Origin of the sequence: Amphibiibacter pelophylacis, assembly GCF_037688875.1 — a bacterium.
GTDB lineage: Bacteria > Pseudomonadota > Gammaproteobacteria > Burkholderiales > Burkholderiaceae_C > Amphibiibacter > Amphibiibacter pelophylacis.
Genome location: NZ_JAWDIE010000007.1, coordinates 1 through 53,656 on the forward strand (window position 1 = coordinate 1; position 53,656 = coordinate 53,656).

Below are 53,656 nucleotides of genomic sequence, written 5' to 3' on the forward strand. Positions count from 1 at the left end.
TTAGGACTGCGGCCGGGCTTTTTTCATCCGCCCTTACCCCACCACCCGCATCGAATAATCCACCGCACGCACATCTTTGGTCAGGCGGCCGATGCTGATGCGGTCGACACCGGTGGCGGCCAGTTCGGGCAGGGCGGACAGGCTGACGCCGCCCGAGCATTCCAGCAGCGCGCGTCCGGCAGTCTGGCGCACGGCGGCGCGCAGGGCCTCCGGGCGGAAGTTGTCCAGCAGCACGCTGGTGGCGCCTGCCGCCAGGGCTTCTTCCAGCTGGTCCAGGGTTTCGACCTCGATCTGGATGTCCACGCCCGCATCCAGCGCGCGCGCCTGCGCCATCACGGTGGCGATGCTGCCCGCTGCGGCGATGTGGTTTTCCTTGATGAGAATGCCGTGCCACAGCGCCAGGCGCTGGTTGTGGCCGCCGCCCACGCGCACGGCGTACTTCTGCGCCTGGCGCAGACCGGGCAGCGTCTTGCGCGTGTCCAGCACCAGGCACGGCGTGTCGCGGCCGGGCGCTCGGATGTTCTCTATAGCGCGCACATGCTGGCGCGTCAGCGTGGCGGTGGCGCTGAGGGTCTGCAGGAAGTTCAGGGCGCTGCGCTCGGCGGTGAGCAGGGCGCGGGCGTCGGCGGCAATCTCGCAGACCGTGTCGCCGGGCCCCATGTCAGCGCCCTCGGCGTGCTGCCAGAGCACCTGCGCCTGCGCGTCCAGCGCCAGCAGGCAGCCGTCGAACCAGGCTTTGCCGCACAGCACGGCCGCTTCGCGCACGATGACGCGGGCCTGCACGCGCTGCCCGGCAGGGACCAGCTGCGCCGTCCAGTCGCCGGTGCCCACGTCCTCCAACAGGGCGTCGCGGATGTTGCGGGCGCGGGCGGCGTCCAGGGTTTCGTTGTCCGGGGCGGGGGTCCAGGGGTGGCTCATCATCGTTTGCGGGCGCATCAGTGCGCCTCGTCCCAGTTGGCACCCACGCCGACTTCGGCGGTCAATGGCACGGCAAATTCCCCCTCGAAAGGCTGGATGGCGCCCATGATCTGCGGCAGGCGCTCGCGGGCCCAGGCCAGTTCGGCGTCGGGCACCTCGAAAACCAGTTCGTCGTGCACCTGCAGCAGCATGCGCGTGGCGCGCTGCTGGGCGCTGAGTTCGGCGTCCACGGCGATCATGGCCAGCTTGATCAGGTCAGCGGCCGTGCCCTGCAGCGGCGCGTTGATGGCCTGGCGCTCGGCAGCGGCCTTGCGCGGGCCGTTGCCGCCTTTGATGTCCGGCAGCCACAGGCGGCGCCCATACACGGTGCTGACATAGCCTTGCGCGGCGGCCTCCTGGCGCGCGCGGTCCATGTAGGCGCGCACGCCGGGGTAGCGGGCGAAATAGCGCTCGATGTAATCCTTGGCCGCGCCATTGGCGATGCCAAGCGCCCGCGCCAGGCCGAAAGCGCCCATGCCGTAAATCAGGCCGAAGTTGATGGTTTTGGCGTAGCGGCGCTGGTCGGCGCTGACCTCGTCCGGGCTGGCCACGCCGAAAATGTCGGCCGCCGTGGCGCGGTGGACATCAATGCCTTCGCGGAAAGCGCGCAGCAGCCCTGCATCCTGGCTGATGTGCGCCATCAGGCGCAGCTCGATCTGCGAATAGTCGGCGCTGAGCAGCACATGCCCGGGCCGGGCGACGAAGGCGCGGCGCACGCGGCGGCCTTCCGGCGTGCGGATGGGGATGTTCTGCAGGTTGGGCTCGTTGCTGGACAGCCGCCCCGTCACCGCCACTGCCTGCGAATAGCTGGTGTGCACGCGGCCGGTGTCCGGGTTGACCATGGCGGGCAGCTTGTCGGTGTAAGTCGATTTCAGCTTGGACAGCGAGCGATGCTGCAGGATCAGCGCGGGCAGCGGGTAATCTTCGGCCAGCTCCTGAAGCACCTCTTCGCTGGTCGAGGCGGCGCCGGTGGCGGTGCTTTTCTTCTGCGGCAGGCCCATGCGGCCAAACAGCACCTCGCCGATCTGCTTGGGGCTGCCCAGGTTGAAAGGGCCGCCGGCCTGCTCGTAAATCTGGCCTTCCAGCTGCGTCATGCGGGTGTGGAGATCGGCGCTCTGGCGCTGCAGCTCGGGCACGTCCAGGCCGATGCCGTCGCGCTCCATGCGCTGCAGCACGTCGGCCACGGGCAGCTCGATGCGGGTGTAAACCGCGTCCAGCGCCGCGTCGGCCTGAATCTGCGGCCAGAGCTGGCGGTGAACCTGCAGCGTGAAATCGGCGTCCTCGCAGGCGTACTGGCTGACCTGATCGACGGGCACACGCGCCAGCGGAATCTGTTTGGCGCCTTTGCCGCACAGGTCTTCGTAGCTCAGGCCCTGGCGGTTCAGGTGGCGCTGGGCCAGGCTCTCCAGACCGTGCGGGCGGTGGGCCTCCAGCACATAGCTTTCCAGCAGCGTGTCGTGCGCCCAGCCGCGAACGGTAATGCCGTGGTTGGCCAGGATGTGCGTGTCGAACTTGATGTTCTGCCCCACCTTGGCCGCGCCCGCGTCTTCCAGCCAGGGGCGCAGGCGCGCCAGTACGGCGTCGCGGTCCAGCTGCTGCGGCGCGGGCTGGTCCAGGCTGGGCTGTTCGTGCGCCAGCGGGATGTAGGCGGCGCGAACGATCTCGCCCCCGTCGCCAGAGCCGATCAGCGCCAGCGACAGCCCGACGACCTGCGCCTGCAGCGGATCCAGCCCGGTGGTTTCGGTGTCCAGCGCGGTCAGCGGACTGGCCTGGATCAGCGCCAGCCAGCGCGCCAGGGCCTCTTCGCTGTCCACCGTTTCGTACTGGCCGGGCAGCACGGGAACGGCTTCAAAGGATGTGCTGATCTGGCCAGACGCGGCAGGCGCAGGCGCGGCCGCGGAATCCCGGGATGATCCGGGCCCGATCTGCCCCTCCAGCTCGCGGCCCCAGGAGCGGAAACCATACTGGCGGTAAAAGCCCAGCAGCGCGTCCAGATCGGGCGCGTGCTGCTGCAGCGCCTCCAGCTGCGGCCAGCCCGGCAGGTGGGCGGACAGATCGCAGTCGCAGCGGATGGTGACCAGGCGGCGCGCCATGGGCAGCCAGTTCAGCGTGTCGCGCAAATTCTGGCCGACCACGCCGCCGATGCTTTCGGCCGCCGCCATGACGGCGTCCAGCGAGCCGTGTTCGGCCAACCACTTCACCGCCGTTTTGGGGCCGACCTTGGGCACGCCGGGAACGTTGTCCACCGCGTCGCCCACCAGGCTCAGGTAATCCACGATGCGCTCGGGCGGCACGCCAAACTTGGCCAGCACACCGGCCGCATCCAGCGATTCCTGGGTCATGGTGTTGAGCAGCGTCACCTCGGGCGTCACCAGCTGGGCCATGTCCTTGTCTCCGGTGGAGATCACCACGCGCGCGCCCAGCGCCTGTGCGCGCTGCGCCAGCGTGCCGATGACGTCGTCGGCTTCGACGCCCTCCACCTGCAGCAGCGGCCAGCCCATGATGCGCACCACCTCGTGGATGGGCGCGATCTGCTGCGCCAGATCCTCGGGCATGGACGGGCGGTGGCCTTTGTAATCGGGATACCAGTCGTCGCGGAAGGTCGGGCCTTTGGCGTCGAACACGCAGGCGGCCCAGCAGGCGGGCACCTGTTCGCGCAGGCGGCGCATCATGGCGATCAGGCCGTGGATGGCGCCCGTCGGGAAGCCGTCCCCGCTGCGCAGATCGGGCATGGCGTGGTAGGCGCGGTAGAGGTAGCTGGAGCCATCGACCAGCAGCAGCACGGGCTGCTCGCCGGTCGCGGACGAAAGGGCCTGGGGAGTTGAAGCGGACATGGGGCAGCGCCTGCAAAAATGGGCAAGGCCCGATTGTGCCGTGCCTTGGGCGGACCGCAGCGCCTTGCCTTATCATGCCCGCGCATGCATCAGGCTGGCCGAACCCGGCCCCACAGGAAGGATCCCATGAGCAGCCAGACCTCCCCCGCCGCAACGCCCTCGCAAAACGCCACGCGGCCCACGCCCGTCAGCATCCGCCACCTGCGCGAGATGCACGCCAAAGGCGAAAAAATCGCCATGCTGACCTGTTATGACGCCACCTTTGCGCGCCTGTTCAGCGACGCGGGCGTGCACAGCCTGCTGGTGGGCGATTCGCTGGGCATGGCGGTGCAGGGCCACGACAGCACCCTGCCCGTGTCGCTCGACGAAATGGTTTATCACACCCGCTGCGTGGCGCGCGCCCGCCCGCACAGCTGGCTGATCGCCGATCTGCCCTTTGGCGCCTACCACGACGACATGGCGCAGGCCGTTCGCAGCAGCGTGGCGCTGATGCAGGCGGGCGCGCAGATGATCAAGCTGGAAGGCGGCGGCTGGACCGCGCCAGCCGTGCGCGCCCTGGCCGAACGCGGCATTCCGGTCTGCGCCCACCTGGGGCTGACGCCGCAGAGCGTCCACGCCTTGGGCGGCTACCGCGTGCAGGGCCGCGAGCAGTCCGGTGCCGATCGCCTGGTGCGCGAAGCGCGCGAACTCTATGACGCGGGCGCCGCCCTGATGGTGCTGGAAGCCGTGCCCGGCACCGTCGCCCAGGCCGTGCGCGACGCTGTGCCCGATCTCGTCACCATCGGCATCGGCGCAGGCCCCGACTGCTCGGGCCAGGTGCTGGTAATGCACGACATGCTGGGCCTGACCCCCGGCCGACTGCCGCGCTTCGTGCGCAACTTCGGTGCCGATTTCCCCAGCGCCCAGGCCGCCACCCGCGCCTTCGTCACCGCCGTGGCCGACGGCAGCTTCCCGCAGGTGGGGATGCATACTTATTGATTTCATCCCACCCCGGCAGGAGTAAGCCTGCGCATCCAGAATAGCTGTGAAACCGTATCAATTCACAACGCTTCACTGGATCGCTGCTCATGTCACTGCTTTTTGCCCCCTGGACCCTCAGCCTGCTGGTGCTGGCGCTGTCATTTGGCGGCGTCTGGCTGTGGCAGCTGCGCTCGCGCAACGCGGGCATGGTCGATCCGGTCTGGGCGCTGTCGCTGGGCGCGCTGGCCCTGGTCCACGGCGTTTTTCAGGACGGCCACCCGCTGGCGCGTGCGCTGGTGGCGCTGGGCGGCGGCGTCTGGGGCCTGCGCCTGGGCCTGCATCTGTGGCGGCGCAACGCGGGTCAGCCCGAAGATGCGCGCTACACCCGTTTGCGCCAGGAATGGGGCGCGCAGGCCGATCTGAAAATGCTGGGCTTTTTTGGCGTGCAGGCGGTGGTGTCGCTGCTGCTGGCAATGGCTTTTGCGATTCCGGCTGGGCGTGAAACGGCGCCGGGCTTCGCCGCCGTGCTGCTGGCGCTGATTCTTTGGGGTGTGGCGGTGGGCGGCGAGGCGCTGGCCGACCGGCAGCTGCGCGATTTCGTCGCCCAGCCCGGCAGCAAAGGCCAGGTCTGCCGCGCCGGTCTGTGGCGTTACAGCCGCCATCCCAACTACTTTTTTGAATGCCTGCACTGGGTGGCCTACATCCCCCTGGCGGCAGGAACAGGCTGGACAGCCTGGCTGACCCTGCTGCCGCCGGTGCTGATGGCGTGGCTGCTGGTCAAGGTCTCCGGCCTGCCCATGCTGGAAGAGCATCTGGCGCGCAGCCGCCCCGGTTACGCGGAATATCAGCGCACCACCAGCGCACTCATTCCGTGGTGGCCCAAGCGCTGAGTGTTGACTCACCACCGCTGAGCGTTTTCACCCATAACAACAAGGAAATCCCCATGACGACAGACACCGACACCCGTATGCACGCCCCAGCGGCGGACAGCGCCCGCCGTCCCGACGCCGTCACCGCGGCCAACGCCGCTCAGGACGACGGATTTGTGATCCGCGCCTGCGAGCGGGGCTGGCTGCCCGACCCGCTGGTGCGTCTGGGGATGCGCCAGCTCATGCGCCAGCGCTTGCGCGACGAAGGTGCGGGCCAGCCCGCCCTGCGTCAGCAGAAGTGGCAGACGCTGCTGGCTGATCTGCGCTCCAGCCCCATCGCCATCGAAACCCAGGCCGCCAACGGGCAGCACTACGAGGTGCCCGCCGAATTTTTCCACGCCCACCTGGGGCCGCACCTGAAGTATTCCGGCTGCCTCTACCCCACCGGCAGCGAAAGCCTGGATCAGGCCGAAGCCGCCATGCTGGCGCTGTACGCGCAGCGCGCCCAGCTTCAGGACGGCCAGCGTGTGCTGGATCTGGGCTGCGGCTGGGGCTCGTTCTCGCTGTGGGCGGCGGCGCAGTTTCCGGGCTCGGAGATCGTCGGGCTGTCCAACTCGCACGGGCAGCGCGAATTCATCGAGGCGCAGGCGCGCGAGCGCGGTCTGAACAACCTGCGCATCGTCACCGGCAACATCGTCGATGTCGAACTGCCGCCCGAGGTGCTGCAGGGCGGCTTTGACCGCGTGGTGTCGGTCGAAATGTTCGAGCACATGAAGAACTACGGCCTGCTGCTGGCCAAAATTTCGCGCTGGATGAAGGACGACGCGCAGCTTTTCGTCCACATTTTTGCCCATCGCGAGCTGGCCTACCACTTCGAGGTGAACGGCGCCAGCGACTGGATGAGCAAGTACTTCTTCACCGGCGGCACCATGCCCTCGCTGGATCTGCTGGCGCAGTTTCAGGACGACCTGGCGCTGCAGGAGCAGTGGTGGGTGGACGGCACGCACTACGAGCGCACCGCCAACCACTGGCTGGAGCGCCTGGACGCGCGCCGCGCCGAACTCATGCCGCTGATGGTGCAGACCTACGGCGCCGACCAGGCCGCCGTGTGGTTCCAGCGCTGGCGCATGTTTTATATGGCCGTGGCCGAGCTGTTTGGCTACGCCGACGGCAGCGAATGGGGCGTGGCCCACTACCGCTTCCAGCCCCGCGCCGACCGTGCCAGCCGTACGGTCGCAGTGCCGGACGCAGCCTGAGCCATGTCCACCGCTGTGAGCCCTCTCCCGCCCGGACGCACCGCCTGGGCGCGCGCCGTGCGCAGCCACCCGCGTCTGCGCTCGGCGGCCTATTTTGTGCTGGGCCAGGCGACGTGGTTCGCGTGTGTGCTGAGCATCGCCCACGGCCAGCCGATCTGGGGTGCGTTGACTGTGCTCGTGCTGACCGTGCTGCATCTGGCCTGGCTGCCCAGCCCGGCCCGCGAGGTGCGCTTCCTGCTGGCCGCGACGCTGATGGGCGGTGTGTGGGAAACGCTGATGCTGCACACCGGCCAGTTCACTTACGCCGTGGCGCCGTCGCCAGCCGGGATCGTGCCCTGGTGGCTGCTGACGCTGTGGCTGATGCTGGCGCTGCAGGTGCAGGTGCTGCTGGACTGGCTCAAGGGCCGCTGGCTGCTGGCCGCGTTTTTTGGCGCGGTGGGCGGTGCGCTGTCCTTTCGCGGCGGGGCCGCGCTGGGCGCCGTGCGCTTCACCGACACGGCCACGGCGATGGCGCTGCTGGCCGCGGGCTGGCTGGTGCTGATGCCCGCGCTGCTGGCCCTGGCGCAGCGCTGGAACGGCCTGCAGCCCGCCTCGTCTTCCGATTCTGCCTGATCCCCATCCCGATCCCCTTTGACTGGAGACCGACCATGACTGCACCTGCCACCTCGATCGCCACTGCAACGCGAACCCCCCGCCCCGAGCGGTTTTTCTCCCTCTCGCGCCTCAAGCGCGCCCTGCTGCTGCCCGCCGCAGCGCTGACGCTGGGCCTGGCCGGCTGCACCAGCCTGCCGCAGGCGCCCGGCGCCAGTCAGCCGACCGGGCCGGTCGCGGTCGATCTGCCGCGCTACATGGGACGCTGGTATGTCATCGCCAACGTGCCTTATTTCGCCGAAAAAGGCATGGTGGGCAGCCGCTCGGAGTGGATCCTGCGCAGCGACGGCATCACGATCGACGATCACTACTACGGCCGCAGCAAGCGCTTCGATGCGCCGGAGGAACATCACCAGTTCCTGGACACCGTGGTTGAAGGCAGCGGCGGCGGCGAGTGGAGCGTCAAGCTCTGGGGCCCCATCCACGCGCGTCAGGTCACGCTGTGGGTCGATCCGCAGTACCGCTACACGCTGGTGGGCGTGCGCGGCACAAAGTGGGGCTGGGTTTTCTCGCGCGAACCGCTGATGGACGACGCCACCTACCAGTCGCTGCTCAAGCGCTTTGCGGCACTGGGCTACGACGCCAGCTCGTTCCGTCGCGTGCCGCAACGCCCCGAGGACATCGGCCAGCCGGGTTTCCAGAACCCCAATGACTGAGGTCGTTAAAGACTGACGGATTTCATCCGTTCTGAGCAGTTTGATGCAAAAACGCCAGCGCCCGAATAGAATCGGGCGCTGGCGTTGATGTTTTCGGGCCGCAATCCTGCAGACTGGCGTCAGGCTGCCATCGAATTGCCCATGAAAGTCGACCATTCAAACACCGAAGCGGGCGCGTTGGGCCGCTGGGGTTTGGGCATGGGGCGCAGGCCCCGGTGACGGGCGGGCTTATCCAGCTTTGGGGCGACAAGGGCCGCCTCATCGACCAGCCTGGACAGCGGATAGTTGCGCAGAAAGCCCAGACACAGGGCCGCGTAATCGCGCTCCAGCGGGTCGGTGGGGCCGGGCGTGACGGATTCGGGCTGGGGCTGCAGGTCGGTTTCGGTGGACACGCACTGGATGATGTCCCAGGCGTTCAGTTCGGCGATGGCGCGGGCCATGTGATAACCACCGCCCGGACCGCGCACCGAGAGCAGGATGCCGCCGACTTTGAGCATTTTGAGAAGGTTTTCGGCGTAGGACATCGACATACCGATATGCTGGGCCACATCCGAAATGGTGACAGGGCTGTGAGCAGGGGCTGAAGCAACCAGTGCGACAGCTTCCAGAGCGTGGCGTGCGCGGAGTGCAATCATGATTCTCTCACTTTGAGTGGCTTGAAGACCTTTAATCTACCACAAACCGACAAGAAGACACCATTAAATCTTTAACAGCCTTAGAATCCGTTGCAAAATCCACTCGAAATCATCCTGACATGAACCCAAGCTCGCCACTTCCTGAAACGACTCACCGCATCGGCGCCGTCTCGCAGGCCTGCGGTGTGCCCGTCAGCACCCTGCGCGTCTGGGAGGCGCGCTATCAGGCGTTCCAGCCGGTGAAAACCAGCGGAGGACACCGTTACTACCGGGATGAAGATGTTTTGCGTGCGCAGCTTTTGCGCAGGTTAACCGGCCAAGGCCACACCATCAGTCGCATCGCGCGGCTGGATGCGCAGCAGCTGGGCGCGCTGCTCTCGGGTCCGGCCGGTTTTGTGGCTCCGGCTGATGGGGGGGTCGAAGCCCCGCCGCTGCGCATCGCCGTGGTGGGCACCGCGCTGGCGGCCCGGCTGCAGTCGGCCGAGAGCGCACAGCACGGCAAGGCGGCCCCCTGGCGGCTGGAGGCGGTGTTTGACGATCTGGCGAGCGCCATGACAGCCGACTGGCCAGCGACGCCGCAAGTGCTGGTGGCGCACATCAACTCGCTGCACCGCTCGGCGCAGATCGAGCTGCAGCGGCTGATACAGACGCACGGCATTGCGCGCGGGGTGGTGGTGTACGGTTTTGGCCAGTCGCAGGCCGTCGAGGCGCTGCGTCAGGCGGGTCTGGTGGTGCGCCGCGAACCCGTGCCCGACGCCGATCTGCCCGGCCTGATCGACGCCGTGCGCGTGCCTGTTCCGCCCGATTCGTCGGCCGATCTGAGCCCGGGCTCGCCGATTCCGCCCCGGCGCTTCGACGACGCCACGCTGCAGCGCGTGGCCGAACAGGCCAGCGCCCTGCGCTGCGAATGCCCGCGCCATGTCGCCGACCTGCTGCGCATGCTGGGCAGTTTCGAGCAGTACAGCCACGACTGCCTGAGCGCCAGCCCGCTGGACGCCGACCTGCACGGCCACCTGCTCGCCGTCACCGGCGCCGCCCGCGTCATGTTCGAAAACGCCCTGCAACGCCTGGCCGAGCACGAGAATTTTCCGCTGGAGTGATGAGGGATCAACCGGCTGTTTTCATTCGCTGCAATGCAGCCTCATATACGGCATTCCTGTCACGCCGACCGACGGCGATGACCGTGACGAAAAGCACGTCACCGTCCACGCGGTAGATCAGGCGATAGCCCACCTGCCGCAACTTGATTTTGTAACAGCCTGGCATGCCCGCAAGTGCGCTCGCTGGCTGATGGGGGTTCTGCAGGCGCTCGAGAAGTTTTTTCTTCAGCGGCACCTTGATGCTGCCGTCCAGACGCTGCCAATCGTGCAGCGCCAGGACGTGGAAGCGCAGCTTAAAGATCATCGGGGTGAACTTCTGCGAAAGGCCCGCTGGCCCTTTCACGGACCAGACGGGCGTCATCCATGTCGTCCAGATGCTGAAGCAGTTGCTCGAAACAGGCCGCAGGCACAAGATAGGCCTCAGGCCGGTTGTGGTTGAGCACGGCTACCGGCTCGTTCTCAGCCTGCGCCAGAATGCTGGCGTAATTGCGCTTGAGTTCGGTGACGCTGACACTGCGTCGGCTCAGAACAGTTTCCATGAAAACCCCATAATTGACATTAAATAAACATCAATTTTGACATCTTTTGTGGAAACCGGGGCGGCTGCATCGCATCAGCTCTCGAACACCCCCGACATGGGGCAAATGCTCACGCCTTCTTGTGCTCCTGCGCCTGCTTGAGCAGCGTTGCCGCGTCGCTGACGTCAAAGGCGCCGGGCGCCTCGTTGTTCAGCGCGACGATGCGGCCATCGTCGATCAGCATCGAGTAGCGGTTGCTGCGCAGGCCCAGACCGCGCGAGGTCAGATCCAGCGTCAGGCCGGTGGCTTTGGCGAAATCGGCGCTGCCGTCGCCCAGCATGCGGATCGCGCCACCGACTTTCATGTCCTCGCCCCAGGCGTTCATCACGAAAGCGTCGTTGACGCTGACGCACCAGATTTCGTCCACGCCGGCCGCACGCAGCTCGTCCGCCAGCTCGACATAGCCCGGCGCGTGCTTGGCCGAGCAGGTGGGTGTGAAAGCGCCCGGCACAGCGAACAACGCGATGCGCTTGCCCTTGGCCTCGTCAGCGGTGCTGAACGGGTTGGGGCCCAGGGTGCAGCCCTCGCGGGCCTCGTTGATGTACTCGGCAATCGTCACGGCCGGCAGGGAGTCGCCCACTTGAATCATGGCAGTCCTTTCTGAGGAGGAAATAAAGTGAATGAAATCAACAAAGCCCGTGCAGTGTAGTCACAGCCGGGTGGCACTTTCTGTCTGGGGCTTTGCGGGGCCCGCAGCCATCCAGCCCGGCAGCGGCGCGTCGCCCATCAGGAAAGCGCTGCTGCTGTGCGCGGCGTCCTGCACGTCGTCCCACAGCGTGCGCACGCGCGCCAGCGCCAGGCGCTCGGGGCTGGCGACCAGCCAGAACTGGCGCACCACGTGCACCGCCTCGGGCAGCACGGGGATCAGATCGGCGTAGCTGCTGGCCATGAAACAGGGCAGCACCGCGATGCCCTGCCCCTGACGCGCCGCGTGCAGCTGGGCGACCACACCGGTGCAGCGCAGCGGCACCGCGGCGCCCGGGGCCAGACCATCCAGGTAGCGCAGCTCGGCGCTGAAGACCAGTTCGTCCACATAGCCGATGAAGCGGTGCGCGGCCAGATCAGCCGGACTGCGCAGCGGCGGGTGCGACGCCAGGTAGCCTGCCGTGGCGTAGGCGCGCAGGCGGTAGTGGCACAGCGGCTGGCGCACCCAGCGGGTGCTGGACGGCGGCTCCAGGCAGACGGCCAGATCGGCCTCGCGCTGGCTGAGGTTGACCGTGCGCGGCAGCGCCAGCAGATCGACCCGCAGGCCGGGATGGCGCTCGCAGAAATCGGCCAGACGCGGCGCCAGAAAGTAGGCGCCCAGGCCTTCGGTCGAACCCAGCCGCACCTGGCCGGTCAGCGCGCTGGCATCGCCGCCCAGATCGGCCTGCGCCAGCAGCAGCGCGGCCTCGACGCGCTCGGCCGATTCCAGCAGGCGCTGTCCGGCCGCCGTCAGTGCATGGCCGCGCGGCGAGCGCGTCAGCAGCGCGCTGCCCAGCTGGGCCTCCAGGCGGCGCAGCCGACGGCTGACGGTGGAGTGATCCAGCCCCAGCGGCCCAGCCGCCTCCAGCGCCGAAGCGTGGCGCGCCACGGCCAGAAAAATGCGCAGGTGATCCCAGTCCAGCTGCGCCAGCCCGGGTGCCGTGGAGGCCGAGGGGGCCGATGCTGCCGTACCAGCCCCGGAGCTTTGCTTTTTTGCCATCACTATTGGATTAAATCGGCTCAGGGTTTGCATGATTGCATGAATTGCTGAGGCTGTCAGACTGCCGGTGTGACACAGAACCTGCCCAAAAAATCAACCGGAGACCGCCCATGACCCCTTCCTTCATCCGTCCCGCGCTGCGCCCCGTGGCCGCAGCCGCCGTGGCTGCCGCCGCCCTGCTGTGCAGCCCGGGCGCGCAGGCGCAGTACTCCGACAACCTGATCCGCATCGGCGTGCTGACCGACATGTCCGGCCCCTATTCCGACATGGGCGGCGGCGGATCGGTAGCGGCCGCGCGCATGGCCGTCGCCGACTGCCTGCAGGCCGAGTGCAAGGGGCTGACCATTGACGTGATCTCCGCCGACCACCAGAACAAGGCTGACATCGCCGCGACCAAGGCGCGCGAGTGGCTGGACCGCGACAAGGTCGACGCCTTGGCCGACCTGACCAATTCGGCCGGCGCCCTGGCCGTCCAGAAGGTCATCAAGGAACGCGGCGGCGTAGCCCTGTACAGCGGCCCGGCCACCACCAAACTCACCAACGAGGATTGCGCACCCAACGGCTTTCACTGGATGTTCGACACCTACTCGTCGGCCTCCGGCACCGCCGCCGCGCTGACCCGGGCGGGCGACAAGAGCTGGACCTTCCTCACCGTCGATTACGCCTTCGGTCATTCGCTGGAAAAAGAGGCCGGCGAGGTCGTCAAGGCCAACGGCGGCACGGTGCTGGGCTCGGTGCGCCACCCGCTCAACGCCAGCGATTTCTCGTCCTTCCTGCTGCAGGCGCAGTCCACCAAGGCGCAGGTGATTGGCCTGGCCAACGGCGGGCAGGACACGGTCAACGCGATCAAGGCCGCGCGCGAGTTCGGCATCGGCAGCGGCAAGGACCAGAAGGTTGCGGCGCTGCTGCTGTTTCTGACCGACGTTCGCGCCATGGGCCTGCCGACCGCGCAGGGGCTGATCTTTTCGGACGGCTTTTACTGGGACCGTGACGATGCGGCGCGGCAGTTTTCGGCGCGCTTCGAGAAGCAGTACAAAGGCCTGAAGCCGACCATGGTCCAGGCCGGGGTGTATTCCAGCGTGCTGCACTACCTGCGCTCGGCCGCCGCCGCCAAAACAGACGACTGGAAGGCCGTGTCGCAGAAGATGCGCGAGCTGCCGATCAAGGATCCCGTCATGCTGAACGCCAGCATCCGCCCGGACGGCCGCGTCATCCACGACATGCAGCTCTACCAGGTGAAAAAGCCCGACGAATCCAAAGGCCCGTGGGATTACTACAAGCTCATCACCAACATCCCTGCCCAGCTGGCCTTCAAGCCGCTGAAAGATTCGACCTGCCCGCTGGTCAAAAACTGACAGGAAAACGCCATGTCCAACATCCCCACCCTGGCCCACTTCATCGGTGGCAAGGCCCACCCGTCCACCAGCACGCGCCTGCACGACGTGACCAACCCGGCCACGCAGGAGGTCGTCGCCCGCGTGCCCTTCGCCACGCCTGAAGAGGTTGATCACGCCGTAGCGACCGCCGTGGCCGCCTTCCGCACCTGGCGCAACACGCCGCTGGGCCAGCGCATGCGCATCATGCTGCGCTTCCAGCACCTGCTGCGCGAGCACACCGCCGAGCTGGCGCAGCTCATCACCCGCGAGCACGGCAAGACGCTCCCCGACGCCGAAGGCGAGGTGGCGCGCGGCCTGGAAGTCGTCGAGCACGCCTGCTCCATCACCAGCCTGCAGCTGGGCGACATCGCCGAAAACGCCGCCACGGGGGTCGAGGTCTACAACCTGCTTCAGCCCATCGGCGTGGGCGCGGGCATCACCGCCTTCAACTTCCCGGTGATGCTGCCCTGCTTCATGTTCCCGCTGGCCATCGCCTGCGGCAACACCTTCATCCTGAAACCGTCCGAGCAGGATCCCAGCAGCACGCTTCGCCTGGTCGAACTGGCGCACGAGGCCGGGGTGCCACCCGGCGTGATCGGCGTGATCCACGGCGGCGTCGAGGTGGCGCAGCAGATCTGCGATCACCCGGACATCAAGGCGCTGTCATTCATCGGCTCGACCCACGTCGGCACACAGATCTACCAGCGCGCCAGCGCGGCGGGCAAGCGCGTGCAGTCCATGATGGGCGCCAAAAACCACTGCGTCATCCTGCCCGATGCGCCGCGCGAACAGGCCATCAACAACCTGATCGGCTCGGCTTTTGGCGCCGCCGGACAGCGCTGCATGGCCAATTCGGTGCTGGTGCTGGTCGGCCAGGCCGCCTCCTGGCTGGACGAGATCGTGCAGAAATCGGCGGCTCTCAAGGTCGGCCCCGGCAGCGACCGCAGCGTGGACGTCGGCCCTCTGGTCAACCCGGCCGCACGCCAGCGCGTGCTGCGCCTGATCGACAGCGGCGTCCCCGACGGCGCCACCCTGCTGCTGGACGGCCGCGCCTGCAGCGTGCCCGGCTACGAGAAGGGCAACTTCGTCGGCCCGACGATTTTCTCGAACGTGAAGCCCGGCATGGCGATTTACGACCAGGAAATCTTCGGCCCGGTGCTGTGCGTGGTCTGCGTGGACACGCTGGACGAGGCCATCGCCTTCGTCAACGCCAACCCCAATGGCAACGGCACCTCGATTTTCACGTCCAGCGGCTGGGCGGCGCGCAAGTTCCAGAACGAGATCGATGTCGGCCAGGTCGGCATCAATGTGCCGATTCCGGTGCCCGTGGCCTACTTCAGCTTCACGGGATCGCGCGCGTCCAAGCTGGGCGACCTTGGGCCCAACGGCAAGCAGGCCATCAGCTTCTGGACGCAGACCAAAACCGTCACCGCCCGCTGGTACGAGCCGGGCGAGGCCGGTGTGGGCGGCGTCAACACCACCATTTCGCTGAAATAAGGAGCCCACCATGGACATCGCATTCATCGGCCTGGGCAATATGGGCCTGCCCATGGCGCTCAACCTGCAAAAAGCCGGACACCGCGTGCGCGGGCTGGATCTGGCCCCGGCGCAGGTCGAGGCGCTGGTCGCGGCGGGCGGCGAAGCAGCACGGGACATCGCCCACGCCGTCCAGGGCGCGCAGGCGGTTTTCACCATGCTGCCCGCGTCAAAGCATGTCGAGCGTGTGTGGCTGGGCGAGGACGGCGTGCTGGCGCACGTGGCACCGGGCACGCGGGTGGCCGACTGCTCGACCATCGCGCCCGAGGTGGCGCGGCGTGTGGCGCAGGCTGCGGCGGGCCAGGGCCTGGCGCTGATCGACGCGCCCGTATCGGGCGGCACCGGCGGCGCGCAGGCCGGCACGCTGACCTTCATGGTCGGCGGCGACGAAACCGCGCTGACCGCGATGCGCCCACTGCTAGAAGCAATGGGCCGCAACATCTTCCACGCCGGGCCGTCAGGCTGCGGCCAGACGGTCAAAATCTGCAACAACATGCTGCTGGGGATCCTGATGATAGGCACCAGCGAAGCGCTGAACCTGGGCATCGCCAACGGCATGGACCCGAAAGTGCTCTCCAGCGTGATGGCGCAAAGCTCGGGCCGCAACTGGGCGCTGGAGGTCTACAACCCCTGCCCCGGCGTCATGGACAGCGCCCCGGCCGCGCGCGGCTACAGCGGCGGCTTCGGTGTGGACCTGATGCGCAAAGACCTGGGCCTCGCCGTCGAAAACGCCCTGGCCAGCGGCGCCGCCGTGCCGCTGGGCGCCCTGGCCCGCAGCCTTTACGACCTGCACAGCCAGGCCGGAAATGGCGCGCTGGATTTCTCGAGCGTGTTTGGGATGCTGGGGAAGAAGGGGTGAAGCGGCAAGCCGGTCGCTGGACACGCTGGCTCTGCGGCCAGCGATTGCACAATCAGGCGGTTATTGCTATCATTTTCAGATGAACAGCAGACATCGCAAGACACTCGAAGCGATTTTTGCTGATCCAGTCAACGGCAACCTGGTCTGGGCGCGCATTGAATCGCTGCTGGTAGCCATGGGCTGCACCGTGATTGAAGGTGCGGGCTCTTCAGTCACCTTCAGCCATGGGGGTTTCAGGGCTACGTTTCACCGCCCGCACCCCGAAAAAGAAGCTTTGCGCTACCGCGTCAAGGCCGTCCGCGATTATCTGGACCGTCTGGGAATCCATCCATGAACAACACGATGAGCTACCGGGGCTACACCACGAACCTGGTTTTCGACACCGAGGACAAAATCATCGTCGGCCGGGTTCTGGATATTGACGACATCATCACTTTCCACGCTGAATCTGTGGCGGAGTTTGAAACCCATTTTCACTGCGCCATCGACGATTACATCGCTGCCTGCGAACAGTCCGGCAGCAGTCCGGAAAAGCCCGCTAGCGGCAGGCTGATGCTGCGCCTCGCCCCCCAGGTTCACGCGGCCGCCCTCAAAGCGGCGGCCCGCCATGGCACCAGCCTGAACAAGTGGGCTGAGCAGGTTTTAAGCACCGCCAGCAAACCCGGCTCACCGCGCCCGACCTGACAAAATGAATGCCCCATCCCTTACCCCGCTATTCGCCTTCAAAGCCTGGAGCAATGCCGAGCTTTTCGCCCTGCTGGCCGCCCTGCCGCCGGAAAAGGCCGACACGCTGCACACCTGCATTCGCACGCTGAACCACATCTATGTTGTGGACCGGATTTTCCGGGCGCACCTCAGTGCTGAAACCGTGCCGTTTGACGCCACCAACACCCGCGACACGCCCACGCTGGCCTAGCTGCACAGTGATGTCGCGACCACTGACGCGTGGTATGTCGAGCATGTCGGTGCACTCACGCCCGAGGCACTGGCGCAGCGCCTGGCCTTCACCTTCACCGACGGCGAGCGCGGCAGCATGACGCGCGAGGAAATGCTGCTGCACATCATCACGCACGGCAGTTACCACCGGGGCAATGTCGGGCAGATGCTCAAATCCATCGGCATGAACCCGCCGCGCGATCTCTACACCCGTTTTTTGCATGCGGTGGAGCCGCAGCGGCGGGATGCCTGAGCCCCCGGGAAATCAGGACGCTTCCCGATCACAGCTCACGCAGCGCTGACCGCAATCCCAGATGTGTTACAAAAGGATCAAAATCCCGGCCGCTGTACAGCAGCGGGAGGTTTTTCGCGATGCACCCCGTGGCAATCAGGGTGTTCATCGTTTTGCGCACCGTGATGCCCAGTCCGCGCAAGGTTCTGAAGTGAAGGGCGGCCTGGATGGCCATCGCCTCGCCCCCGAGGTCCATCACCTCCAGCATGGCCAGCAGCGAACGCGCCTGACTGAAATCGCGCTCTGAGACAAAGCCCTGCAGTACCTCGGTCAGGATCAGATCACCGACACACAGCAGCTCATGTCCCAGCAGAGCGTCCAGAAGCTCGGTTTGCGGCGTGACGGTGTTTCGGAAATAGTCGATCCAGACACTGGAATCAACCAAGATCACCGGTCGGTCCGCAGAACCGGGCAGCAGCCGGAAAACCCGCGCCTTACAGTCCCAGCGCCAGCTCAAACGCCTGCGCGACCGCGCGGCGGGCGTCCAGGCCGCTGGCGTCTTTGACGCCGCCGATCAGGTGCGGCATGACGCCCAAGCGGGTCAGTTCGGTGTGCAGCGCGCTGTGCGGCACCTGGCCCGCGCACAGCACGATGGTGTCTGCGGGCAGGTGCTGGCTCTCGGGCGCATCGCCCACCCGCACCCAGATGCCCTGCTCGTCGATGCGCTCGTACTGCACGCCGGTCAGCATTTTCACGCCGTGCTGGCGCAGCGCGGCGCGGTGAATCCAGCCCGTGGTCTTGCCCAGATCGGCGCCCATGCGCGTCGATTTGCGCTGCAGCAGCGTGATGTCGCGCAGCGGCTCGGGCGGCACGGCTTCGGTCAGGCCGCCGACGTGCGTCACGGGCGAGGCAATGCCCCACTCGCGCTGCCAGGCCTCCAGATCGACCGAGGGCGAGCGCCGACCGATATCCGTCCCCACGGCCAGATATTCGGCCAGATCGAAACCGATGCCGCCCGCGCCAACCAGCACCACACGCTGGCCCACGGGCAGGCCGTCGCGCAGGACGTCGATGTAGCTCAGCACGTGCGGCAGCTCCTGGCCCGGGATTTTCGGATCGCGCGGCAGCACGCCCGTGGCCAGCACGATGTGATCAAACTTGCCCTGGACCAGCTCCTGCGCGCTGACCGGGTGGTCCAGCAGCACATGCACGTCCAGCTGCGCGAGCTGGCGCGTGAAGTAGCGCAGCGTCTGGTGGAATTCTTCCTTGCCCGGGATGCGCCTGGCCATGTTGAACTGGCCACCGATCTGGCTGCTGGCCTCGTAGAGCGTGACCTGGTGGCCGCGCCGCGCCAGCTCGGTGGCCGCGGCCAGGCCCGCCGGGCCAGCACCCACCACGGCCACGGTGCGGGGCTGGGTGACCGGACGAATCGGCATCAGGGTTTCGTGGCAGGCGCGCGGGTTGACCAGGCAGGAGGCGATTTTCTGCTCGAAAACGTGGTCCAGGCAGGCCTGGTTGCAGGCGATGCAGGTGTTGATGTCGCCGCTGCGACCTTCAAAGGCTTTGCGCACGAACTGCGCATCGGCCAGGAAAGGCCGCGCCAGGCTGACCATGTCGGCGTACTGCTGCGAGAGCAGCGCCTCGGCCACCTCGGGCGCGTTGATGCGGTTGCTGGCGATGACCGGCGTGGCGAACCCGGCCGCGTGCAGCGCCTGGCGGAAATCGCGCGTCACCGGCGCGAACGCCGCGCGCGGCACGCTGGTGGCGATGGTCGGCACGCGCGATTCATGCCAGCCTATGCCGCTGTTGATCAGGCTGGCGCCCGCCTGCGCCACGCCCACGCCCAGCGCCAGCGTGTCTTCCCAGGTGCTGGCGCCGGGCACCAGATCAAGCAGGGACAGGCGGTAGATCAGGATGAAATCGGGGCCGACGGCTTCGCGCGTGCGCTGCACGATCTCCAGCGCGAAGCGGCGGCGGTTTTCCGGGCTGCCGCCCCAGGCGTCGGTGCGGTGGTTGGTCGCGGGGGCCAGGAACTGGTTGATCAGATAGCCCTCGCTGCCCATGATCTCGACGCCGTCGTAGCCCGCGTCGCGGGCGAGCTGGGCGCAGCGCACGAAGGCCTTGATCTGCGCCTGCACCTGGCGGGCGCTGAGCTCGTGCGGCTTGAAGGGCGAAATCGGCGCCTGCAGTGGCGAAGGCGCCACGGCCAGCGGGTGAAAGGCGTAACGCCCGGTGTGCAGGATCTGCAGCGCGATCTTTCCGCCCTGATCGTGCACCGCGCGGGTCAGCGTGCGGTGGCGCGGTACGCCCCAGCGCGAACTCAGGCGCCCCGAAAACGGCTTGACCCAGCCGCGCATATTGGGCGCGTAGCCGCCCGTGACCATCAGCGCCACGCCACCGGCTGCACGCTCGGCGTAAAACGCCGCCAGGCGCTCCGTGTGCTTGGACGAATCCTCCAGACCCGTGTGCATGCTGCCCATGAGGATGCGGTTTTTCAACCGCACCGGCCCCAGATCGAGCGCGGAAAACAGCGCGGGATACTGCGCGTGCGGCGCATCGGGGGCAGAAGGCTCGTCGGCGAAGGCGGGCGTGTCGGTCATGGCGAAGGCAGCGACGGAGGACGAAAGCCCATGTGCAGGCCTGCGGCGGTCGTTGCGGGTAAAATTGCGGGTTATCCCGAACCTGGCGCAGCCAGAATCGTCCGGGTCGAGCAGACATTCTCCCTCACTTTTAACGTCCCACCATGAGCGCATATTTCGACGAGCAGGTTCTTGAAGTCCACCACTGGACCGACCGGCTGTTCTCCTTCAAGACCACCCGCAACCAGGCGCTGAAGTTCTCCAACGGCCACTTCACCCTCATCGGCCTGCCGACTGAAAACCGCCCCATCGTGCGCGCCTACAGCATCGCCAGCGCCAACTACGAAGAGCACCTGGAGTTCCTCTCCATCAAGGTGCCCGACGGCCCGCTGACCAGCCGCCTGCAGCACATCATGCCCGGCGACACCATCGTCGTGGGCAAAAAGCCCACCGGCACGCTGCTGATCGACTACCTGCTGCCAGGCAAGCGCCTGTACCTGTTCTCGACCGGCACGGGCCTGGCGCCTTTCATGAGCGTGATCCGCGATCCCGACACCTACGAGAAGTTCGAGCAGGTCATCCTGGTTCACGGCGTGCGCGAGGTGAACGAGCTGGCCTACCGCGATTACCTCACCACCGAGCTGCCGCAGCACGAGTTCCTGGGCGAGATGATTTCGCAGCAGCTGCGCTACATCCCCACCGTGACGCGCGAACCCTTCCCCACCCAGGGCCGCATCACCGAGCTCATCGCCGACGGCCGCCTGGCGCAGCTGGCGGGCGCCCCGGCGCTCAATCCCGAGGAAGACCGTGTGATGATCTGCGGCAGCGCCGACATGCTGCGCGATCTGAAGATCATGATGGAAGAACGCGGTCTGCCCGAAGGCAACACCACCACGCCCGGCGCCTTCGTGATCGAGCGCGCTTTCGTAGGCTGACCTGTGGGCGGAACTACCGGCTGCACAATCGGCTGATCGCGGACCCTTAACTCCAGGAGAAGACCATGGCCACGAAGAAAAAAGCGGCAGTGAAAGCCCCCGCCACGCTGGCGGGCGGCATCTCGATCGGCATCGACGCCAAAGACCGCGAGGCGATTGCCGGTGCGCTCAACGGCCTGCTGGCCGACACTTTCCGGCTCTATCTGACGACGCACAACTTCCACTGGAACGTCACCGGCCCGATGTTCAACACGCTGCACACCATGTTCATGGAGCAGTACACCGAGCTGTGGAACGCAGTGGACCCCATCGCCGAGCGCATCCGCGCCCTGGGCTTGCCCGCCGCCGGTTCGTTCGAGGCTTACAGCCGCCTGTCCAGCCTGCACGACGCCCCGGCCACCACGCCCAAGGCGCGCGAGATGATCCGTGTGCTGGTCGATGGCCACGAGGCCGTGGCGCGCACCGCCCGCACCATCTATCCGCTGGTCGAAAAGGCCAGCGACGAGCCCACGGCCGATCTGCTGACGCAGCGCCTGGACGTGCACGAAAAAACCGCCTGGATGCTGCGCTCGCTGCTCGAAGACTGACGTACTGGCCGCCCGCAGGCGGTCACAGCCCCGTTGGCGCCTGCGCGGTGGGCGCGTCCGGCGTGCCGTACAGACGGCGGACGAACTCCAGGTGCGCTTCGGCGGCACGGCGCGCACGCAGCGGTTCGCGCGCCAGAATGCCGTCGCGGATGGCCGCGTGCTGGCCGATCAGATCGTCCTGCAGCGTCCGCGAATCCTGAACCAGCTGGTGCGCGTTGGCCATCGCGCCCTGCACCAGGGCGTGCAGGCTGCCCAGCACGTGCTGGATGGCGAAGTTGCGCGTGGCTGCCGCGATTGCCAGATGGAAATCAGCATCGTGGCGGGCGCGGTCGGCTTCGGGCACGCGCTGTTCCCAGTCGCGCCACATCACATCAAAGGCCTTCGAGATGCGCGCGCGATCCTCGTCGGTAGCGCGCCGCGTGGCCAGCTCGGTGGCCGTGCCTTCTAGTGCCATGCGCAGCTCCAGCACATCCAGCACCGCCTGCGGACGCTGCAGCATCAGGCGCACCAGCGGGGAGGTGATCTCCTGGTGACCCAGATCGGACACCGTCATGCCGCCGCGACCGCGCGAGCTGATGAATCCATCGGCCTGCAGCCGCACCAGCGCCTCGCGCAGCAGTGCCCGCGACACGCCCATCTGCTCGGCCAGGTCGCGCTCGGGCGGCAGCCGTTCGCCGGGCTGCAGGTGGCCCTGGGCAATGGCGGCCTGGATCTGCTCGCACACCGCCTCGGAGAGGCTGTGGCGGCTGTCGGCCTGAACGGGGGTGAAACTCATGTCGATGGCACAATAATTGGTCTGACCGCAGGAAAACCTGACACATTCTAGTAGCCTCAAGTCCCGATTGCTCCTGCGGCCGCACCGCCTGCGGCACCAGGACATACCCTGAGACACCGACCCGGCCTCCAGGCCACCCACACCGCAAAGGATTCATCATGGATTGCACCGTCACCTGGACCGGCGCCAGCGGCGCCCGATCGGGCATGGGCTTTGTCGCCGAAACCGGCAGCGGCCACATCGTCGCCATGGACGGCGCGCCCGATGCCGTCCGCCCCGAAAACGGTGGCCGCAACCAGGCCGCCCGGCCCATGGAGCTGCTGCTGGCGGGCCTGGGCGGCTGCTCATCCTACGACGTGGTGCTGATCCTCAAACGCGGCCGCCACAAGGTGGAGGGCTGCAGCGTGGACATCCAGGCCGAGCGCGCCGAAACCGATCCCAAAATCTTCACCCGCATCAACATGCATTTCCGGGTGAAAGGCGACGTGCCCGCCGCCGCCATCGAGCGCGCCATCGCCATGAGTCACGAAAAATACTGCTCGGCCAGCATCATGCTGGGGCAGATGGCCGAAATCACCACCAGCTTCGCGCAGGAATAAAGCCCAGGAAGGGGCTCGCAGCCCGGGTCTTTGAACGCCGGGTTTTGCGTAAAAAACGTTGCCGCGTTAAAATGCGTGCTTCGTGACGCTTTTGCGCTCATTTAACGGCCAATTTTCAGCATTCTGCTGACTGCACTTTTGTCTGTGCTTCAGGCCCGATTTCCCGGAGATTTCCCATGGTATTTCGCATCGCTGTGGTGCTGGTTGCGACGTTTGTCGCTCTGGGCGTTTTCGCCCCGGGCACGCTGTCCACCGGCGTGAACGCCGCCCTGGCTTTTTCACTGGACCGCTTTGGCTGGTTCTATCTGCTGACCATGCTGGGCTTTCTGGCCTTTGCCGGCTTTCTGGCCTTCAGCCGCTACGGCAACATCCGCCTGGGCGGTGAGGATGCTGAACCCGATTATTCGACCCTGAGCTGGTTCGCCATGCTGTTCGCGGCCGGCATGGGCATCGGCCTCGTCTTTTACGGCGCCGCCGAGCCCGTGTCGCACTACGCCGCGCCGCCCGCCGGGCTGGACGCGCAGACCACCATGGCCGCGCGCGAGGCCATGCGTTACACCTTCTTCCACTGGGGCCTGCACCCCTGGGCGGCCTACGCCATCGTGGCGCTGGCACTGGCTTACACGCAGTTCAACCTGAAACGCCCGGCGCTGATCTCCAGCGCGCTGATTCCCCTGCTGGGCGAGAAACGCATCGCCAGTGGCTGGGGCCAGGCCATTGACATCCTGGCGATCGTCTGTACGGCCTTTGGTGTGGCTACCTCGCTGGGCCTCGGTGCCGCGCAGATCGCCACCGGCCTGAAAAGCGTCTGGGGCGTGGACAACGGCAGCACCACACAGCTCATCATCATCGTCGTGGCCACACTGGCCTTCCTGGTCTCGGCGATGACGGGCGTGGCCAAGGGCATCCAGTGGCTGTCCAACATCAACCTGGCGCTGGCCGCGCTGGTGGCCGCCATCCTGCTGATCGTCGGCCCGACCTTCTTCATCCTGGAAACCTTCACCACCACGCTGGGCGGTTACCTGAACAACCTGATCGCGCAGAGCCTGCGCCTGACGCCTTTCTCGGGCAACAGCTGGGCCAAGGACTGGACGGTGTTTTACTGGGCCTGGTGGATCACCTGGTCGCCCTTCGTCGGCCTGTTCATCGCCAACATTTCACGCGGCCGCACGCTGCGCGAGTTCGTCATCGGCGTCATGCTGGTGCCCACGCTGGTCAGCTTCGCCTGGTTCTCGATTTTCGGTGGCACGGCGCTGTCGCAGATCCTGGCGGGCAACACGGGCCTGATCGCTGCCGTGCAGGCCGACATGTCCAGCGCCCTGTTCAGCCTGTTTGCCAGCCTGCCCGCAGCGGGCGTGCTGTCGGTGATGGCGGTGATTCTGCTGCTGGTCTTTTTCGTGACCTCGGCCGATTCGGCCACCTTCGTGCTGGCACAGCTGTCCAGCCGCGGCGTGGGTGCGCCGCCCAACAGCCACAAGCTGGTCTGGGGCCTGCTGATCGCTGCCGTGGCGGCCGTGCTGCTGATGTCTGGGGGGCTGAAGGCGCTGCAGACCATGGTCATCGTCACCGCCCTGCCCTTCGCGGTGCTGATGATCGGCCTGTGCGTCAGTCTGCTGCGCAGCCTGCGCGCCGATCTGCGCGCCACCACGCTGCGCGAACAGCGCCGCCGCGCCAAGGTGGATGAGCTGCTGACGCGCTGAGCCGCGCAGCCACGCTGACAGACCCAGGTGCTGGGCAGGCCTGTGCGGTCGCTCTGCCATATGATCAGTTTCATCGATCAAATGAAAGATCGGCCGCATGTGCACCGTACCCATCACGCCCTGCAGCCCGAGTGGCCGGGCCCGCAGGGACACCCCCCTGCCGGGTGCCGGTCTGGAAAACATCATCCAGCATGTCAGCGAAGCCAGCCCGCTGGAGCGGGTCCAGCTGGAGCGCGAAGGGGTCGAGGGCCAGTACCTGTACGACCTGTCTGACCGCCTGGGCATGCCCGCCGGGCGGCTGTTCTCGCTCCTGAAAATCCCTCCTTGCCACGGCCCACTGCAAAAAAGCGCCCGGCGCTGTCGTGGAAGGCCGCCCCAGCATCGCCGCGCTGGGGCCGCCAAGGCGCCCGGCCGCTGGAACGACAGGGGCGAGCCCGTGGTCTACACCGCCATTCACCCCGGTCTGGCCGTTCTGGAAACCGCCGCCAGCGCCGAAGAAGAAAGCGCCGCGCTCATCAACCCCCGGCATCCTGCGGCGGCCGCCATCCGCGCCCGGGTGATCCGGCCGTTTGTGTTTTCGGATCTTTTTCGGGGGTAAGAGCCCCGAAGATGCAGCCGCACCGCGCTACGCCGCATCCAGCAAAAACTCGACCTTGACGGCATCGAACGGAAACACAATTCCGCCCCCTTCAGCCCGGTCCAGAATGCCCGCGTTCAGCAGGGCTGTGATATCGGTGTGAACCGCCTTGACATCGCGCCCGGCGCGGCGGGCGGCCTCACGGATCGACATGGAGCCTGCGCCACACAGAACTTTCAGAAGCTGCCAGCGCTTCGCCGTGAGAACCTGCCACAGCAGTTCCGGGCTGGCGAAGCTGATGCGGGCGGCGCGTTCGGGTCTGCCGCCCTGCCACAGGCAGGCAAAGTTCGCCATCGCTTCTTCGGGGGGACGAACCTCAAGAATGACTGTTTTCATTGTTCCACCTCTCAATGTCTTTCTGGAAGTCGGCCATCAGCCGCTCGGGCGTGCTGAAGGTGTCAGGGGTTTCGGTGTCGCCAAAGTGGCGGTGATCGCCCTTTCCGACTTCGTTGTCGTAACGCACCACGCACGCAGCATCCACGACATACGCCAGCCGGTACTTGAATCCATGGACCGAACCCGGCACTGGCGCGGGCACCTGCCAAAGCACCAGCTCGGAAAATGAGTTCGCCGCATAGACGATCCGCGTTCGCGCGATGAGTGTGGCCTTCATGATGGTGATGATGACAAGCTGATGCCGCGTTGTCAACAACTCCAACACCTTGAACTCGCCCTGCGCGGGACACCGCCCCTCTACCGCAATCCCCGCAGCACGCAAAGCCGTTGCCCAGAATTCATACAGTTATTTCGGTATTTACCGAAATTGCCTATACTAGCGAAATTCCCGAGCCAGACTGTAGGAGATTGTTCATGAAGGCCAGCGACGAAGACACCCTCCCCGCAACCGCTGCGGTGGTCACCGGCCCCGCCAGCAGCCATCGCAGCGACACCATCAGCCCTCCGGCCCAAGAGCCCGAGTACGGCCTGACGCCCTTTGTCGCGCGCTTCGTGACGCACTTCGGCGAGATGGGCAGCCGCTGGGGCATCAACCGCACGGTGGGGCAGATTTACGCCTACATCTTCGTGTCGCCGCAGCCGGTGCACGCTGAGGACATCGCGCAGACGCTGGGCTTTTCGCGCTCCAACGTCAGCGTGGCGCTGCGCGAGCTGCAGTCGTGGGGGCTGGTCAGCCTGCGCCACACACCGGGCGACCGGCGCGACCACTTTGCGCCCATCGGTGACGCCTGGACGACGTTCCTGCAACTGGCGCAGGAGCGGCGGCGGCGCGAGGTCGACCCGACACTGTCCATGCTGCGCGACGCGCTGATGCAGCGTGTGGACGGCACCGCCGACAGCCACGCGCAGGAGCGCATGAGCGACATGCTGGAAGTGATCGAACAGATCACCTCCTGGTTTGACGAGATGCAGTCCATGGATCAGCAGACTTTGAGCCGTCTGATGAAAATGGGTACTGCAGTACGCAAGGCGCTGGATTTCACACAGAAACTGCTGCCCGGCGACCGGCGCAGCCAAGCGGAGTAGAACCATGCTGGACGACACCCTGATCCTGTCGCGGATGCAGTTCGCGGCCAACATCACCTTCCACATCATTTTCCCGACGCTGAACATCGCGCTGGGCTGGGTGCTGCTCTTCATGCGCATGCGCTGGATCCGCACGGGCGACACCGCCTGGCTGGGCGCCTACCGGCTGTGGACCAAGGTTTTCGCGATCAGCTTCGCGCTGGGCGTGGTCAGCGGCATCGTGATGAGCTTCCAGTTCAGCACCAACTGGCCGGGCTTCATGGAAAAAGCCGGCAACGTGGCCGGACCGCTGCTGGGCTACGAGGTGCTGACCGCCTTCTTCCTGGAAGCAACCTTTCTGGGCGTGATGCTGTTCGGCCATGGCCGGGTCAGCGAGCGCGTGCATCTGCTGGCCAATATCGTGGTGGCGGGCGGCACAACGCTGTCGGCCTTCTGGATTCTGGCGCTGAACTCGTGGATGCAGACGCCCGCCGGGGTCGAATGGATCAACGGCGAGCTGCACGTCACCAGCTGGCTGGAAGTCATCTTCAACCCGTCCTTCCCCTACCGCTTCACGCACATGCTGCTGGCTTCGGGCCTGACAGCGGCCTTTGTGATCGCAGGCGTGTCGGCCTGGCAGCTGCGTCACGGCAAGGCCACGGCCTCGACCCCCGTCGCCCTGAAAATGGGCCTGACACTCGCCGCGCTGCTGATTCCTGTGCAGATTTTTGTCGGCGACATGCACGGCCTGAACACGCTCAAGCACCAGCCCGCCAAGCTGGCCGGCATCGAGGCCGTGTGGCACGACGAAAAGCCCGCGCCCCTGGTGCTGATGGCGCTGCCCGACGCCAAAACCCAGAGCAACCGCTATGAACTGGCCGTGCCGCATCTGGGCAGCCTGCTGCTGACGCACAGCTGGGACGGCGAAATCAAGGGCATCAGCTCCTTCCCGAACGCCGCACCGCCGGTGGCGCCGCTGTTCTTCGGCTTTCGCATCATGGTCGGCCTGGGCGTGCTGATGCTGCTGTTCAGCTGGGGCGGGCTGTGGCTGCTGCGCCGCCGCCAGGGCCAGGTCGAGCGCCTGCCGCGCGCCTACCTGTGGGGCCTGAGCTGGATGTCCATCGCGGGCTGGACGGCCACGCTGGCCGGGTGGTATGTGACCGAGATCGGGCGCCAGCCCTTCATCGTCTACGGCCTGATCCGCACGGCCGATGTGGTCACGCCGCTGCCGCCCCAAAACGTGGCTTTCAGCCTGGCGGTCTACCTGGTGGTTTACGCCGCGCTGCTGCTGGCCTACGCCAAAACCATCCGTTACATGGCGGGCAAGCCCGCTGATCTGGGCGAACAGGCGGCGCCGCTGCACAGCGCCGCGCGCGTCCCCCTGCCCTTCACCACGCCGGAGGTCCGATGAGCACCCTGCCCGCCCTGGACACTTTCGACGCCTGGCTGCCGCTGATTTTTATGGGACTGCTGGGCACCTCGCTGCTGATCTACGCCCTGCTGGATGGCTTTGACCTGGGCGTGGGCATGCTTTTGCCGCGCGCCACGACCGCGCAGCGCGACCAGATGATCGCCAGCATCGGCCCTTTCTGGGACGGCAACGGCACCTGGCTGGTGCTGGGCATGGGCCTGGTCGTGGTGGCCTTCCCGAAGGCGCAGGGGCTGATCATGCAGCAACTCTACTTGCCCGCGCTGGCGCTGCTGATCGGGCTGGTGTTGCGCGGGGTGTCGTTTGATTTCCGCATCAAGGCGCCCGCCGCGCAGCAGCCCATGTGGAACGGGCTGCTGTTCGCGGGCTCGATGCTGGCTTCGCTGGCGCAGGGCTGGATGCTGGGGCGTTACATCACCGGCTTTGCCGAGGGCAGCGCCTACACCGCCTTCGCCGCGCTGACGGCCATCACCATTCCGGCCACCTATGTGCTGCTGGGCGCCTGCTGGCTGGTGATGAAAACCGAGGGCGAACTGCAGCAGGACGCCATCACCTGGGCCAAAATCGCCTGGCCTGCGGCGGTGGTCGCGGTGGCGCTGATCTCCATCGCCACGCCCTGGGTCAGCCCGGTGGTCCGCGAGCGCTGGTTCAGCCTGCCCGCCACGCTGGCCCTGCTGCCGGTGCCGCTGGTGGCGGCAGGCCTTCTGCTGGGCCTGCGCGCATCGCTCAACTCGTCGCGCACGCGCGGAAAGCTGTGCTGGCTGCCGTTCGGGCAACTTGTGGGCGTTTTCGTGCTGTGCGCTTTTGGCCTGGGCTACAGCCTCTTCCCCGATATCGTCATCGGCCGCATGAGCGCCTGGCAGGGCGCGGCCTCGCCCGATGCGCTCAAAGTGCTGCTGTTTGGCGTCAGCATCACCCTGCCCGTCATCCTGATCTACACGGCGTATGTCTACCGCGTGTTCTGGGGCAAGGTGCGGGATTTGCGGTATGGGTGATGCAGGATGCGGCCGCGTCAGTCTGCCCGTTGAACGCCCCTGAAACCCTGATCCAGAGGGATTTCAAGATCAATGCTGCAGAGGGTCAAAGCCTGCGCGGCCGTCTGGTCCACGAAAGCCCAGGCATCCTGTCCGGTGCGGGTAAAGACTTCGACAGAGAAGTTTGACGGATCAATCAGCGCATATTCGGTCAACGAGGAGAGGCTGCGGTACAGCGCGAACTTGTCGCGTTTGTCGTAGCCCCGGGTCGATGGCGACAGCACCTCGATGATCAGGCGGGGTGAGGCAATCACCTGCTCGTCTCCCGCCTGGGCTTTGTCGCAGGCAACGACCACGTCCGGGTACAGAATGCCTTCGGCGACCCGGACTTTCATACTCTCGGCAAACACCTGGTAGGGGCCGGTGTCCAGATGATCGGCAATGCGGCCCGCCAGATTCAGGATGACGCGGTTGTGGCGGGCTGTCGCACCCACCATGGCGAAGATTTCGCCCCGGTAAAACTCGTGACGCCCGAGTTGGGATTCCTCCCAGACCAGGAAAGCGTCAACCGTCATGCGTTTCAGGGGTACGCCCATTTGTCGTCCCTATGGTGATTTCAGTGCCAGCCATTCTGATGGCAATGACCCCTGCGGGCAAGAAAGAGCCGCGCTGCGTCAGCTGGCACAGCGGCTCATCCCCGCCGCTTCCCCTTGCCCACCGGCGAGCCCGGCTTCATCGACGTGGCCTTGACCGCCTGCGGGCGGCTGGCCGGAGCTTTGGCGGCCATTGGTTTGGCGGCCATGGGTTTAGCGGCCAGACCCGCGCGGGGCGGCAGGCCGGTGTGCTGGGTCAGCAGGCTGCCCTGGCGGACGGTTTTGCCCAGCGGCTTGGCCTGCGAAACGGTGCCGCCGCGCGGCGTCAGGCCTGCGCTGCTGTTCTTGCGGCGGGCGCTCTGATAGCTGCCGTCGGTGCTGGGCTGGAAGCTGGGGATGAGGTGGTGCTTGCCGTTGCCGATCAGATCGGCACGGCCCAGCGCCTTGAGCGCCTCGCGCAGCAGTGGCCAGTTGTTGGGGTCGTGATAGCGCAGGAAGGCCTTGTGCAGGCGGCGGCGTTTTTCGCCGCGCACGATGTCCACGGATTCGTCGGCATCGCGGCCGCGCCGCGTGACCTTGCGCAGCGGGTTGCGGCCGCTGTGGTACATGGCCGTGGCGGTGGCCATAGGGCTGGGGTAGAAGGTCTGCACCTGGTCGGCGCGGAAGCCGTTTTTCTTCAGCCAGACGGCCAGGTTCATCATGTCCTCGTCGCTGGTGCCCGGGTGGGCGGCGATGAAGTACGGGATGAGGAACTGCTTTTTGCCCGCCTCGGCGCTGTACTGCTCGAACATCTGGCGGAATCGGTCATAGCTGCCTATGCCCGGCTTCATCATTTTGGACAGCGGCCCGCCTTCGGTGTGCTCGGGCGCGATCTTCAGGTAGCCGCCGACGTGGTGCTGCACCAGCTCTTTCACATACTCGGGGCTCTGGACGGCCAGGTCGTAGCGCAGGCCCGATCCGATCAGGATTTTCTTGATGCCGCGCAGCGCCCGTGCCCGGCGGTAGATGTTGATCAGCGGGCCATGGTCGGTGCGCAGGTTGGGGCAGATGCCGGGGTAAACGCAGGACGGCTTGCGGCACGCGGCCTCGATCTCCGGGCTTTTGCAGCCGATGCGGTACATATTGGCCGTCGGGCCGCCCAGATCGGAGATGACGCCGGTGAAGCCGCTGACGCGGTCGCGGATTTCTTCGACCTCGCGGATGATGGATTCTTCCGAGCGGCTCTGGATGATGCGGCCCTCGTGCTCGGTGATCGAGCAGAAAGTGCAGCCGCCAAAGCAGCCGCGCATGATGTTGACGCTGAAACGGATCATCTCCCACGCGGGGATTTTGGTCGCGCCATCGTGGCTGCCGTTGTCGTCGGCGTAGCTGGGGTGCGGGCTGCGCGCGTAGGGCAGATCAAAGACCTGGTCCATTTCCGCCATGGTCAAAGGGATGGGCGGCGGGTTGATCCAGACATCGCGGGCGGTCGCGCCTTCGCCGTGCGCCTGCACCAGCGCGCGGGCGTTGCCGGGGTTGGTTTCCAGATGCAGCACGCGACTGGCGTGGGCGTAGAGCACCGGATCGCGCTTGACCTGCTCATAAGACGGCAGACGGATCACGCTGCGCTCGCGCGCGGGTGGGGTGTAGCGCTGGCGGGGGATCAGGGTGATGGGCTGCTCGCCGGGCGCAAGCTGCGGGCCGGATGGGGCCACCCCAGCCGATTCGGCAGGCGGCGCCGTGCCGTCCTCTTTGGCGCAGCTCTGGCCTTGCGCGCGCGCCTGGTCCGCGATGTCCATGTAGGGGCTGAGCAGCGCGTCCACGGTGCCGGGCGTATCGACTTCGGTGGAATCGATCTGTGTCCAGCCCGTGGTGGAGGGATCGCCCGTGCGGCGCACGAAAGCGGTGCCGCGCACGTCGGTGATGCGCTCGATGGGCTCGCGGGCGGCCAGGCGGTGCGCGATCTCGACAATGGCGCGCTCGGCGTTGCCGTAGAGCAGCAGATCGCACTTGCTGTCCACCACCATGGAGCGGCGGACCTTGTCCTGCCAGTAATCGTAATGGGCGATGCGGCGCAGGCTGGCCTCGATGCCGCCCAGCACGATGGGCACGTCTTTGTAGGCCTCACGGCAGCGCTGGCTGTAGACCAGGGCGGCACGGTCGGGGCGCTTGCCCGCCACATTGCCCGGCGTGTAGGCGTCGTCGCTGCGGATCTTGCGGTCGGCCGTGTAGCGGTTGATCATGGAATCCATGTTGCCGCTGGTCACGCCCCAGAACAGGTTGGGCTTGCCAAGCGCCTTGAAGGGCTCGGCGCTGGTCCAGTCGGGCTGGGCGATGATGCCCACGCGAAAGCCCTGGGCCTCCAGCACGCGGCCGATCACGGCCATGCCAAAGCTGGGGTGATCAACGTAAGCATCGCCGGTGACGATGATGACATCGCAGCTGTCCCAGCCCAGCTGCTGCATTTCCGCCAGGCTGGTGGGCAGAAAGGGCGCCGTGCCGAAGCGTTTGGCCCAGAAGGGCCGGTAGCTGCCCAGGGCCCTGGCCGTGGGCATGGTGCGGCCCTTGGCCGCCACGGCGGCGCTCATGGCTGCTCGCCGGGGGCCGTCAGGTCGCGCGATTCAGAGGCTTCTTCGGCCTGTGCCTCAGCTTCTTTCTTCTGGCGCTGCGTCATCTGCACAAACCAGATGCCGATCTGGTACAGCATGATCATGGGAATGGCCAGCGCGAGCTGCGACAGCACATCAGGCGGGGTCACCAGCGCCGACACCACAAAGGCCACGACGATGAAATAGCCCCGGAAGGATTTCAGCTGCTGGACCGACACCAGGCCCAGCTGGGCCAGGCCGATGACGACAATCGGCACCTCGAAGGCACAGCCAAACACCACAAACAGCGTCAGCACGAAGCTGAAATACTGCTCGATGTCAGGCGCCGCCGTGATCGACGCCGGCGCCCAGCTCTGGATGAACTTGGACATCGACGGAATCACCAGGAAGAAACAGAAGGCCACGCCCGCAAAAAACAGCAGCGTGCTGGCCACTACCAACGGCATCACCGCTTTTTTCTCGTGGTTGTAAAGCCCGGGCGCAATGAAGGACCACATCTGGAAGAGCACATAGGGCAGTGCCACGAAAAATGCGGCCAGCAGCGTGATCTTGATCGGCACCACGATGGGTGAAATGACGCTGGTGGCAATCAGGTGCGTGCCCACGGGGAAGTGCGAGACCAGCGGCGCGGCCAGCAGGTCGTACATGCCAGAGGGCGACGGCCAGACGCACAGCGCCGCAAACACCACCAGAATGGCGATGATGGCGCGGATCAGACGGTCGCGCAGCTCGATCAGGTGAGTGATGAAGGGCTGGCCGGGATCGGTGTCCGGTCCGGGCAGCAGCGGAGGAGATGGGTTGGTGCTCATGCGTCAGCCCCGCATCGATTTGCTGGCCGGGCGAAAGCGCGACACGCGCGCCGCAGCGTTCTGCGCCTGGCTGCGCAGGTGGTGGCGCTGCTTGTACCAGGCCGGAACGGCCGAGCGGCGCGCACGCCACGAGGCTTTGCTCTTGCGGGCGGGCAGCGGGTAAAGCGGCGTGCTCCAGGAGGAGGACGCATGGGACGAGCCACCATCAACGCCGTCTGCGCTGTAGGAAAAGCCCCCCCCGGCGCTGTCTGCCGCCGGTGACGCCGCGCTGTCCGGCGGGGCAATGCTGGCGTTGTCGGGTGCGGGCGAGCCGCTGTTGCGCGGGCCGTGGATGGCCTCGTCCCAATCCTGCTCGGCGCTGCGCACCTCGTTGCGGAACTGGTCGCGGGCCTGCGCAGCGGCGGTTTCCACGTCGCTGCGCATCTGCTTGAGCTCGTCCAGCGCCATGCTGCGATTGACCTCGGCTTTCACGTCGGCCATGTAACGCTGGGCGCGCCCCATGAGGTGCCCCACGGTTCGCGCAACGCGCGGCAGCTTCTCGGGGCCGATGACGACCAGCGCCACGACGCCGATCAGGGCCAGCTTGTCAAAACCAAAATCGATCATGCACTCATCCGGTCACGCTGCGCCGCACAGGGCGCCAGCGGTTTACTGGCGGACCTTGGCCTCGACGTCCACCGTCTGGCTGGCGGCCGGGCTGTTCTGGGCCACCTGCTGTGCCGGGGCCGGGGCGGGCTGCGCGGCTTCGCTGGCGTGCACGTCTTTCATGCCTTCCTTGAAGCCTTTGACGGCTCCGCCCAGGTCAGTGCCAATGTTCTTGAGCTTTTTCGTGCCAAAAATCAGCACCACCACCAAAAGAACAATCAGCCAATGCCAGATACTGATAGCACCCATGCTCATACTCCTTGAAACTGTGTCCGGCCCCAATGGCCAGAGCGGGCATTATGACACCCGTTGCCTAAACCCCTGCAGCCAGGGTCACGCTCATGCGCGGGGGCGCCCCATGATGTGAACGTGCAGGTGGAAGACCTCCTGCCCGCCGCCCGCGCCCGTATTGATCTGTGTGCGCCAGCCATCCGCCAGCCCCAGGTCGGCCGCGATGCGGCTGCACAGCCCCAGCAGGCGGCCCAGCATGGGTTCATGGCTGGCGTCGATGTGCTGCAGCGACACCACGTGCGCCTTGGGAATCACCAGCACATGCACTGGCATCGCCGGGCGGATGTCGCGAAAGGCCAGAAACTCGTCGTCCTCGTAGACCTTGTCGGACGGAATCTGTCCGGCCACGATCTTGCAGAACAGGCAGCTGGATTCACTCATGGGCGTCTCCTGATGGGTTTTGGGGGGATAGCGTCACAGACGCACGTTAAGCATCACCCGGCGCGTGCGCACGGGTTTGTCCTCGAACAGCGCCAGACCGCCTTTGACGATGCGGTAAACCAGCCAGATCGAGCTGACGAACAGGATGCCCATGCCGATCAGCACCGGAATCAGCAGCACGCCCAGCACGGTCCAGACCAAGCCCCACCAGAAGGTGCGAATCTGCCAGTCGAAGTGGCTCTGCAGCCAGGTGCCCTCGACGTCGTCGCGCTTGACGTAATTGACAATGATGCCCGCGATCGCCGTGATCCCGAAGGCGAAGGACAGCGCCTGCAGCACGTACACCGCCATGGCCATGCGGCGCAGGGCGCGGTTCTCGTTGGGCGGCAGCATGCGCTCGGGGCCGTTCCCGGCGTCGATGATGACGGCGTCCTGGGCATCAGCCATGCGGGCTCTCCTGGCGGCTTTCTTCCTTGCGGCTTTCTTCCTGATCCCGCTGGCTGGCCTTGCGCAAAGCAAATTCCTGCAGGCCAGACAGCCCTTCGCGCCGCACCAGCTCGGCGATCACGTCCTCGGGGCGCAGGCCGTAGTGCGCCAGCGCGATCAGGCTGTGAAACCACAGGTCGGCCACTTCGTAGACGATTTTCTGGCGGTCGCCGTCCTTGGCGGCCATGACCGTCTCGGTGGCTTCCTCGCCAATTTTCTTCAGGACAGCGTCCTCGCCCTTGGCCAGCAGGCGGGCGACGTAGCTGCTGGCGGGGTCGCCGCCGCGATCGGGCAGGCGCGTCTCGATGGTGTCGGCCAGGCGCGACAGGGCGGTCAGGATGTCGGCTTGCGCCGCAATGGGATCAGGCACGGAGGGTCTCCAGCAACGCCCGCCGCAAGCGGGCTGAAGTCATGCAGTTGGGGGCGCAGGGGCGCAATTCAAGCCACTCAGGACGCGCCATAGATCTGCGCAGGCGCCTTGAGCACTGGCGCATCCGGGCGATCCTGCCACTGGCCGCCCTGCAGGTGGCTGTAAAAGCAGCTGTGCCGCCCGGTGTGGCAGGCGATGCCGGGCGTATGGCCCCACTGACGCACCTGCAGCAGCAGCACGTCCTGATCGCAGTCCAGGCGAATATCCAGCACCTGCTGGACGTGGCCGGATTCCTCGCCCTTGTGCCACAGCCGCTGGCGTGATCGGCTGTAGTACACGGCTTCACCGCGCAGCGCGGTCTGCAGCAGGGCTTCGCGGTTCATCCAGGCGACCATCAGCACGTCGCCGGTGGCAGCCTCCTGCGCAATCGCGGGGATCAGACCTTTGTCGTCCCAGGCCAGCGCGTCGGCAAAAGCCAGCGCCGGTTCACCCGGGTCCGGGCCCAGCACCGCAAAGCGCCCGGCCCAGGGCTCGCGCGCCAGCCACTGCAGCACCGGCACGGTGCCGGGCAGCACGGGCTGTAGACCCAGAGTGGCCAGGCGCTCCTGGGTGATGTCGGTGCGCGCATCAAGCAGCGCGCGCGCCACCCAGCGCACCTGCTGGCCTTCGGCGGGGCGAATGTCGCCCGCCCAGTTCCAGACCCAGTAAAAGTGCAGGCGCACGCTGGCGTGCGGGTAATCGACGTCCAGGCTGCGCCAGAAGAGCGGATCGCGCACGGTAACGCCCAGCTCTTCGCGCAGTTCGCGCACCAGCGCCTGGGCGCCGGTTTCGCCGGGCTCGAACTTGCCGCCGGGGAACTCCCAGTGGCCGTCCATGGCGCGGCCGCCCGCGCGGCTGCCCATCAGGCACTCGGGTACGCCGCCGCTGGCGCGCACCAGCACGCCCACGGCCACGTCGATGCGGTTGTCGGGGGCGGTCATGCGGGGTCTCCCAAAGCCAGAGAAATACGGCCCATGTGATCTCGGGCGAACTGCTGCGCCACGCGGCCGGAGCGCGATCCGCGCTGCGTCGCCCAGGTCAGCGCGTGCGGCCGGGCCTGCGCCACCTGCTCGTCGCTGGCGCCCAGGTGGCGCAGCCACTGGCCGGTGATGGCCAGATACTGGTCCTGGCTGAAGGGGTAAAAGCTCAGCCACAGACCAAAGCGCTCGGAGAGCGAGATTTTTTCCTCGATGGCTTCGCCGGGGTGGATCTCGCCATCGTCGCTGCGGTTGGTGGACAGGTTGTCGGAAAAGCGCTCGGGCAGCAGGTGGCGGCGGTTGCTGGTCGCGTAGATCAGCACGTTGTCGCCCTGGGCGCTGATGGTGCCGTCCAGCGCCGATTTCAGCGCCTTGTAGCCCGATTCGCCCTCGTCGAAGCTCAGGTCGTCGCAGTAGACGACAAAGCGCTCGGGCCGCCCGGCCACCAGCGCCATCACCTCGGGCAGGCGGGCCAGATCTTCTTTGTCCACCTCGATCAGGCGCAGGCCGCGCGGCGCGTAGTGCTGCAGCACGGCCTTGATCAGCGAGCTTTTGCCCGTGCCGCGCGCGCCGGTCAGCAGCACATGGTTGGCGGGCAGGCCGCGCACGAACTGCTCGGTGTTGGCGCGCAGGCGCTCTTTCTGGTCATCGACTTCCAGCAGCGCGTCCAGCGCCATGGGCGCGACCTGGCCGACAGGCTCCAGCACCAGCCGCGCGCTGCCCCAGGGGCCGCTGGCGGCGCGGCAGCGAAACGCGGTCGAGGCCGACCAGTCCACCGTCGCGGCAGCACCCGCGCCCAGCAGGTGTTCGACACGGTCCAGCAGCTGGCCCACGCGGGCGGCCAGCGGCGCCCATGCCTGGTGCGGTTCGGTCACGTCGGGGGAAAAGGGGTGATCCGGCATCGTCATCCTTCTGTCCGCATCGGGTGAATCAGGCCGCATCCGGGCGCACGACCGTGCCCGTGCCCTGGGGCGAAGCGGCCTCGCGGAAGAGCGCGTGCGGCACGCGGCCGTCCATGATGTGGACCGAGCGCACACCGCTGCGCGCCGAATCGAGCGCCGAGGCAATCTTGGGCAGCATCCCGCCCGAAATGCTGCCGTCTTTGACCATGGCATCGACCATGGCGGGCGTCAGGTCTTTGAGCAGCGCGCCCTGCGCATCCAGCACCCCGGCGGTGTTGGTCAGCAGCAGCAGGCGCTCGGCGTCCAGCGCACGGGCGATCTCGCCGGCCACCACATCGGCGTTGACGTTGAAGCTCTGGTTGTTCTCGCCCACCGCGATCGGGCTGATGACGGGCACATAGCCGCGCGCCTGCAAGTCGCGGATCACGGCCGGATCGACCTTCTGGATGTCGCCCACCCAGCCCACATCGTGGAAAACGCCGGGCTGGATCGGATCAGGCAGATTCAGCCGCGTGGCGCTGAACAGGCCGCCGTCGCGCCCGGTCAGGCCCATGGCGCGACCGCCCGCGGCATTGATCAGCCCGACGATCTCGCCCTGCACCTGCCCGGCCAGCACCCACTGCACGACCTGCATGGTCTGGTCGTCGGTGTAGCGCATGCCGTGGACGAAACGGCCTTCCTTGCCAACGGCCGCCAGCGCTTTCTCGATCTGCGGCCCGCCACCATGCACCACCACCGGCGTGATGCCCAGCGCCTGCAGCAGCGCGATGTCCTGCGCAAAAGCCCGCTGCAGCGACACATCGGTCATGGCGTTGCCGCCGTACTTCACCACCAGCGTCTTGCCCCGCAGCGCCATCAGCTGCGGCAGCACGGCGCTCAGGGTGTCCACAGTCTGGGACCAAAGGGCGTCGGAGGAAGAATCAGTCATGCGGTCCTCACGGAAAGAGGGGATGGCGCAAGGCCAGGAAAAGAAAAGGACAGGTGGGGATTGTAATGGGGGGGAGGAGCGTCAACCCACCCGCCACGCTGCAGCCAGACCTCGCATCGACCGATTACCGTACACCTCAGCGCCAGATGAGGCCGCGTTTCTCACCATTGCCGCAGCGAATGCACGGCCAATATCACGCTGGGCGATATTTCCCCAGGGATCAGGAATCAAACGGCCCAGCCAGGCGATCCAGGCGGGCGTGTGGGCATTGCCTTCGATAATTCCGGGCCGGAATATCGCCAGGCGCGGGAAACCCACCGCCTGCACGGCCTCTTCTTTCAGGCCCATCACGCGGACATATTTGAGGCGGCTGCGGGACGTGGCCCCGGCCGCGGACAGCAGACCGAAATGCTCTACGCCCGCAGCGCGCACGCCGCGCGCAAATGCGCCGACGACGCCGACCTCGACCTGGCGCAGGCGCGTTTCGCTCCACTTTGCGGTGCCGCTTCCCACACCCACGCAGCTGATCGCGACGACCCGGTCGCCCAGCGCCCGCGTGTCGCGCGTCAGGGCGGCGATGTGCGCTTCGAAATCATCAGCGCCCGTATCCATCACCACAGGACGGACCTGCGAGGCGTGCGCGGCCGACAGCGGCTTGCGCGTGATGTGCACGATCTCGCGGCAATCGGGCGTGGCCAGCAGCGCCTGCAGGACAGCGCCACCGACCTGGCCGGTGCCGCCGATCAGGATGGCGCGAAACGCCGCGCCCATCACCCCACCAGCCTGTGCAGCGCTTCCTGGTAGCGCGCCAGCGTTCGGGCTATCACCTCGGGCGGCAGCGTGGGTGCAGGAGGGGTTTTGCCCCAAGGCTGGCCATCGACCCGGGCGGTTTCCAGCCAGTCGCGCAGATACTGCTTGTCGAAGCTGGGCGGGTTCACGCCAGCGGCAAAGGCGGCGGCGTAATCTTCCTGCGGCCAGAAGCGGGATGAATCGGGCGTGAGCACCTCGTCCATCAGCACCAGATTCCCGGCGGGGTCCAGGCCAAACTCAAACTTGGTATCGGCGATGATGATGCCGCGCTGCAAGGCATATTCAGCCGCTTCGCGGTAAAGCTGGATCGAGATACTGCGGATGCGTGCGGCCAGATCAGCGCCAACCGCTTTTTCCATCTGCGCGTAAGAGATATTCTCATCGTGCTCGCCAAACTCGGCCTTGCGCGCCGGGGTGAATAGGGGCTGGGGCAGCGGACTGCCCAGGCGCAGGCCGGGCGGCAGCGCCAGACCGCAGACGGTGCCGCTGGCCTGGTATTCGGCCCAGCCACTGCCGACCAGATAGCCGCGCACCACGGCCTCGACCAGCACCGGCTTCAGGCGCTGGACCAGCATGGCCCGGCCCGCCACCAGCGCGTGCTCGGCGGCGGGCACCACCGACAGCGGGTCCTGCCCCGTCAGGTGGTGGGGGACGATGTGGCCCAGGCGATCAAACCAGAACAGCGCCATGCGCGTCAGCAGTTCGCCCTTGCCGGGAATGGGCTCGTTCATGATCACGTCAAAGGCCGAAATGCGGTCGGACGCCACCATCAGGATGCGGTCGTCGCCCACGGCGTAGTTGTCGCGCACTTTGCCACGCGCCAGCAGGGGCAGCGAAGTCAGCGTCGGCGTGCTGACGCGGGGCATGGAGGCGGTGGCGTTATCGGTGGCAGATTCGGCAGGATTCATGGCGGTCGTGGGCGTGAAAAGTGGCTCCATTATCGCGGCTGGCGAAAGGCACTCCAGCCCTCCGCCGTCTTCACGTCACAGGACTTCGGCGCAGAACGCAGCGGGAATCAGTATGCGGGTCCGCGCCACCTGGCCGCGCTGCAGCAAGCCCGCACGGTGATCGCCAGTGACGAGGTAATCCGCATCACCCGCCAGTGCCATGGCCAGCAGAAACACGTCGTCAGGGTCATTCGGCTGAAGGCTTTCGGGCAGCGGAGCCAGCGTTTTCAGGACCATAGCTCCCTGCAGGTGGTTAACCATGGTGCCCACCCGGTGCGGCTGAAGAACCGCCCTGAATTTGGGATAGCGACTGGCACGGCGTAACTCTAAGCGCCCACTGCAAGGATTCTTTGACGATTGCAGTCAGGTCGGATTCGCTGATTTCGGCATTGGCCGCTTTGGCCTGGTCCACCGCCCGGTCAAAAATATACGCCCGCACGGCATCTTCGATGAAGTGGGACAGATCTCCTTTGCGCCCCCACCCTGAGCGGCCAGGAACAGGCGCACCGACTGATCGGTATCCGGCGAAACGGCAATATTCCAGCGGACAGTGCTCATGGCTGACTCCTTCGCGGTGTTTGCAGGTTGGCTAACTTCGGTGTTTATACACCGATGAGACCGGCAGTCCAAGCCGCTGAATGCGGCATCATTCCGCCATCCCCCATCGCCAAGGATTTCCATGCCCGACACCAGCCACTTCCCTGCCCCGCCGTCCCCTCTGACGGTCTACAGCGCCGCGCAGACGGCGGCGCTGCTGGATTTCCGCGCCCTGATGGACGCGCTGGCCACCGCCTCGGTGCAGGCCGCGTCGGGCGAAATCGACAGCCCTGTGCGCCAGGTGGTGCCGCTGGTGAACGGCGGCGTGATGCTGAGCATGCCCGCCACCGCCGACGACATCGCCATCCACAAACTGGTCAATGTGCAGCCCGGTAACGCCCGCGCGGGGCTGCCGACCATCAATGGCCTGGTGACGGCCTTCGAGGCCCGCACCGGGCAGCCGCTCTTCGTGCTGGACGGGCCTGAAGTGACCGGGCGGCGCACGGCAGCGGTGTCGATGCTGGCGCTGCGCCACCTGCTACCGCAGGGGCCACGCCATGTGCTGCTGATCGGCGCCGGGGCGCAGGCGCGCTTTCATGTGCTGGCGCTGCACGCGCTGGACTCGTCCGTGCGCATCTCGGTGCGCAGCCGAAGCAGTGCGGCGCTGGCCGACTTCTGTTCGCAGCACGCGGCGCAGGGCGTGCAGATTTCGCCCGATGCAGCGGACACGGTCGCAGACGATGTCGATGCCGTCATCTGCTGCACGACCAGCTCAGCGCCGGTCTATGACGAGCCCGCTCGCCCGGGCCGCGTCGTCATCGGCGTGGGCGCTTTCAAGCCGGACATGGCCGAGATCGGCGCGCAGACCCTGTCCGGCAGCACGATTTACACCGACGAGCCCGAAGGCGCACAGCACGAGGCGGGCGATCTTCTGCGCGCGGGCGTGGACTGGGCTCAGGTGCTGCCGCTGAGCACTTTGGTGCAGCAGCCGCCTGACTTGTCCGCCGCCGCCGTGTTCAAGAGCGTGGGCTACGCCGCCTGGGACCTGGCTGCGGCGCGCGTAGCGCGGGCGGCGCTGGCTTAAATCGCCAGGCGCCGCTCGCTCATCCACTTGACGATGGCCGGATCGCGGTGCGAGAAGAAACGGCTCGTGCCCGTTTCCAGCGTGGCGATGCGGGCCATGTCGGCCGCGTCCAGCTCGAAATCGAAAATGTCCAGGTTCTCGGCCATGCGCTCCTTGCGCACCGTTTTGACCAGCGCCACGATGCCGCGCTGGATCACCCAGCGCAGCACCACCTGGCCGATGGATTTGCCGTGGCGGTCAGCGATGGCCTGCAGCTCGGGGTTGTGGAAGAGGCCGTTTTTGCCCTCGGCGAATGGCGCCCAGGCCTGCGCCTGCACGCCCAGCTCGCGCATGAAGGCCACGCTCTCTTCCTGCTGGTGGAAAGGGTTGACCTCGATCTGATTGACCGCCGGTTTGATCTCGTTGAACGCGGCGATGTCCATCAGGCGGTCGGGCTGGAAATTGCTGACCCCGATGGCGCGCAGCAGGCCCGCGCGGTGCGCCTCCTGCAGGGCGCGCCAGGAGCCGTGCACATCGCCAAACGGCTGGTGGATCAGGTAAAGATCCAGGTAATCCAGCCCCAGCCGCTTGAGCGAAGCGGTGATCGCTTCACGCGTGGCCTCGTAGCCGGTGTGCTGCACCCACAGCTTGCTGGTGACAAAAAGCTGCTCGCGCGCCACGCCACTGGCGCGCAGGCCTTCACCCACGGCCGCCTCGTTCATGTAAGACGCGGCGGTGTCGATGTGGCGAAAGCCGGTCTGGATGGCGTCGACGACGCAGCGGCTGCACTCCTGCGCGTCGGCAATCTGGAACACGCCAAAGCCCAGGGCGGGGATGCTGGCGCCAGTATTCAGGGTCAGATGCTGCATGTCATTCCCCCTGAACCGGTTCCAGCCAGTCGGCGGCGCGGCCGTCCAGCTCTTCCTGGATGGCGATGTGCGTCATGGCCTGATCGGTTTCGGCGCCATGCCAGTGCTCCAGGTGGGGCGGAATGCGCACCACGTCGCCGACGTTCAACGCGCGCACCGGGCCGCCGCGCGACTGGATGCGGCCCACTCCGGCCGTGACGATCAGCGTCTGACCCAGCGGGTGCGTGTGCCAGGCGGTGCGCGCACCGGGCTGGAAGGTGACATTGGCCGCCGCCGCGCGGTCGGGGCCGGTGGGCGTGAAGAGCATCTCCACCTGCACGCTGCCGGTGAAGTAATCGGCCGGGCCGGGGCCGGCTGTGCGCTCGCTGGCGGGGCGGATGGTGATGGGGTCGGAGTTCGTGGTCATAGCGGGTTCTTCCTTTCAGTCTTTCAGGCTGGCCATGTCGATGACAAAGCGGTATTTGACGTCGGCCTTGAGCAGGCGCTCATAGGCTTCGTTGATGTCCTGGATGCGGATCACTTCGACCTCTGACGTGATGCCGTGCTCGCCGCAGAAATCCAGCATCTCCTGCGTTTCGGCGATGCCGCCGATGAGCGATCCGGCCAGTGCCTTGCGCGCGAACACCAGCGGCGCGGTGTTGAAAGCGTCCAGCGGGCCCAGGTAGCCGACCATCACGAGGGTGCCACCGACCGCCAGCGTGGGCACGTAGGGGTTGACGTCGTGCTCGTAAGGCACGGTGTCGATGATGAGATCAAAGCGCCCCGCCACCGCCGCCATCTGCGCTTCGTCGGTGGAAATGACGATGTGATCGGCGCCCAGGCGGCGCGCGTCGGCCTCCTTGCCGGGCGAGCGGCTGAGCAGCGTCACCTCGGCGCCCAGCGCCTTGGCCAGCTTCAGGCCCATGTGGCCCAGGCCCCCAAGGCCGACGATGGCGACACGGCTGCCCGGGCCCACCTTCCAGTGGCGCAGCGGCGACCAGGTTGTGATGCCCGCGCACAGCAGCGGCGCGGCGGCGGCCGGATCCAGCGTTTCGGGCACCTTCAGGACGAAATCCTGGCTGACGACGATTTTTTCGCAATAGCCGCCGTGCGTGCGCGAACCATCGACTTTGTCGATGCCGTTGTAGGTGTAGCTGGCGCCGTTTTCGCAGTACTGCTCCCAGCCCTTGCCGCACGAGGCGCAGTGCTGGCAGGAATCGACCATGCAGCCCACGCCGACGCGGTCGCCCGCCTTGAAGCGGCTGACAGCCGAACCGGTGGCGATCACGCGCCCGATGATTTCGTGCCCGGGCACCATGGGGTACTCGGCGTTGCCCCAGTCGTTGCGCACGTTGTGCAGGTCGGAGTGGCAGACGCCGCAGTAATCGATCTCGATGACGACGTCGGTGTCGCGCGCGCTGCGGCGCTCGAACTCAAACAGGCCCAGTCGGCCGGTGGGGGAATGGGCCGCGTAGCTGCGAACGGGGTAGCTCATGGAAACTCCTTGAAACAGAATTCTGGAAAAAGACAAAGCGGAATGGATGATGACCCGATGGGCGATTCAGCGGGCGGGCACGGCCAAAAGCCCGTCCGGCGCAGGGCGGCGCACCATCGTCAGCACCACGACCAGCGCCAGCCCCAGCAGCCCGGCGCTAACGGCCAGACAGGTGGACACGCGGTGCGCCAGATCGGCCGCAGGGGCGGCGTCCGGGTGGCCGCTGGCGGCAAACACCACCACCAGCATCGCCAGGCCCAGCGATCCGCCGAGCTGGTGCGCGGTGTTGACCAGGCCCGAAGCGGCGCCCGCGTCGCGCGGCTGCACACCCGCCACCCCGGCGACAGTGAGCGGGCTGAGGCTCAGCCCCTGGCCCACGCCCAGCACCATCATGGGCAGGGCGACGTGGCTGAAGTAGCCTGAATCCGGGCCGATGCCCGCCAGCCAGGCCATGCCCAGCGCCGTCACCGCCACACCCACGGCCAGCAGACGCTCGTGGCCAAAGCGGCGTGTCAGCGGCGACACCATCATGGCCGCCACAAACTGCACGCCGGTGGCGGGCAGGAAGGCCAGACCGGCCTGCAGCGGCCTCATGCCCAGCACGCCCTGCAGGTACTGCGTGGTGTAGAACCAGAAACCCACCACCCCGGCCAGATACAGCATGCGCGCCAGGTAAGCGCCCGAGCGCGCCCGGTCGGCCAGCAGGCGCAGCGGCAGCAGCGGCTGGGCCGCACGCGACTCCTGGACAAAAAAGCCCGCCAGCAGCAGCACGCCCGCCAGCAGCGGCAGCAGGCTGCCTGCTGTCTGCCAGCCGGTTTCAGCGGCCTCGACCAGACCATAGACCAGCGCCAGCATGCCCAGCGTGGACAGCAGGGCACCCAGCCAGTCCAGCCGTCCTCCCGCATGACCCGTGCTGGGCGCATTGCGGGGCGAAGGCACCCAGCGCAGCGCCCCGGCGATCAGCAGCAGACCGATCGGCGCGTTGATGAAAAAGCCCACGCGCCAGGACAGCAGATCGGCCAGAACGCCGCCCAGCACCATGCCCGCGCTGGCGCCCACGCCCGCCGTGGCGCCGTAAAGGCCCAGCGCCCGCGTGCGTCCCGGCCCTTCCGGGAAGTAGACCGACAGCAGCGCCAGCGTCGCCGGAGCCAGCACCGCCGAGCCCAGGCCCTGCAGCGCCCGGCCCGCAATCAGCATCGCGGGCGAGGTGGCCAGACCCACCATCAGCGAGGCCAGCACGAAAACTGTCAGGCCGCCGATGAAAAGCGGCTTGCGCCCGAACAGATCGCCCGCCCGCGCCCCGGCCATCAGCAGGCCGCCGAAGGTGAGCGTGTACGCGGTGTGCACCCAGGACAGCCCGGCGGGCGTGAAGCCCAGGCTCTCGCGGATGCGCGGCAGGCCGGTGATGATGATGGAAATATCCAGCACGATCATCAGATAGCTGGCCAGAACCAGCAGCAGGATGCGCGGGGCGACAGGGTCTGTCGCGGGCGCAGAAGAAGAGGAAGGATGTGTCATGGAGCGCGACTGTATAAGCTGCCATGGCAAGCCACTAGCCCACGAACACTTGCACCGGCATCAAGGAAAAGTTGATACTGGCGGCCGGATGCCTTCACCGCCCTGCTGTTTTCCCGCCGATCTGACCATGCCCAGCCCCCCTTTCCGCGCCATCGCCACCTTCGCCAGAGCCGTCGAGCTGGGCAGCATCCGCCAGGCCGCGCTGGCCCAGGGGGTGACGCCGCAGGCCGCCAGCCAGGCCATCGCCCAGCTGGAACAGCATCTGGGCGTGCGCCTGCTGCACCGCACCACGCGCCGCCTGGCGCTGACCGAAGAAGGCCAGCGTTTTCTGGAGCGCACCCAGCCCGCGCTGGCGGCGCTGGACCGGGCGCTGGCGCTGGCGCGTGAAACCCGCGACGAGATCGCCGGGCCATTGCGCATCGTCGGCCCGCGCTCGTCGTTCGCGCCGCTGCTCATGCCGCTGCTGGACACCTTCTGCCGCAGCCACCCGGACATCCAGCCCGACGTGCAGCTGGACGACGGTCTGGGCGACTGGGTGCAGGACCGCGTCGATGTCGGCTTTCGCATCGGCGCTTCGCCGCAGAACGACGTGATCGGGCGGCGGCTTTTCCCGGTGCAGCTCATCGTGTGCGCCGCGCCCGCTTACCTGGCGCGCCACGGCGTGCCGCGCCATCTGGACGATCTGGTCCGGCACCGCTGCAGTGTGTTTCGCCATCCGGCCACGGGGCGGGTGTCGCCCTGGTATCTGCAGGTGCAGGGCGAGGTGCAGCAGCACCATGTTGAACCCGCCTTCGCCACCAACGACACCGAGCTGGAACTGGCCGCCGTGCTCTCGGGCCAGGTGCTGGGGCAGCTGGCCAATTTCTCGGCCACCGCGCACATCCGCAGCGGGCGCCTCGTGCCCGTGCTGCCGGATCACGTGAGCCAGCCTTTTTCGCTGCACCTGTACTACGGCAGCCGCACCGATCTGCCGCGCCGCGTGCGCGCCTTCATCGATCTGGCGGTGGAGCGGCTGCAGGACAGCGCGGAGGTCGTGATGTCGCGGGATGAGCTGGCAGCGGCGTCAGACGGTCAGTCCAGGGGCAGGCACATCAAGTCCTGCGCCACCACCACCGGACCCGAATAGCGCTGGCGGATGATGGCCAGGCTCTCGTCCAGAGCGCTCAGGCTGGCGGCCATCAGATGCGTCAACACCAGCTTTCTGGCGTGCGTCGCGGTCGCAAAATCCGCGATCTGGGACGGAACCGCATGAAGCTGCCGGGCCCCCGGCCCCGCCTCTTCGGGCAGCGCCAGCGGGAAAACCAGCAGGTCGGCATTCATGGCGATCCGGGCCAGGCGCGGATCCTGGGTGTTCTGGTCGCCGCTGAAGACCATTTTGTAAGGCCCCACCTCAATGGCATACCCCACCGAGGGCACGCGGCCATGGGGCACACCCACCGCCTGGACGCGAACATCGCCCTTCGAAAAGACCTGGGTGGCCGTGGCTTTGCGGGCATCCACTTCGGTGGGCTCCAGCGAGAATTCCTGGCCCTTCCCGTCCAGGAAACCGGACAGATAGCGGTAAACCCCTTTTTTCGGGCCCAGCATCCCGTTCAGAAACCCGTTCAGGCCCGGGAAAATCGCGTTGCTTGAAGGCCCGAAAACCGGCAGATTGCGGTTTCTTTCGATGAAGAAGGCGCTTTTGACCAGGGCCGGAAAATCGGCCGAATGGTCGGTATGAAAATGCGTCAGCGCGACGAAATCCAGGTCTTCTATCCGGGCCCGGGCTTCCCCGAAGCGCAGGAATATGCCTCCGCCCGCGTCGATCAGGGCGACGGATTTACCGTCCCGCCAGATCAGATTCCCGGTGCTGGCCCGCGCATCATCGGCCACCGGGCCTCCGGAACCCAGAATCTGCACGCTGACCCCCTCGCGCTGGGCGCAGGCCGTGTCGTCGGCCCGGGCCAGCCCAAGGCCTCCCGACAGAAGGGCGATGGCAAGGGCCAGGGGCAGTTTCATGATCAGAGTCCTTCTCGCAAAACCCGAATGGGCTTAAACCGGCGCAGTGTACTGCGGCGGATTGGCATTTATCACCGACATCGGCTTGCGGCCGAAAGTCCCTGACAGGCGCAAAAACCGCTGGCCTGCTATTGTCACAAGACCATGACGCCGCCCGCCTCCGCCACCCTGCCGCTCGACATGCCCGCTTCCGCTGCAGGCCAATCGGACGTGCGCGGCTCGGTCGCGGTCGATCTGGGCGCACCGCGCTGGCAGCAGATGCGGCGCTTTGCGGGCCCGGGGCTGCTGGTGGCCATCGGCTACATGGATCCGGGCAACTGGGCAACCGACATCGAATCGGGATCGCGCCTGGGCTACGCGCTGCTGTGGGTGGTCGTGGCGTCCAGCCTGGGAGCGATGGTGCTGCAGCTTCTGGCGGCGCGCCTGGGGCTGGTCACCGGCAAAGACCTGGCGCGACACAGCCGCGAGCGCTATGGCCCGCGCGTCTGGCCGCTGCAGTGGCTGGGCGCGCAGGTGTCCATCGTGGCCTGCGACCTGGCCGAGGTGCTGGGCGGCGCGCTGGCCTTCAAGCTGCTGCTGGGCGTGCCGCTGCTGTGGGGCGTGGCGCTGACCGCCGTGATGACGGTGCTGGTGCTCGGCCTGCACGGGCGCGGCGTGCGCCAGCTTGAAGCCGTCATCATCGCCCTGCTGGTCTGCATCATGGGCAGTTTTGCCGTGCAGCTGGTGCTGACGCCGCCCGACTGGGCCGCCGTGGCGCTGGGTCTGGTGCCGACGCTACCCAGCCTGCCCGTTGCGGGAAGTGCAGCCGGAAGTACAGTGGGAAATACAGCGGGCAGCCACCACGCGGCGCTGGTGCTGGCGCTGGGCATCGTGGGCGCGACCATCATGCCGCACAACCTGTATCTGCATTCCTCGCTGGTGCAGACACGCCACGCCGCGCCCACTGGCGCGCCGCTGGACCTGGCGCAGCGCCAGCAGCAATTGCGCAAACTGCTGGGCCTGGCGCGCTGGGACACGCTGATCTCGCTGGCAATGGCGATGGCGGTCAACGCGGCCATCCTGATCCTGGCGGCGGCGGCCTTCCACGCGCCCGGCCAGGTCGTGGTCAGCGATCTGGCGCAGGCCTACGAGCGCCTGCTGCCCATCGCAGGCGGCGCTGCGGCGCTGCTGTTTGGTCTGGCGCTGCTGGCGTCGGGCCAGAGCTCCACACTCACCGGCACGCTGGCCGCGCAGATCATCCTGGACGGATTTCTGCGTCTGCGCTGGCCCGCCTGGGTGACGCGGCTGCTGACGCGTGCGCTGGCGCTGGTCCCGGCCGCGCTGGGCGTTTACTGGCTGGGCGATGCGGCGGTGGGCGATCTGCTGGTCTGGAGCCAGGTCGTGCTCAGCCTGCAGCTGCCGATGGCGATGTGGCCGCTGATCCGCCTGTGCAGCGAGCGGCGCACGCTGGGCGAGTTCACCATCTCGCGCTTCAAGCAGGCGCTGGCCTGGGGCATTTTTGCGCTGATCTGCTCCGCCAACGCGGTGCTGGTGGTGGGGCTGTTTCGCGGCTGAGCAGCTTGCTTCAGCGGGGCTTCATCGGGGCTTGAGCTGGCCTTGTTCCGCAACGGGCAGAAGCCCCAGCGCCAGCGCGTGCGGCCGGTCGCTCTGCTGCTGCGGGCGGATTCTGTGTCAGGGTGAGCTGCCCTATCGCAAAGACTTCTATTTTTTAATGTAAAAAATCAATTTACGGCATTCTTATTTTCCAAGCCTTTGAATTTGCTGGGGGCGCCAACCCGCGCTGACAACAAAATCACGGCGCTGTTTCGCCCAAGGGACAGCCGGGCGATGCGTCCCCTGCGGCTGAGGGGCAGAGTCACCGGCGGGCCGCCGTATCATGCGGCTCGGGCAACATCGCCCGAGTTCCACCTGGCCTGGAGGCCCTCATGGCAAATTCCGCTCTCTCGTTCCTGCGCAGACTCGTGCTTCCTGCGGCCCTCGTGGCGCTGACAGCCGGCCTGATCCCCAGCGCCTGGGCGCTGGATGTGAACAGCGCGACCAAATCCGAACTGGACGCCATCAAAGGCATCGGCCCCAAGATCAGCCAGCGCATCGTCACCGAGCGCAAAAAATCCGCTTTCAAAGACTGGGCCGACTTTCAGGCGCGGGTGTCGGGCATCGGGCCCAAGGTGGCCAAAGACCTGCAGGGCCAGGGCCTGACCGTGGGTGGCGGCATGGCCATGGCGGCGAAACCGGCAGCTCCTGCCGCACCGGCTGCAGCGGCCAAGCCCGCAGCGCCCGCCATGGCCGCCAAACCAGCGGCTCCGGCGGCCCCGGCCGAGGCCATGAAGAAGTAATTGGCCCTGCAGAATCCGACGGTTTTCTGACCCGGACGCCGCAGGGCCGCCGGGTTTTTTCTTTGCTTCTTGCTCCGCAGGTGGCCTGATTGATTCCAGATTCCTCCGCCAACCCCCAGACTGCGGACGCCAGCCCAGCCGCAGCACCGCACAGCCCCGTTCCCGCCGTCTGCGTGCGCGGCCCCGACCGGCCCGACCTGCTGCGCGACGAAACCCTGGCCGACATTTTTGAAGCAACCGCCGCCCAGCGGCCGCACGCCACGGCGCTGGTCTGCGGCGCCACGGGCCGCACACTGACTTACGCCGATCTGGACGAGCTGTCGGCGCGCGTGGCGCACCAGCTCATCGTGCGCGGCGTGCGCCCGGGGCACATCGTCGGGCTGTGGCTGCCGCGCGGGCTGGATCTGCTCATCATGCAGCTGGGCATTGCCCGCGCGGGCGCCGCCTGGCTGCCTTTTGACGCCGACGTACCAGTGGACCGCATTGGCGTCTGCGTGGACGATGCCCAGGCGCGCGGCCTGGTCTGCGCGCCAGAAGCGCTGCCGCTGCTGGACGGCCAGCCCTGGCCGCGCTGGTGCAGCGCCGATCTGCTGCAGCCCCCCGCCGACGGCGCGCTGCTGCGCCGCGAAGGCCAGGCCGGGAGCGATCCGGCCTACGTCATCTACACCTCGGGCTCGACGGGCAAGCCCAAGGGCATCCTGATCCAGCAGGCCAGCATCTGCCACTTCCTGCGCAGCGAGAACGCCGTGCTGGGCGTGCGCGGCGACGACACCGTCTACCAGGGCTTTTCGGTGGCCTTCGACATGTCGTTTGAGGAGATCTGGATCTCCTACCTGGTCGGCGCCAGCCTGTGGGTGGCGCCCAAGGAACTGGTCACCGACCCCGACGCCCTGCCGGCCGCGCTGGAACGCCATGGCGTGACCGTGCTGCACGCGGTGCCCACGCTGCTGGCGCTGTTCAGCCGCGACGTGGCCACGCTGCGCATCGTCAACATGGGCGGCGAGATGTGTCCCGACGCCCTGGTGGCACGGCTGGACCGCGAGGGCCTGGAGATTTTCAACACCTACGGCCCGACCGAAGGCACGGTGTCGGCCAGCCTGGCGCGGCTGTCGCGCGGCGAGGCCGTGACCATCGGCCGCCCGCTGCCCAATTACGGCATGACGGTGCTGGACGACCAGCAGCGCATGCTGGCCCAGGGCGAAACCGGCGAGCTGTGCCTGTTTGGCCCAGGCGTCGCCCAGGGCTATCTGGGCCGCCCGGATCTGACAGCGGAGAAATTCATCCCCAACCCCTGGGCGCTGTCACCGCAGGAAGACCGCCTGTACCGCACGGGCGATCTGGCGCGCATCACCGAAACCGGCGAGGTGCAGTGCCTGGGCCGCGCCGACGACCAGATCAAGATCCGCGGCTTCCGCGTCGAGCTGGGCGAGATCGAGGCCGCGCTGTGCGAGCAGCCCGGCGTGGGCACCGCCGCCGTGCTGGTGCGCCAGATCAGCGGCGTGGACCAGCTGGTCGCCTGGCTGGTGCTGGAGCACGAAGCCGCGCCTGATGGCAGCGGCGAGGTGATCGAGCGCCCCAGCGCCAGCCTGCTGCGCGCTGCGCTGCGTGCGCGCCTGCCCGAGTACATGGTGCCCGCGCGCTACGAGGTCGTTGCCAGCCTGCCGCGCCTGCTGTCGGGCAAGATCGATCGCAAGGCGCTGCGCGCGCTGGAACTGCCCGAACTGGCCGCCGAGGCCGGAGCCAGCGACACGCCAGTGGGCGAGGCCGAAACCCTGCTGTTTGGCGTGCTGGGCCAGATCTTCCCTGGGCAGGCGCTGCGCCGCGAGCTCGACTTTTTCAGCGATCTGGGCGGGCATTCGCTGTTTGCGGCGCGTCTGGTCTCGCTGCTGCGCGCCGACCCGCGCTGCGCCATGATGACGGTGCAGACCGTCTACCAGAGCCGCCAGATCGCCCGCCTGGCGCAGGCCGTGCAGGACGCGATGGATGCCATGAGCGCCATGAACGCGGCCCAGGCGCCCGGCGAATCGCCGCCCGCCTTCACCGCCAGCCCGAACAACAGCGCCTGGCGACGCTGGCGCTGCGGCCTGGGCCAGCTGCTGGCCCTGCCCATGCTGGTGTCCATCACCATCCTGCAGTGGCTGGCGCCGTTTTTCACCTACCACCTGTACACCGGCGATCCGGGCGACAGCATCCCCGTGGCCGTCGCCCTGGCGCTGGGCGTGTTCGTGGCGGTGCAGATCCTCAGCCTGCTGCTGGCCATCGCCGGACGGCGCCTGGTGCTGGGCCGGATCGCGCCCGGGCGTTATCCGCTGTGGGGCTGGACGTACTACCGCTGGTGGCTGTCCGACCGCCTGGTCAACGCCGCGCCGCTGCACCTGCTCAACGGCTCGGTGCTGATGAGCTACTACCTGCGCGCTGTGGGTGCCCGGGTGGGCCGCGACGTGTCGCTGGGCTCGGTGACGGCGCGCGTGCCCTCGCTGATCCAGATCGATGACGGCGCCAGCCTGGGCGCCGCCGTGCAGCTGGAAAACGCCCGCGTCGAGCGCGGCGAGCTGGTCATCGGCACCGTCCACATCGCCCGCGACGGTATTGCCCTCCAGCACGCAGTAGGAGCCAACATAGCCGTCGCGGGCGCGGGAGATGTTCGAGGCGGCGTTTTTCTCGGTCAGCGCGCTGGCCGTGTCCATGCTGTTCTTCATGCCGCTTTTTCCGACCTTCATGTTCGTGGACTGGCTGGTGCCGGACGACCCGGGCGTGCGCTTCTGGCACGAGGCCGGGCGCTTCATCGTGCTGGCGATCCCGGCCTCAGCCGTGCTGATCGTGCTGACGGCGCTGCTGTCGGCCAGCGTGCGCTGGATCGCGCTGCCGCGCATGAACCCCGGGCGCTACGCCGTGCACGGCAGCATGTACTACCGCAAGTGGCTGATCAACCAGATCCAGGACACCAGCCTGATGACGCTGCACTCGGTCTATGCCACCGTGTTTGCACCGCTGTGGTACCGCCTGCTGGGCGCGCGCGTGGGCCGCAAGGCGGAAATCTCGACCGCCATGGGCGTGGTGCCCGACATGCTGACACTGGGCGACGAGACCTTCATCGCAGACGCCGTCATGCTGGGCGACGACGACGTGGAGAACGGCTGGATGACGCTGCGCCCCACCGTGATCGGCCACCGCAGCTTTGTCGGCAACGGCGCTTACGTGCCCGACGGTACCGTGCTGCCGCCCAATGTGCTGATCGGCGTGCAGTCGCGCGCACCGCAGACCGAGCGCCTGCGCTCGGGCGACACCTGGTTTGGCTCGCCGCCACTGCACCTGCCCGCACGCGAAGTCGCCACCGGTTTTGCCGACAGCCTGACCTTCAGCCCCTCGCGCTGGCGCGTGATCGGCCGCACGGCGGTCGAAACCGCACGCATCGTGCTGCCCATGGCCTACAGCGTGGGCGTGGGTTACGCCATCGTGGGCAGCGTGCTGCCTGTGGTGGACGACGCGCAGGGCATGGGCTGGCTGTGGCTGCCACTCTATCTGGCGCTGTGGGGCGCCATGTACGGGGCGGGCTCGATGCTGGTCGTGCTGGTGCTGAAATGGCTGCTGATGGGCCGCTACCGGCCGGGCAGCCACCCAATGTGGACGCCGTTTGTGTGGCTCAGCGAGGCCGTCACCAATGTCTACGAGACCATGGCCGTCCCGGCCTTTCTGAACTACCTGCGCGGCACGCCCATGCTGCCCTGGGTGATGCGCCTGTTTGGCGCGCACATCGGGCGCGGCGTCTATCTGGACACCACCGACATGACCGAGTTCGACTGCGTGCGCATCGGTGACCAGGCCGAGCTGAATGCGCTCAGCGGCCCGCAGACCCACCTGTTCGAGGACCGCATCATGAAAATCGGCACGGTGGACATCGGCCGGGGCGTGACGGTACGGGCGCGCACCACGGTGCTGTACGACGCGCGCGTCGAAGACGGCGTCCACCTGGGCCCGCTGACGCTGGTGATGAAGGGCGAAACCCTGCCCGCGCACACGCGCTGGCGCGGTTCGCCCGCCCAGCCCTGGCCGCAGGACTGAGGCCGGTGGCAGACGCTCTGGCAACGCTGGGGCTGGATGGACCGCCCTTGGCGCCGCTGATCGCAGCGCGCCTGCCGCTGCGTCTGCCGTTGCGTGTGGCGCTGGATTCGGGCGGCTGGCTGCGCCTGGGCTGGCTGCCCGCCGCCGCGTCGGGCGCTATGGCCGACCGCCCCGCGCTGCGCCAGACGGTGCGCGCCGCGCTGGCCGATCTGCTGGCCCACCCCGCCGTGCAGCCCCC

Annotated in this window: 58 protein-coding genes and 3 pseudogenes (1 of these 61 cut by a window edge); 28 read left to right on the forward strand and 33 right to left on the reverse strand. The window is 67.1% G+C overall.

The annotated features are described in order from the left end of the window. Positions 1-33 precede the first annotated feature (33 nt). Together nadC and polA are read right to left on the reverse strand one after the other, a co-directional pair. A complete protein-coding gene (nadC, locus tag RV045_RS05620) occupies positions 34-936 on the reverse strand; it encodes a carboxylating nicotinate-nucleotide diphosphorylase (protein ID WP_423234801.1) in 903 nt (300 codons plus the stop codon). Beyond that, positions 936-3,791: a DNA polymerase I gene (gene polA, locus RV045_RS05625; protein WP_423234802.1), complete on the reverse strand. Its 2,856-nt coding sequence runs from the start codon at positions 3,789-3,791 to the stop codon at positions 936-938. The genes nadC and polA overlap by 1 nt, the downstream gene beginning before the upstream one ends. 126 nt (positions 3,792-3,917) lie before the next feature. Here polA and panB point away from each other — a divergent pair, with 126 nt between their 5' ends. From panB to RV045_RS05650, 5 genes are all read left to right on the forward strand, one after another. Beyond that, positions 3,918-4,769 carry a 3-methyl-2-oxobutanoate hydroxymethyltransferase gene (gene panB / locus RV045_RS05630; RefSeq protein ID WP_423234803.1) on the forward strand — a complete coding sequence of 284 codons (852 nt, stop codon included), beginning with the start codon at positions 3,918-3,920 and terminating at the stop codon, positions 4,767-4,769. An 89-nt stretch (positions 4,770-4,858) separates the two neighbouring features. Further along, on the forward strand, positions 4,859-5,641 hold the full coding sequence (locus tag RV045_RS05635; protein ID WP_423234804.1) for a DUF1295 domain-containing protein: 783 nt from the start codon (positions 4,859-4,861) through the stop codon (positions 5,639-5,641). 77 nt (positions 5,642-5,718) lie between these two features. After that, the gene (locus RV045_RS05640; protein WP_423234931.1) at positions 5,719-6,876 is read left to right on the forward strand and encodes an SAM-dependent methyltransferase; all 1,158 of its coding nucleotides are present in this window, start codon (positions 5,719-5,721) and stop codon (positions 6,874-6,876) included. A gap of 3 nt (positions 6,877-6,879) precedes the next feature. Continuing rightward, entirely contained in the window at positions 6,880-7,488 is a 609-nt protein-coding gene (locus tag RV045_RS05645; RefSeq protein WP_423234805.1) for a DUF2878 domain-containing protein, read from the forward strand. A 35-nt stretch (positions 7,489-7,523) separates the two neighbouring features. Then, on the forward strand, positions 7,524-8,183 hold the full coding sequence (locus RV045_RS05650; protein ID WP_423234806.1) for a lipocalin family protein: 660 nt from the start codon (positions 7,524-7,526) through the stop codon (positions 8,181-8,183). A gap of 119 nt (positions 8,184-8,302) precedes the next feature. Here the strand turns inward: RV045_RS05650 and RV045_RS05655 are convergent, their stop codons facing one another. Next, a complete protein-coding gene (locus tag RV045_RS05655; RefSeq protein WP_423234807.1) occupies positions 8,303-8,818 on the reverse strand; it encodes an RrF2 family transcriptional regulator in 516 nt (171 codons plus the stop codon). 119 nt (positions 8,819-8,937) lie between these two features. On the opposite strand from RV045_RS05655, the gene RV045_RS05660 reads away from it, so the two are divergent. Beyond that, complete coding sequence (locus RV045_RS05660) at positions 8,938-9,918, forward strand: MerR family transcriptional regulator (protein ID WP_423234808.1); 981 nt, start codon at positions 8,938-8,940, stop codon at positions 9,916-9,918. A 7-nt stretch (positions 9,919-9,925) separates the two neighbouring features. Here RV045_RS05660 and RV045_RS05665 read toward each other — a convergent pair whose 3' ends face one another. The 4 genes from RV045_RS05665 to RV045_RS05680 form a co-directional block, all read right to left on the reverse strand. Next, positions 9,926-10,222 (reverse strand): type II toxin-antitoxin system RelE family toxin, encoded by a 297-nt coding sequence (locus RV045_RS05665; RefSeq protein WP_423234809.1) that lies wholly within the window; start codon positions 10,220-10,222, stop codon positions 9,926-9,928. After that, positions 10,212-10,457 (reverse strand): type II toxin-antitoxin system Phd/YefM family antitoxin, encoded by a 246-nt coding sequence (locus RV045_RS05670; RefSeq protein WP_423234810.1) that lies wholly within the window; start codon positions 10,455-10,457, stop codon positions 10,212-10,214. Before RV045_RS05670 ends, RV045_RS05665 begins: the two co-directional genes overlap by 11 nt. A 109-nt stretch (positions 10,458-10,566) precedes the next feature. Next, positions 10,567-11,085: a peroxiredoxin gene (locus RV045_RS05675; protein ID WP_423234811.1), complete on the reverse strand. Its 519-nt coding sequence runs from the start codon at positions 11,083-11,085 to the stop codon at positions 10,567-10,569. Positions 11,086-11,145: 60 nt separating this feature from the next. Continuing rightward, entirely contained in the window at positions 11,146-12,180 is a 1,035-nt protein-coding gene (locus RV045_RS05680) for a LysR family transcriptional regulator (protein ID WP_423234812.1), read from the reverse strand. A 110-nt stretch (positions 12,181-12,290) separates the two neighbouring features. Between RV045_RS05680 and RV045_RS05685 the strand changes: the two genes are divergently transcribed. From RV045_RS05685 to RV045_RS05715, 7 genes are all read left to right on the forward strand, one after another. Then, positions 12,291-13,535, forward strand: a complete 1,245-nt coding sequence (locus tag RV045_RS05685) for an ABC transporter substrate-binding protein (protein ID WP_423234813.1) — start codon at positions 12,291-12,293, stop codon at positions 13,533-13,535. 12 nt (positions 13,536-13,547) lie between these two features. Then, positions 13,548-15,053, forward strand: a complete 1,506-nt coding sequence (locus tag RV045_RS05690; RefSeq protein WP_423234814.1) for a CoA-acylating methylmalonate-semialdehyde dehydrogenase — start codon at positions 13,548-13,550, stop codon at positions 15,051-15,053. A 10-nt stretch (positions 15,054-15,063) separates the two neighbouring features. Then, on the forward strand, positions 15,064-15,951 hold the full coding sequence (gene mmsB, locus RV045_RS05695) for a 3-hydroxyisobutyrate dehydrogenase (RefSeq protein ID WP_423234815.1): 888 nt from the start codon (positions 15,064-15,066) through the stop codon (positions 15,949-15,951). A 79-nt stretch (positions 15,952-16,030) separates the two neighbouring features. Further along, positions 16,031-16,285 (forward strand): type II toxin-antitoxin system HicA family toxin, encoded by a 255-nt coding sequence (locus RV045_RS05700; protein WP_423234816.1) that lies wholly within the window; start codon positions 16,031-16,033, stop codon positions 16,283-16,285. Between the two features lie 8 nt (positions 16,286-16,293). After that, positions 16,294-16,635, forward strand: coding sequence for a type II toxin-antitoxin system HicB family antitoxin (locus RV045_RS05705; RefSeq protein WP_423234817.1), 342 nt, complete (start codon positions 16,294-16,296; stop codon positions 16,633-16,635). 4 nt (positions 16,636-16,639) lie between these two features. Continuing rightward, the gene (locus RV045_RS05710) at positions 16,640-16,867 is read left to right on the forward strand and encodes a hypothetical protein (protein ID WP_423234818.1); all 228 of its coding nucleotides are present in this window, start codon (positions 16,640-16,642) and stop codon (positions 16,865-16,867) included. Between the two features lie 81 nt (positions 16,868-16,948). Then, positions 16,949-17,140: a DinB family protein gene (locus tag RV045_RS05715; RefSeq protein WP_423234932.1), complete on the forward strand. Its 192-nt coding sequence runs from the start codon at positions 16,949-16,951 to the stop codon at positions 17,138-17,140. A 28-nt stretch (positions 17,141-17,168) separates the two neighbouring features. Here the strand turns inward: RV045_RS05715 and vapC are convergent, their stop codons facing one another. Then, positions 17,169-17,570, reverse strand: a complete 402-nt coding sequence (vapC, locus tag RV045_RS05720; protein ID WP_423234933.1) for a type II toxin-antitoxin system VapC family toxin — start codon at positions 17,568-17,570, stop codon at positions 17,169-17,171. Between the two features lie 43 nt (positions 17,571-17,613). Beyond that, complete coding sequence (locus RV045_RS05725; RefSeq protein WP_423234819.1) at positions 17,614-19,719, reverse strand: NADPH-dependent 2,4-dienoyl-CoA reductase; 2,106 nt, start codon at positions 19,717-19,719, stop codon at positions 17,614-17,616. A gap of 143 nt (positions 19,720-19,862) precedes the next feature. Between RV045_RS05725 and RV045_RS05730 the strand changes: the two genes are divergently transcribed. After that, positions 19,863-20,633, forward strand: coding sequence for a ferredoxin--NADP reductase (locus tag RV045_RS05730; RefSeq protein WP_423234820.1), 771 nt, complete (start codon positions 19,863-19,865; stop codon positions 20,631-20,633). A 65-nt stretch (positions 20,634-20,698) separates the two neighbouring features. Further along, the gene (locus tag RV045_RS05735) at positions 20,699-21,220 is read left to right on the forward strand and encodes a Dps family protein (protein ID WP_423234821.1); all 522 of its coding nucleotides are present in this window, start codon (positions 20,699-20,701) and stop codon (positions 21,218-21,220) included. Positions 21,221-21,242: 22 nt separating this feature from the next. Here the strand turns inward: RV045_RS05735 and RV045_RS05740 are convergent, their stop codons facing one another. After that, positions 21,243-21,995 (reverse strand): FadR/GntR family transcriptional regulator, encoded by a 753-nt coding sequence (locus RV045_RS05740; protein ID WP_423234822.1) that lies wholly within the window; start codon positions 21,993-21,995, stop codon positions 21,243-21,245. Positions 21,996-22,153: 158 nt separating this feature from the next. Here RV045_RS05740 and RV045_RS05745 point away from each other — a divergent pair, with 158 nt between their 5' ends. The 3 genes from RV045_RS05745 (at position 22,154) to RV045_RS05755 (ending at position 24,892) form a co-directional block, all read left to right on the forward strand. Continuing rightward, on the forward strand, positions 22,154-22,594 hold the full coding sequence (locus RV045_RS05745; RefSeq protein WP_423234823.1) for an OsmC family protein: 441 nt from the start codon (positions 22,154-22,156) through the stop codon (positions 22,592-22,594). 176 nt (positions 22,595-22,770) lie between these two features. After that, a complete protein-coding gene (locus RV045_RS05750; RefSeq protein ID WP_423234824.1) occupies positions 22,771-24,294 on the forward strand; it encodes a BCCT family transporter in 1,524 nt (507 codons plus the stop codon). A 97-nt stretch (positions 24,295-24,391) separates the two neighbouring features. After that, positions 24,392-24,892 (forward strand): RES domain-containing protein, encoded by a 501-nt coding sequence (locus RV045_RS05755; RefSeq protein WP_423234825.1) that lies wholly within the window; start codon positions 24,392-24,394, stop codon positions 24,890-24,892. A 27-nt stretch (positions 24,893-24,919) separates the two neighbouring features. Here the strand turns inward: RV045_RS05755 and RV045_RS05760 are convergent, their stop codons facing one another. After that, positions 24,920-25,267 (reverse strand): HVO_A0114 family putative DNA-binding protein, encoded by a 348-nt coding sequence (locus RV045_RS05760; protein WP_423234826.1) that lies wholly within the window; start codon positions 25,265-25,267, stop codon positions 24,920-24,922. Further along, positions 25,248-25,544 carry a toxin-antitoxin system TumE family protein gene (locus RV045_RS05765; RefSeq protein WP_423234827.1) on the reverse strand — a complete coding sequence of 99 codons (297 nt, stop codon included), beginning with the start codon at positions 25,542-25,544 and terminating at the stop codon, positions 25,248-25,250. The genes RV045_RS05760 and RV045_RS05765 overlap by 20 nt, the downstream gene beginning before the upstream one ends. A 197-nt stretch (positions 25,545-25,741) precedes the next feature. Here RV045_RS05765 and RV045_RS05770 point away from each other — a divergent pair, with 197 nt between their 5' ends. From RV045_RS05770 to RV045_RS05780, 3 genes are read left to right on the forward strand one after another with little or no spacing between them, the layout of a single operon-like run. Then, entirely contained in the window at positions 25,742-26,413 is a 672-nt protein-coding gene (locus RV045_RS05770) for a GbsR/MarR family transcriptional regulator (protein WP_423234828.1), read from the forward strand. 4 nt (positions 26,414-26,417) lie between these two features. Further along, positions 26,418-27,803, forward strand: a complete 1,386-nt coding sequence (locus RV045_RS05775; RefSeq protein WP_423234829.1) for a cytochrome ubiquinol oxidase subunit I — start codon at positions 26,418-26,420, stop codon at positions 27,801-27,803. Beyond that, complete coding sequence (locus RV045_RS05780; RefSeq protein WP_423234830.1) at positions 27,800-28,816, forward strand: cytochrome d ubiquinol oxidase subunit II; 1,017 nt, start codon at positions 27,800-27,802, stop codon at positions 28,814-28,816. Before RV045_RS05775 ends, RV045_RS05780 begins: the two co-directional genes overlap by 4 nt. A gap of 17 nt (positions 28,817-28,833) precedes the next feature. On the opposite strand, the gene RV045_RS05785 is transcribed toward RV045_RS05780, so the two are convergent. The 16 genes and pseudogenes from RV045_RS05785 to RV045_RS14355 all read right to left on the reverse strand — a co-directional run bounded on the left by RV045_RS05785 (position 28,834) and on the right by RV045_RS14355 (position 40,242). Then, positions 28,834-29,391, reverse strand: coding sequence for a Uma2 family endonuclease (locus RV045_RS05785; protein ID WP_423234831.1), 558 nt, complete (start codon positions 29,389-29,391; stop codon positions 28,834-28,836). 95 nt (positions 29,392-29,486) lie between these two features. After that, positions 29,487-31,955: a YgiQ family radical SAM protein gene (locus RV045_RS05790; RefSeq protein ID WP_423234832.1), complete on the reverse strand. Its 2,469-nt coding sequence runs from the start codon at positions 31,953-31,955 to the stop codon at positions 29,487-29,489. Beyond that, positions 31,952-32,785: a twin-arginine translocase subunit TatC gene (gene tatC / locus RV045_RS05795; protein WP_423234833.1), complete on the reverse strand. Its 834-nt coding sequence runs from the start codon at positions 32,783-32,785 to the stop codon at positions 31,952-31,954. Before tatC ends, RV045_RS05790 begins: the two co-directional genes overlap by 4 nt. Positions 32,786-32,788: 3 nt before the next feature. Further along, entirely contained in the window at positions 32,789-33,391 is a 603-nt protein-coding gene (gene tatB / locus RV045_RS05800) for a Sec-independent protein translocase protein TatB (RefSeq protein ID WP_423234834.1), read from the reverse strand. Between the two features lie 42 nt (positions 33,392-33,433). Beyond that, complete coding sequence (gene tatA, locus RV045_RS05805; protein WP_423234835.1) at positions 33,434-33,679, reverse strand: Sec-independent protein translocase subunit TatA; 246 nt, start codon at positions 33,677-33,679, stop codon at positions 33,434-33,436. A 90-nt stretch (positions 33,680-33,769) separates the two neighbouring features. Beyond that, positions 33,770-34,102, reverse strand: coding sequence for a histidine triad nucleotide-binding protein (locus RV045_RS05810; RefSeq protein ID WP_423234836.1), 333 nt, complete (start codon positions 34,100-34,102; stop codon positions 33,770-33,772). 33 nt (positions 34,103-34,135) lie between these two features. Then, positions 34,136-34,549, reverse strand: coding sequence for a DUF4870 family protein (locus tag RV045_RS05815; protein WP_423234837.1), 414 nt, complete (start codon positions 34,547-34,549; stop codon positions 34,136-34,138). Beyond that, positions 34,542-34,958 (reverse strand): phosphoribosyl-ATP diphosphatase, encoded by a 417-nt coding sequence (locus RV045_RS05820; RefSeq protein WP_423234838.1) that lies wholly within the window; start codon positions 34,956-34,958, stop codon positions 34,542-34,544. The genes RV045_RS05815 and RV045_RS05820 overlap by 8 nt, the downstream gene beginning before the upstream one ends. Positions 34,959-35,035: 77 nt before the next feature. Beyond that, complete coding sequence (hisI, locus tag RV045_RS05825; RefSeq protein ID WP_423234934.1) at positions 35,036-35,437, reverse strand: phosphoribosyl-AMP cyclohydrolase; 402 nt, start codon at positions 35,435-35,437, stop codon at positions 35,036-35,038. A 153-nt stretch (positions 35,438-35,590) separates the two neighbouring features. Further along, positions 35,591-35,938, reverse strand: a pseudogene (locus RV045_RS05830) ((deoxy)nucleoside triphosphate pyrophosphohydrolase); the annotation flags it as partial. Continuing rightward, complete coding sequence (locus RV045_RS05835) at positions 35,935-36,876, reverse strand: ATP-binding protein (protein WP_423234935.1); 942 nt, start codon at positions 36,874-36,876, stop codon at positions 35,935-35,937. The gene RV045_RS05835 and the pseudogene RV045_RS05830, both read right to left, overlap by 4 nt. 28 nt (positions 36,877-36,904) lie before the next feature. Then, a complete protein-coding gene (gene argB / locus RV045_RS05840; protein ID WP_423234839.1) occupies positions 36,905-37,804 on the reverse strand; it encodes an acetylglutamate kinase in 900 nt (299 codons plus the stop codon). 81 nt (positions 37,805-37,885) lie between these two features. Continuing rightward, entirely contained in the window at positions 37,886-38,575 is a 690-nt protein-coding gene (locus RV045_RS05845; RefSeq protein WP_423234840.1) for a Rossmann-fold NAD(P)-binding domain-containing protein, read from the reverse strand. Continuing rightward, positions 38,575-39,522: a phosphoribosylaminoimidazolesuccinocarboxamide synthase gene (locus RV045_RS05850; RefSeq protein WP_423234841.1), complete on the reverse strand. Its 948-nt coding sequence runs from the start codon at positions 39,520-39,522 to the stop codon at positions 38,575-38,577. Before RV045_RS05850 ends, RV045_RS05845 begins: the two co-directional genes overlap by 1 nt. A gap of 75 nt (positions 39,523-39,597) precedes the next feature. Then, entirely contained in the window at positions 39,598-39,798 is a 201-nt protein-coding gene (locus RV045_RS05855) for a PIN domain-containing protein (RefSeq protein WP_479722905.1), read from the reverse strand. A gap of 16 nt (positions 39,799-39,814) precedes the next feature. After that, positions 39,815-40,242, reverse strand: a pseudogene (locus RV045_RS14355) (ribbon-helix-helix domain-containing protein). On the opposite strand from RV045_RS14355, the gene lhpI reads away from it, so the two are divergent. After that, positions 40,241-41,182 (forward strand): bifunctional Delta(1)-pyrroline-2-carboxylate/Delta(1)-piperideine-2-carboxylate reductase, encoded by a 942-nt coding sequence (lhpI, locus tag RV045_RS05865; RefSeq protein WP_423234842.1) that lies wholly within the window; start codon positions 40,241-40,243, stop codon positions 41,180-41,182. The pseudogene RV045_RS14355 and the gene lhpI sit on opposite strands and share 2 nt — an antisense overlap. Here lhpI and RV045_RS05870 read toward each other — a convergent pair. The 4 genes from RV045_RS05870 to RV045_RS05885 all read right to left on the reverse strand — a co-directional run bounded on the left by RV045_RS05870 (position 41,179) and on the right by RV045_RS05885 (position 45,022). Continuing rightward, entirely contained in the window at positions 41,179-42,030 is an 852-nt protein-coding gene (locus RV045_RS05870; protein ID WP_423234843.1) for an aldo/keto reductase, read from the reverse strand. The two genes, lhpI and RV045_RS05870, sit on opposite strands and share 4 nt — an antisense overlap. A gap of 1 nt (position 42,031) precedes the next feature. Further along, positions 42,032-42,436 (reverse strand): (R)-mandelonitrile lyase, encoded by a 405-nt coding sequence (locus RV045_RS05875; RefSeq protein WP_423234844.1) that lies wholly within the window; start codon positions 42,434-42,436, stop codon positions 42,032-42,034. A 15-nt stretch (positions 42,437-42,451) separates the two neighbouring features. Continuing rightward, positions 42,452-43,504: an NAD(P)-dependent alcohol dehydrogenase gene (locus RV045_RS05880; RefSeq protein ID WP_423234845.1), complete on the reverse strand. Its 1,053-nt coding sequence runs from the start codon at positions 43,502-43,504 to the stop codon at positions 42,452-42,454. Between the two features lie 66 nt (positions 43,505-43,570). Then, positions 43,571-45,022 carry an MFS transporter gene (locus tag RV045_RS05885; RefSeq protein ID WP_423234846.1) on the reverse strand — a complete coding sequence of 484 codons (1,452 nt, stop codon included), beginning with the start codon at positions 45,020-45,022 and terminating at the stop codon, positions 43,571-43,573. A gap of 127 nt (positions 45,023-45,149) precedes the next feature. Here RV045_RS05885 and RV045_RS05890 point away from each other — a divergent pair, with 127 nt between their 5' ends. Continuing rightward, positions 45,150-46,148, forward strand: coding sequence for a LysR family transcriptional regulator (locus tag RV045_RS05890; protein ID WP_423234847.1), 999 nt, complete (start codon positions 45,150-45,152; stop codon positions 46,146-46,148). On the opposite strand, the gene RV045_RS05895 is transcribed toward RV045_RS05890, so the two are convergent. Beyond that, entirely contained in the window at positions 46,094-47,020 is a 927-nt protein-coding gene (locus RV045_RS05895) for an MBL fold metallo-hydrolase (protein ID WP_423234848.1), read from the reverse strand. The genes RV045_RS05890 and RV045_RS05895 overlap by 55 nt on opposite strands. A gap of 144 nt (positions 47,021-47,164) precedes the next feature. Here RV045_RS05895 and RV045_RS05900 point away from each other — a divergent pair, with 144 nt between their 5' ends. The 5 genes and pseudogenes from RV045_RS05900 to RV045_RS05920 form a co-directional block, all read left to right on the forward strand. Beyond that, complete coding sequence (locus tag RV045_RS05900) at positions 47,165-48,574, forward strand: Nramp family divalent metal transporter (RefSeq protein WP_423234849.1); 1,410 nt, start codon at positions 47,165-47,167, stop codon at positions 48,572-48,574. Positions 48,575-48,945: 371 nt separating this feature from the next. Beyond that, the gene (locus RV045_RS05905) at positions 48,946-49,356 is read left to right on the forward strand and encodes a ComEA family DNA-binding protein (RefSeq protein ID WP_423234850.1); all 411 of its coding nucleotides are present in this window, start codon (positions 48,946-48,948) and stop codon (positions 49,354-49,356) included. A 173-nt stretch (positions 49,357-49,529) separates the two neighbouring features. After that, positions 49,530-50,978, forward strand: a pseudogene (locus RV045_RS05910) (amino acid adenylation domain-containing protein); the annotation flags it as partial. A 1,063-nt stretch (positions 50,979-52,041) separates the two neighbouring features. Beyond that, a complete protein-coding gene (locus tag RV045_RS05915) occupies positions 52,042-53,418 on the forward strand; it encodes a Pls/PosA family non-ribosomal peptide synthetase (protein ID WP_423234936.1) in 1,377 nt (458 codons plus the stop codon). Between the two features lie 5 nt (positions 53,419-53,423). Continuing rightward, on the forward strand, positions 53,424-53,656 hold the start of the coding sequence (locus tag RV045_RS05920) for a hypothetical protein (RefSeq protein ID WP_423234851.1). 457 nt of this gene lie beyond the right edge of the window; 233 of the gene's 690 nt are visible here — the first part of the coding sequence; its start codon is at positions 53,424-53,426; its stop codon lies off the right edge, out of view.

Bases quoted from the DNA above. Each gene is read 5' to 3' on its own strand.
- nadC (WP_423234801.1), bottom strand. From the start codon at position 936: ATGCGCCCGCAAACGATGATGAGCCACCCCTGGACCCCCGCCCCGGAC.
- polA (WP_423234802.1), bottom strand. From the start codon at position 3,791: ATGTCCGCTTCAACTCCCCAGGCCCTTTCGTCCGCGACCGGCGAGCAG.
- panB (WP_423234803.1), top strand. From the start codon at position 3,918: ATGAGCAGCCAGACCTCCCCCGCCGCAACGCCCTCGCAAAACGCCACG.
- RV045_RS05635 (WP_423234804.1), top strand. From the start codon at position 4,859: ATGTCACTGCTTTTTGCCCCCTGGACCCTCAGCCTGCTGGTGCTGGCG.
- RV045_RS05640 (WP_423234931.1), top strand. From the start codon at position 5,719: ATGCACGCCCCAGCGGCGGACAGCGCCCGCCGTCCCGACGCCGTCACC.
- RV045_RS05645 (WP_423234805.1), top strand. From the start codon at position 6,880: ATGTCCACCGCTGTGAGCCCTCTCCCGCCCGGACGCACCGCCTGGGCG.
- RV045_RS05650 (WP_423234806.1), top strand. From the start codon at position 7,524: ATGACTGCACCTGCCACCTCGATCGCCACTGCAACGCGAACCCCCCGC.
- RV045_RS05655 (WP_423234807.1), bottom strand. From the start codon at position 8,818: ATGATTGCACTCCGCGCACGCCACGCTCTGGAAGCTGTCGCACTGGTT.
- RV045_RS05660 (WP_423234808.1), top strand. From the start codon at position 8,938: ATGAACCCAAGCTCGCCACTTCCTGAAACGACTCACCGCATCGGCGCC.
- RV045_RS05665 (WP_423234809.1), bottom strand. From the start codon at position 10,222: ATGATCTTTAAGCTGCGCTTCCACGTCCTGGCGCTGCACGATTGGCAG.
- RV045_RS05670 (WP_423234810.1), bottom strand. From the start codon at position 10,457: ATGGAAACTGTTCTGAGCCGACGCAGTGTCAGCGTCACCGAACTCAAG.
- RV045_RS05675 (WP_423234811.1), bottom strand. From the start codon at position 11,085: ATGATTCAAGTGGGCGACTCCCTGCCGGCCGTGACGATTGCCGAGTAC.
- RV045_RS05680 (WP_423234812.1), bottom strand. From the start codon at position 12,180: ATGGCAAAAAAGCAAAGCTCCGGGGCTGGTACGGCAGCATCGGCCCCC.
- RV045_RS05685 (WP_423234813.1), top strand. From the start codon at position 12,291: ATGACCCCTTCCTTCATCCGTCCCGCGCTGCGCCCCGTGGCCGCAGCC.
- RV045_RS05690 (WP_423234814.1), top strand. From the start codon at position 13,548: ATGTCCAACATCCCCACCCTGGCCCACTTCATCGGTGGCAAGGCCCAC.
- mmsB (WP_423234815.1), top strand. From the start codon at position 15,064: ATGGACATCGCATTCATCGGCCTGGGCAATATGGGCCTGCCCATGGCG.
- RV045_RS05700 (WP_423234816.1), top strand. From the start codon at position 16,031: ATGAACAGCAGACATCGCAAGACACTCGAAGCGATTTTTGCTGATCCA.
- RV045_RS05705 (WP_423234817.1), top strand. From the start codon at position 16,294: ATGAGCTACCGGGGCTACACCACGAACCTGGTTTTCGACACCGAGGAC.
- RV045_RS05710 (WP_423234818.1), top strand. From the start codon at position 16,640: ATGAATGCCCCATCCCTTACCCCGCTATTCGCCTTCAAAGCCTGGAGC.
- RV045_RS05725 (WP_423234819.1), bottom strand. From the start codon at position 19,719: ATGACCGACACGCCCGCCTTCGCCGACGAGCCTTCTGCCCCCGATGCG.
- RV045_RS05730 (WP_423234820.1), top strand. From the start codon at position 19,863: ATGAGCGCATATTTCGACGAGCAGGTTCTTGAAGTCCACCACTGGACC.
- RV045_RS05735 (WP_423234821.1), top strand. From the start codon at position 20,699: ATGGCCACGAAGAAAAAAGCGGCAGTGAAAGCCCCCGCCACGCTGGCG.
- RV045_RS05740 (WP_423234822.1), bottom strand. From the start codon at position 21,995: ATGAGTTTCACCCCCGTTCAGGCCGACAGCCGCCACAGCCTCTCCGAG.
- RV045_RS05745 (WP_423234823.1), top strand. From the start codon at position 22,154: ATGGATTGCACCGTCACCTGGACCGGCGCCAGCGGCGCCCGATCGGGC.
- RV045_RS05750 (WP_423234824.1), top strand. From the start codon at position 22,771: ATGGTATTTCGCATCGCTGTGGTGCTGGTTGCGACGTTTGTCGCTCTG.
- RV045_RS05755 (WP_423234825.1), top strand. From the start codon at position 24,392: ATGTGCACCGTACCCATCACGCCCTGCAGCCCGAGTGGCCGGGCCCGC.
- RV045_RS05760 (WP_423234826.1), bottom strand. From the start codon at position 25,267: ATGAAAACAGTCATTCTTGAGGTTCGTCCCCCCGAAGAAGCGATGGCG.
- RV045_RS05765 (WP_423234827.1), bottom strand. From the start codon at position 25,544: ATGAAGGCCACACTCATCGCGCGAACGCGGATCGTCTATGCGGCGAAC.
- RV045_RS05770 (WP_423234828.1), top strand. From the start codon at position 25,742: ATGAAGGCCAGCGACGAAGACACCCTCCCCGCAACCGCTGCGGTGGTC.
- RV045_RS05775 (WP_423234829.1), top strand. From the start codon at position 26,418: ATGCTGGACGACACCCTGATCCTGTCGCGGATGCAGTTCGCGGCCAAC.
- RV045_RS05780 (WP_423234830.1), top strand. From the start codon at position 27,800: ATGAGCACCCTGCCCGCCCTGGACACTTTCGACGCCTGGCTGCCGCTG.
- RV045_RS05785 (WP_423234831.1), bottom strand. From the start codon at position 29,391: ATGGGCGTACCCCTGAAACGCATGACGGTTGACGCTTTCCTGGTCTGG.
- RV045_RS05790 (WP_423234832.1), bottom strand. From the start codon at position 31,955: ATGAGCGCCGCCGTGGCGGCCAAGGGCCGCACCATGCCCACGGCCAGG.
- tatC (WP_423234833.1), bottom strand. From the start codon at position 32,785: ATGAGCACCAACCCATCTCCTCCGCTGCTGCCCGGACCGGACACCGAT.
- tatB (WP_423234834.1), bottom strand. From the start codon at position 33,391: ATGATCGATTTTGGTTTTGACAAGCTGGCCCTGATCGGCGTCGTGGCG.
- tatA (WP_423234835.1), bottom strand. From the start codon at position 33,679: ATGGGTGCTATCAGTATCTGGCATTGGCTGATTGTTCTTTTGGTGGTG.
- RV045_RS05810 (WP_423234836.1), bottom strand. From the start codon at position 34,102: ATGAGTGAATCCAGCTGCCTGTTCTGCAAGATCGTGGCCGGACAGATT.
- RV045_RS05815 (WP_423234837.1), bottom strand. From the start codon at position 34,549: ATGGCTGATGCCCAGGACGCCGTCATCATCGACGCCGGGAACGGCCCC.
- RV045_RS05835 (WP_423234935.1), bottom strand. From the start codon at position 36,876: ATGCCGGATCACCCCTTTTCCCCCGACGTGACCGAACCGCACCAGGCA.
- argB (WP_423234839.1), bottom strand. From the start codon at position 37,804: ATGACTGATTCTTCCTCCGACGCCCTTTGGTCCCAGACTGTGGACACC.
- RV045_RS05845 (WP_423234840.1), bottom strand. From the start codon at position 38,575: ATGGGCGCGGCGTTTCGCGCCATCCTGATCGGCGGCACCGGCCAGGTC.
- RV045_RS05850 (WP_423234841.1), bottom strand. From the start codon at position 39,522: ATGAATCCTGCCGAATCTGCCACCGATAACGCCACCGCCTCCATGCCC.
- RV045_RS05855 (WP_479722905.1), bottom strand. From the start codon at position 39,798: ATGGTCCTGAAAACGCTGGCTCCGCTGCCCGAAAGCCTTCAGCCGAAT.
- lhpI (WP_423234842.1), top strand. From the start codon at position 40,241: ATGCCCGACACCAGCCACTTCCCTGCCCCGCCGTCCCCTCTGACGGTC.
- RV045_RS05870 (WP_423234843.1), bottom strand. From the start codon at position 42,030: ATGCAGCATCTGACCCTGAATACTGGCGCCAGCATCCCCGCCCTGGGC.
- RV045_RS05875 (WP_423234844.1), bottom strand. From the start codon at position 42,436: ATGACCACGAACTCCGACCCCATCACCATCCGCCCCGCCAGCGAGCGC.
- RV045_RS05880 (WP_423234845.1), bottom strand. From the start codon at position 43,504: ATGAGCTACCCCGTTCGCAGCTACGCGGCCCATTCCCCCACCGGCCGA.
- RV045_RS05885 (WP_423234846.1), bottom strand. From the start codon at position 45,022: ATGACACATCCTTCCTCTTCTTCTGCGCCCGCGACAGACCCTGTCGCC.
- RV045_RS05890 (WP_423234847.1), top strand. From the start codon at position 45,150: ATGCCCAGCCCCCCTTTCCGCGCCATCGCCACCTTCGCCAGAGCCGTC.
- RV045_RS05895 (WP_423234848.1), bottom strand. From the start codon at position 47,020: ATGAAACTGCCCCTGGCCCTTGCCATCGCCCTTCTGTCGGGAGGCCTT.
- RV045_RS05900 (WP_423234849.1), top strand. From the start codon at position 47,165: ATGACGCCGCCCGCCTCCGCCACCCTGCCGCTCGACATGCCCGCTTCC.
- RV045_RS05905 (WP_423234850.1), top strand. From the start codon at position 48,946: ATGGCAAATTCCGCTCTCTCGTTCCTGCGCAGACTCGTGCTTCCTGCG.
- RV045_RS05915 (WP_423234936.1), top strand. From the start codon at position 52,042: ATGCTGTTCTTCATGCCGCTTTTTCCGACCTTCATGTTCGTGGACTGG.